60 protein-coding genes and 1 pseudogene (1 of these 61 cut by a window edge) are annotated in these 56,104 nt (G+C 63.5%); 34 read left to right on the plus strand and 27 right to left on the minus strand.

The annotated features are described in order from the left end of the window. The 3 genes from GXH28_RS10810 to GXH28_RS10820 all read left to right on the plus strand — a co-directional run. On the plus strand, window positions 1-123 hold a 123-nt coding region (locus tag GXH28_RS10810), incomplete at its 5' end, for a methionine adenosyltransferase domain-containing protein (protein WP_169239041.1). A 251-nt stretch (window positions 124-374) separates the two neighbouring features. Beyond that, the gene (locus GXH28_RS10815) at window positions 375-518 is read left to right on the plus strand and encodes a hypothetical protein (RefSeq protein ID WP_169239042.1); all 144 of its coding nucleotides are present in this window, start codon (window positions 375-377) and stop codon (window positions 516-518) included. Between the two features lie 120 nt (window positions 519-638). Beyond that, a complete protein-coding gene (locus GXH28_RS10820; protein WP_169239043.1) occupies window positions 639-1,376 on the plus strand; it encodes a sulfite exporter TauE/SafE family protein in 738 nt (245 codons plus the stop codon). Between the two features lie 73 nt (window positions 1,377-1,449). On the opposite strand, the gene GXH28_RS10825 is transcribed toward GXH28_RS10820, so the two are convergent. Then, on the minus strand, window positions 1,450-6,333 hold the full coding sequence (locus GXH28_RS10825) for a right-handed parallel beta-helix repeat-containing protein (protein ID WP_169239044.1): 4,884 nt from the start codon (window positions 6,331-6,333) through the stop codon (window positions 1,450-1,452). A 399-nt stretch (window positions 6,334-6,732) separates the two neighbouring features. Between GXH28_RS10825 and GXH28_RS16410 the strand changes: the two are divergent. Next, window positions 6,733-6,927 (plus strand): annotated as a pseudogene (locus GXH28_RS16410) (transposase family protein); the annotation flags it as partial. Between the two features lie 273 nt (window positions 6,928-7,200). Continuing rightward, window positions 7,201-7,779: a biotin transporter BioY gene (locus GXH28_RS10835; protein ID WP_169239046.1), complete on the plus strand. Its 579-nt coding sequence runs from the start codon at window positions 7,201-7,203 to the stop codon at window positions 7,777-7,779. A 106-nt stretch (window positions 7,780-7,885) separates the two neighbouring features. Here the strand turns inward: GXH28_RS10835 and GXH28_RS10840 are convergent, their stop codons facing one another. The 7 genes from GXH28_RS10840 to GXH28_RS10865 all read right to left on the minus strand — a co-directional run bounded on the left by GXH28_RS10840 (window position 7,886) and on the right by GXH28_RS10865 (window position 12,983). Beyond that, window positions 7,886-8,473: a nitroreductase family protein gene (locus tag GXH28_RS10840; protein ID WP_169239047.1), complete on the minus strand. Its 588-nt coding sequence runs from the start codon at window positions 8,471-8,473 to the stop codon at window positions 7,886-7,888. A 40-nt stretch (window positions 8,474-8,513) separates the two neighbouring features. Beyond that, entirely contained in the window at window positions 8,514-8,804 is a 291-nt protein-coding gene (locus tag GXH28_RS10845; protein WP_169239048.1) for a DUF2470 domain-containing protein, read from the minus strand. After that, entirely contained in the window at window positions 8,780-9,031 is a 252-nt protein-coding gene (locus GXH28_RS16415) for a rhodanese-like domain-containing protein (protein ID WP_320447949.1), read from the minus strand. The genes GXH28_RS10845 and GXH28_RS16415 overlap by 25 nt, the downstream gene beginning before the upstream one ends. Window positions 9,032-9,089: 58 nt before the next feature. Next, a complete protein-coding gene (locus GXH28_RS16420) occupies window positions 9,090-9,533 on the minus strand; it encodes a DUF3054 domain-containing protein (RefSeq protein WP_240550344.1) in 444 nt (147 codons plus the stop codon). A gap of 15 nt (window positions 9,534-9,548) precedes the next feature. Next, a complete protein-coding gene (locus tag GXH28_RS10855) occupies window positions 9,549-10,637 on the minus strand; it encodes an ABC transporter ATP-binding protein (protein WP_169239050.1) in 1,089 nt (362 codons plus the stop codon). After that, complete coding sequence (locus GXH28_RS10860) at window positions 10,634-12,337, minus strand: ABC transporter permease (RefSeq protein WP_169239051.1); 1,704 nt, start codon at window positions 12,335-12,337, stop codon at window positions 10,634-10,636. Before GXH28_RS10860 ends, GXH28_RS10855 begins: the two co-directional genes overlap by 4 nt. Window positions 12,338-12,428: 91 nt before the next feature. Beyond that, window positions 12,429-12,983: a hypothetical protein gene (locus GXH28_RS10865; RefSeq protein ID WP_169239052.1), complete on the minus strand. Its 555-nt coding sequence runs from the start codon at window positions 12,981-12,983 to the stop codon at window positions 12,429-12,431. Between the two features lie 66 nt (window positions 12,984-13,049). Here GXH28_RS10865 and GXH28_RS10870 point away from each other — a divergent pair, with 66 nt between their 5' ends. Together GXH28_RS10870 and GXH28_RS10875 are read left to right on the plus strand one after the other, a co-directional pair. Further along, window positions 13,050-13,394 (plus strand): ArsR/SmtB family transcription factor, encoded by a 345-nt coding sequence (locus GXH28_RS10870; RefSeq protein WP_169239053.1) that lies wholly within the window; start codon window positions 13,050-13,052, stop codon window positions 13,392-13,394. 51 nt (window positions 13,395-13,445) lie between these two features. Then, window positions 13,446-15,137, plus strand: coding sequence for a SulP family inorganic anion transporter (locus GXH28_RS10875; RefSeq protein ID WP_169239054.1), 1,692 nt, complete (start codon window positions 13,446-13,448; stop codon window positions 15,135-15,137). Between the two features lie 4 nt (window positions 15,138-15,141). Here GXH28_RS10875 and GXH28_RS10880 read toward each other — a convergent pair whose 3' ends face one another. The 12 genes from GXH28_RS10880 to GXH28_RS10930 all read right to left on the minus strand — a co-directional run bounded on the left by GXH28_RS10880 (window position 15,142) and on the right by GXH28_RS10930 (window position 26,157). Then, window positions 15,142-16,218, minus strand: coding sequence for a golvesin C-terminal-like domain-containing protein (locus GXH28_RS10880; RefSeq protein ID WP_169239055.1), 1,077 nt, complete (start codon window positions 16,216-16,218; stop codon window positions 15,142-15,144). Between the two features lie 16 nt (window positions 16,219-16,234). Next, entirely contained in the window at window positions 16,235-16,552 is a 318-nt protein-coding gene (locus GXH28_RS10885) for a DHHA2 domain-containing protein (protein ID WP_169239056.1), read from the minus strand. After that, window positions 16,549-16,782 (minus strand): DUF2470 domain-containing protein, encoded by a 234-nt coding sequence (locus tag GXH28_RS10890; RefSeq protein ID WP_169239057.1) that lies wholly within the window; start codon window positions 16,780-16,782, stop codon window positions 16,549-16,551. Before GXH28_RS10890 ends, GXH28_RS10885 begins: the two co-directional genes overlap by 4 nt. After that, a complete protein-coding gene (locus GXH28_RS16425; protein WP_320447949.1) occupies window positions 16,758-17,009 on the minus strand; it encodes a rhodanese-like domain-containing protein in 252 nt (83 codons plus the stop codon). The genes GXH28_RS10890 and GXH28_RS16425 overlap by 25 nt, the downstream gene beginning before the upstream one ends. A 58-nt stretch (window positions 17,010-17,067) precedes the next feature. After that, on the minus strand, window positions 17,068-17,511 hold the full coding sequence (locus GXH28_RS16430) for a DUF3054 domain-containing protein (protein WP_240550344.1): 444 nt from the start codon (window positions 17,509-17,511) through the stop codon (window positions 17,068-17,070). Between the two features lie 15 nt (window positions 17,512-17,526). Then, entirely contained in the window at window positions 17,527-18,615 is a 1,089-nt protein-coding gene (locus GXH28_RS10900; RefSeq protein WP_169239050.1) for an ABC transporter ATP-binding protein, read from the minus strand. Further along, window positions 18,612-20,315, minus strand: coding sequence for an ABC transporter permease (locus GXH28_RS10905; RefSeq protein WP_169239058.1), 1,704 nt, complete (start codon window positions 20,313-20,315; stop codon window positions 18,612-18,614). Before GXH28_RS10905 ends, GXH28_RS10900 begins: the two co-directional genes overlap by 4 nt. 85 nt (window positions 20,316-20,400) lie before the next feature. Then, a complete protein-coding gene (locus GXH28_RS10910; RefSeq protein ID WP_320447950.1) occupies window positions 20,401-21,435 on the minus strand; it encodes an extracellular solute-binding protein in 1,035 nt (344 codons plus the stop codon). 163 nt (window positions 21,436-21,598) lie between these two features. Beyond that, window positions 21,599-22,900, minus strand: coding sequence for a glycoside hydrolase family 140 protein (locus tag GXH28_RS10915; protein WP_206156809.1), 1,302 nt, complete (start codon window positions 22,898-22,900; stop codon window positions 21,599-21,601). Continuing rightward, entirely contained in the window at window positions 22,888-25,149 is a 2,262-nt protein-coding gene (locus GXH28_RS10920) for a hypothetical protein (protein WP_169239059.1), read from the minus strand. Before GXH28_RS10920 ends, GXH28_RS10915 begins: the two co-directional genes overlap by 13 nt. A gap of 34 nt (window positions 25,150-25,183) precedes the next feature. Continuing rightward, window positions 25,184-25,717 carry a YqaA family protein gene (locus GXH28_RS10925; RefSeq protein WP_206156811.1) on the minus strand — a complete coding sequence of 178 codons (534 nt, stop codon included), beginning with the start codon at window positions 25,715-25,717 and terminating at the stop codon, window positions 25,184-25,186. Window positions 25,718-25,830: 113 nt separating this feature from the next. Then, window positions 25,831-26,157, minus strand: coding sequence for a MoaD/ThiS family protein (locus GXH28_RS10930; protein WP_169239061.1), 327 nt, complete (start codon window positions 26,155-26,157; stop codon window positions 25,831-25,833). A 197-nt stretch (window positions 26,158-26,354) separates the two neighbouring features. Here GXH28_RS10930 and GXH28_RS10935 point away from each other — a divergent pair, with 197 nt between their 5' ends. The 4 genes from GXH28_RS10935 to GXH28_RS10950 all read left to right on the plus strand — a co-directional run bounded on the left by GXH28_RS10935 (window position 26,355) and on the right by GXH28_RS10950 (window position 31,086). Beyond that, complete coding sequence (locus GXH28_RS10935; RefSeq protein WP_169239062.1) at window positions 26,355-28,109, plus strand: ABC transporter substrate-binding protein; 1,755 nt, start codon at window positions 26,355-26,357, stop codon at window positions 28,107-28,109. Between the two features lie 109 nt (window positions 28,110-28,218). Further along, window positions 28,219-29,295 carry an ABC transporter permease gene (locus GXH28_RS10940; RefSeq protein ID WP_169239063.1) on the plus strand — a complete coding sequence of 359 codons (1,077 nt, stop codon included), beginning with the start codon at window positions 28,219-28,221 and terminating at the stop codon, window positions 29,293-29,295. Window positions 29,296-29,304: 9 nt separating this feature from the next. Beyond that, a complete protein-coding gene (locus GXH28_RS10945; RefSeq protein WP_169239064.1) occupies window positions 29,305-30,249 on the plus strand; it encodes an ABC transporter permease in 945 nt (314 codons plus the stop codon). A gap of 18 nt (window positions 30,250-30,267) precedes the next feature. Next, a complete protein-coding gene (locus GXH28_RS10950) occupies window positions 30,268-31,086 on the plus strand; it encodes a Uma2 family endonuclease (protein WP_169239065.1) in 819 nt (272 codons plus the stop codon). Window positions 31,087-31,102: 16 nt separating this feature from the next. Here the strand turns inward: GXH28_RS10950 and cysS are convergent, their stop codons facing one another. Together cysS and GXH28_RS10960 are read right to left on the minus strand one after the other, a co-directional pair. Then, a complete protein-coding gene (cysS, locus tag GXH28_RS10955) occupies window positions 31,103-32,560 on the minus strand; it encodes a cysteine--tRNA ligase (RefSeq protein ID WP_169239066.1) in 1,458 nt (485 codons plus the stop codon). Window positions 32,561-32,573: 13 nt separating this feature from the next. Further along, the gene (locus tag GXH28_RS10960) at window positions 32,574-33,707 is read right to left on the minus strand and encodes a PIN/TRAM domain-containing protein (RefSeq protein WP_320447951.1); all 1,134 of its coding nucleotides are present in this window, start codon (window positions 33,705-33,707) and stop codon (window positions 32,574-32,576) included. A 74-nt stretch (window positions 33,708-33,781) separates the two neighbouring features. Between GXH28_RS10960 and GXH28_RS10965 the strand changes: the two genes are divergently transcribed. The 5 genes from GXH28_RS10965 to galT all read left to right on the plus strand — a co-directional run bounded on the left by GXH28_RS10965 (window position 33,782) and on the right by galT (window position 39,151). Beyond that, entirely contained in the window at window positions 33,782-34,327 is a 546-nt protein-coding gene (locus GXH28_RS10965) for a DUF3090 domain-containing protein (RefSeq protein WP_169239067.1), read from the plus strand. 69 nt (window positions 34,328-34,396) lie between these two features. After that, window positions 34,397-35,155, plus strand: coding sequence for an SCO1664 family protein (locus GXH28_RS10970; RefSeq protein ID WP_169239068.1), 759 nt, complete (start codon window positions 34,397-34,399; stop codon window positions 35,153-35,155). A 58-nt stretch (window positions 35,156-35,213) separates the two neighbouring features. Next, window positions 35,214-36,647 carry a bifunctional folylpolyglutamate synthase/dihydrofolate synthase gene (locus GXH28_RS10975; RefSeq protein WP_169239069.1) on the plus strand — a complete coding sequence of 478 codons (1,434 nt, stop codon included), beginning with the start codon at window positions 35,214-35,216 and terminating at the stop codon, window positions 36,645-36,647. Window positions 36,648-36,688: 41 nt separating this feature from the next. Next, the gene (locus tag GXH28_RS10980; RefSeq protein WP_169239070.1) at window positions 36,689-37,996 is read left to right on the plus strand and encodes an LCP family protein; all 1,308 of its coding nucleotides are present in this window, start codon (window positions 36,689-36,691) and stop codon (window positions 37,994-37,996) included. A gap of 39 nt (window positions 37,997-38,035) precedes the next feature. Then, window positions 38,036-39,151: a galactose-1-phosphate uridylyltransferase gene (gene galT / locus GXH28_RS10985; protein WP_169239071.1), complete on the plus strand. Its 1,116-nt coding sequence runs from the start codon at window positions 38,036-38,038 to the stop codon at window positions 39,149-39,151. A gap of 83 nt (window positions 39,152-39,234) precedes the next feature. Here galT and GXH28_RS10990 read toward each other — a convergent pair whose 3' ends face one another. Further along, window positions 39,235-40,557: a right-handed parallel beta-helix repeat-containing protein gene (locus GXH28_RS10990; RefSeq protein WP_169239072.1), complete on the minus strand. Its 1,323-nt coding sequence runs from the start codon at window positions 40,555-40,557 to the stop codon at window positions 39,235-39,237. A gap of 63 nt (window positions 40,558-40,620) precedes the next feature. Between GXH28_RS10990 and GXH28_RS10995 the strand changes: the two genes are divergently transcribed. Further along, window positions 40,621-41,364, plus strand: coding sequence for a glycerophosphodiester phosphodiesterase (locus GXH28_RS10995; protein WP_169239073.1), 744 nt, complete (start codon window positions 40,621-40,623; stop codon window positions 41,362-41,364). Between the two features lie 28 nt (window positions 41,365-41,392). Here GXH28_RS10995 and GXH28_RS11000 read toward each other — a convergent pair whose 3' ends face one another. Then, window positions 41,393-42,304, minus strand: a complete 912-nt coding sequence (locus tag GXH28_RS11000; protein WP_169239074.1) for a decaprenyl-phosphate phosphoribosyltransferase — start codon at window positions 42,302-42,304, stop codon at window positions 41,393-41,395. 146 nt (window positions 42,305-42,450) lie between these two features. Between GXH28_RS11000 and GXH28_RS11005 the strand changes: the two genes are divergently transcribed. Then, on the plus strand, window positions 42,451-43,185 hold the full coding sequence (locus GXH28_RS11005) for an FhaA domain-containing protein (RefSeq protein WP_169239075.1): 735 nt from the start codon (window positions 42,451-42,453) through the stop codon (window positions 43,183-43,185). Here the strand turns inward: GXH28_RS11005 and GXH28_RS11010 are convergent, their stop codons facing one another. Then, window positions 43,186-44,052 (minus strand): SMP-30/gluconolactonase/LRE family protein, encoded by an 867-nt coding sequence (locus GXH28_RS11010; protein ID WP_169239076.1) that lies wholly within the window; start codon window positions 44,050-44,052, stop codon window positions 43,186-43,188. A 79-nt stretch (window positions 44,053-44,131) separates the two neighbouring features. Between GXH28_RS11010 and GXH28_RS11015 the strand changes: the two genes are divergently transcribed. Then, entirely contained in the window at window positions 44,132-45,220 is a 1,089-nt protein-coding gene (locus GXH28_RS11015; RefSeq protein WP_169239077.1) for a hypothetical protein, read from the plus strand. Between the two features lie 24 nt (window positions 45,221-45,244). Continuing rightward, a complete protein-coding gene (locus GXH28_RS11020) occupies window positions 45,245-46,006 on the plus strand; it encodes a methyltransferase family protein (RefSeq protein WP_169239078.1) in 762 nt (253 codons plus the stop codon). Window positions 46,007-46,027: 21 nt separating this feature from the next. Here the strand turns inward: GXH28_RS11020 and pgeF are convergent, their stop codons facing one another. Continuing rightward, window positions 46,028-46,879 carry a peptidoglycan editing factor PgeF gene (gene pgeF / locus GXH28_RS11025; RefSeq protein ID WP_169239079.1) on the minus strand — a complete coding sequence of 284 codons (852 nt, stop codon included), beginning with the start codon at window positions 46,877-46,879 and terminating at the stop codon, window positions 46,028-46,030. Window positions 46,880-47,053: 174 nt separating this feature from the next. On the opposite strand from pgeF, the gene GXH28_RS11030 reads away from it, so the two are divergent. From GXH28_RS11030 to GXH28_RS11095, 14 genes are all read left to right on the plus strand, one after another. Next, the gene (locus tag GXH28_RS11030) at window positions 47,054-47,524 is read left to right on the plus strand and encodes a VOC family protein (RefSeq protein ID WP_169239080.1); all 471 of its coding nucleotides are present in this window, start codon (window positions 47,054-47,056) and stop codon (window positions 47,522-47,524) included. 166 nt (window positions 47,525-47,690) lie between these two features. Beyond that, complete coding sequence (locus tag GXH28_RS11035; protein WP_169239081.1) at window positions 47,691-48,071, plus strand: dihydrofolate reductase family protein; 381 nt, start codon at window positions 47,691-47,693, stop codon at window positions 48,069-48,071. Next, window positions 48,072-48,500 (plus strand): VOC family protein, encoded by a 429-nt coding sequence (locus GXH28_RS11040; RefSeq protein WP_169239082.1) that lies wholly within the window; start codon window positions 48,072-48,074, stop codon window positions 48,498-48,500. A gap of 66 nt (window positions 48,501-48,566) precedes the next feature. Beyond that, window positions 48,567-49,682, plus strand: coding sequence for a WD40/YVTN/BNR-like repeat-containing protein (locus GXH28_RS11045; protein ID WP_169239083.1), 1,116 nt, complete (start codon window positions 48,567-48,569; stop codon window positions 49,680-49,682). A gap of 26 nt (window positions 49,683-49,708) precedes the next feature. Beyond that, on the plus strand, window positions 49,709-50,347 hold the full coding sequence (locus GXH28_RS11050; protein ID WP_169239084.1) for a dihydrofolate reductase family protein: 639 nt from the start codon (window positions 49,709-49,711) through the stop codon (window positions 50,345-50,347). A 30-nt stretch (window positions 50,348-50,377) separates the two neighbouring features. Next, window positions 50,378-50,674: a MoaD/ThiS family protein gene (locus GXH28_RS11055; protein WP_169239085.1), complete on the plus strand. Its 297-nt coding sequence runs from the start codon at window positions 50,378-50,380 to the stop codon at window positions 50,672-50,674. A gap of 2 nt (window positions 50,675-50,676) precedes the next feature. Further along, window positions 50,677-51,105, plus strand: coding sequence for a pyridoxamine 5'-phosphate oxidase family protein (locus GXH28_RS11060; protein ID WP_169239086.1), 429 nt, complete (start codon window positions 50,677-50,679; stop codon window positions 51,103-51,105). A 10-nt stretch (window positions 51,106-51,115) separates the two neighbouring features. Next, window positions 51,116-51,679: a hypothetical protein gene (locus GXH28_RS11065; RefSeq protein WP_320447952.1), complete on the plus strand. Its 564-nt coding sequence runs from the start codon at window positions 51,116-51,118 to the stop codon at window positions 51,677-51,679. Between the two features lie 70 nt (window positions 51,680-51,749). Next, window positions 51,750-52,289, plus strand: coding sequence for a ClbS/DfsB family four-helix bundle protein (locus GXH28_RS11070; RefSeq protein WP_169239087.1), 540 nt, complete (start codon window positions 51,750-51,752; stop codon window positions 52,287-52,289). Continuing rightward, window positions 52,286-52,804 carry a pyridoxamine 5'-phosphate oxidase family protein gene (locus GXH28_RS11075; RefSeq protein ID WP_169239088.1) on the plus strand — a complete coding sequence of 173 codons (519 nt, stop codon included), beginning with the start codon at window positions 52,286-52,288 and terminating at the stop codon, window positions 52,802-52,804. The genes GXH28_RS11070 and GXH28_RS11075 overlap by 4 nt, the downstream gene beginning before the upstream one ends. 77 nt (window positions 52,805-52,881) lie before the next feature. Beyond that, window positions 52,882-53,289 (plus strand): iron chaperone, encoded by a 408-nt coding sequence (locus GXH28_RS11080; RefSeq protein ID WP_169239089.1) that lies wholly within the window; start codon window positions 52,882-52,884, stop codon window positions 53,287-53,289. A 113-nt stretch (window positions 53,290-53,402) separates the two neighbouring features. Then, complete coding sequence (locus GXH28_RS11085; RefSeq protein WP_169239090.1) at window positions 53,403-53,918, plus strand: DinB family protein; 516 nt, start codon at window positions 53,403-53,405, stop codon at window positions 53,916-53,918. Window positions 53,919-53,937: 19 nt separating this feature from the next. Then, the gene (locus GXH28_RS11090) at window positions 53,938-54,228 is read left to right on the plus strand and encodes a DUF1905 domain-containing protein (protein ID WP_169239091.1); all 291 of its coding nucleotides are present in this window, start codon (window positions 53,938-53,940) and stop codon (window positions 54,226-54,228) included. A gap of 163 nt (window positions 54,229-54,391) precedes the next feature. Further along, window positions 54,392-54,970, plus strand: a complete 579-nt coding sequence (locus GXH28_RS11095) for a dihydrofolate reductase family protein (protein ID WP_169239092.1) — start codon at window positions 54,392-54,394, stop codon at window positions 54,968-54,970. 168 nt (window positions 54,971-55,138) lie between these two features. Here the strand turns inward: GXH28_RS11095 and GXH28_RS11100 are convergent, their stop codons facing one another. Continuing rightward, window positions 55,139-56,104, minus strand: partial view of an aldehyde dehydrogenase family protein gene (locus GXH28_RS11100; RefSeq protein WP_169239093.1) — the 3' portion only. Its footprint extends 672 nt past the window's final position; only the last 966 of its 1,638 coding nucleotides appear in the window; its start codon lies off the right edge, out of view; the stop codon is at window positions 55,139-55,141.

A 56,104-nucleotide genomic window follows, 5' to 3' on the forward strand; every position in this document is an offset into this window, starting at 1 on the left:
CTCAACCTGCGTCGCCCGATCTATCGCCAGACGGCGGCGTACGGCCACTTCGGCCGCACCGATATTGACCTGCCCTGGGAGCACACCGACCGCGCCGAAGCCTTGCGCGCCGCAGCGGCGTAAACCCCAAGGCGTTGACATCTCATTTCGCGAGCATCTCACCATCCGTCGGCCCAGCGCTACGCGGCTGCGGGATGGCGGGGGCCGAACTGTCTGAGCCAAGCCGGCGAACCGCACTTTCACACAGACGCGGAGCGTAGTGGGATGTGCAGGCGCTCGCAGAGCAGGTATGCCGGCCCATCAGCAAGCGTTGGGGCAGGTGGTGTAACGGGGAGGCGCGGGGCCGCAGGCGCGGGACGGGGGTTGCCGTGGACATGGGAAGCAGGCCGCCGCTGCCGTCAGCGGAGATCGCCGAATGGGAGGTGGACGCAGCGGTTGCCGAGCTGGAGCCGCGCGCGAGGGCGATGGAACGACGCGTGCGGGTCACCGACGACAAGGCCGATATTCTAGCCGCCTGAGGGAGGCGACGTGGTAGCATTCGCCTTCGTGCTCATGCGCACCCGCTGATGTTCTCCAACGAATTTTGGTGGTTTGTGCTAACGTTTGCTGATAGTGTCCCACCCGAAACATTCAAGCTGATGTTCTCCAACGAATTTTGGTGGTTTGTGCTGGTGGGCTTCGCCGCGCAAATGGTGGATGGCGCATTGGGCATGGCCTACGGCACTGTCGCTTCATCCTTGCTCATCACCCTGGGCGTGCCACCGGTGCTCTCCAGCGCCACAGTGCACACTGCGGAATGCTTCACCACCGGCGCATCGGCAATTGCCCATCGCGCGTTCGGCAACGTAGATCAACGGCTGCTTCGCGGCCTCGTCGCACCGGCCATCCTCGGCGCTGTGCTCGGAGCGCTCATACTCTCGCATCTGCCCGGCGAGGCCCTTCGGCCTTACATTGCCCTCTACCTGCTGATCATGGGGCTGGTCATCATTGGGAAAGCCTTTCGCCAGCTCCCACCGCGCACGGTGACCGAGCACCTGGGCACGCTGGGCTTCGTCGGCGCATTCCTGGATACAGTGGGGGGCGGTGGATGGGGACCAATCGTAGCCACCACGCTGCTCTCGCGCGGCAACCATGTGCGCACCGCCATCGGCAGCGCCAATGCGGTGGAATTCTTCGTCACCCTGGCAGCAACGGCGACTTTCACCACCACCCTCAGCTTCAATCACTGGACAGCGGTCATTGGGTTGGCGCTGGGCGGCTTGCCGGCTGCCCCGCTGGCCGCTTGGCTCACCAAGCGCCTGCCGCTGCGTCCCCTGATGGTCATGATTGGCCTTGTCGTCGTCGCGCTCAGCCTGCGCACCTTGATCTTCGGATAACTCCTGCTTAAAGCGTGCGGGCGCAGCCAGACCCCTAGCCGCGCCCGCGTCTCACTTCCGCGCACCAACGTGACTACGATGTCTTTCTCACGACAGGTACGAAGAGCTTATACGCTACGACTTCCACCGTGCTGCTCAGGTCAATGCCGGTGTCGGCGTTGTCCACGTACACCTTGGGCTGATTGACCACCTGGCCCTCCAAAATCTGAACCTGGACAACGTAGCTGAGCGTATGCGACGCCCCACCCGGCAGGTTGCCGGCCCACGTCACGGCGTTCAGCACCGCGTGCGGCCCGAACGGCGTCGCCGGCCCACCTTCACCCGACAGCAACAGCGCGCTGCTGCCAAAGTAGTTGCCGCCGCTGGCCGAGCCGGCCACGTAGGTCGTGCCGCTGGGGATCGGCGCGTAGATCAGCACGTTGTTGAGCTGGCCCGCGCCGGTGTTGGTGACCTGCACCGTGTAGGTGATTAGATTGCCCTTGCGCACCACGCCGAAGGTCTGCGTCAGCGTGCCCAGCGTGCCGGTGAGCGGCGCCGTGGCCGCCGGCGGGTTGGTGTAGGTGGCCTGCACCTGGGCGAAGCCCACGCCGCTGACCACCGCGAACACGTTCTCAATCGCCGGCGTCAGCGAAGTCAGGGTCGCTGTGACCTGGCCGGCCGCGTTCGTCGCGCCGCCGGTCGGGCTGAAGCTCCCCACGCCGGCGAAGAAGCTCACGCTCACGCCCGGCACGGGGTTGCCGTATTGGTCGGTCACCGTGGCCACGGCCACGCTCTGGCTGATGCCGTTGGCGTAGATGAGGGCCGGCGTCAGGCTCAGGCTGACGGTGTACGGCGCGCCCGGGGTGAAGGTCACCAGCGCGGTGGCGTTCAGGCTGCCCACCGTCGCCGTCACCGTCGCCACGCCGGGTGTGGTCGAGCCGAGCGTGTTCACCGCCTGGCCGGCGCTGGTGTTCAGCGTGGCGCTGCCCAGCGTGCCCAGCGTGGTGGCAAAGCTCACCGCCGTGCCATCGGCCACCGCGTTGCCGTACTGGTCGGTCACCGTCGCCGTCAGCGTGCTGCTGTTGCCCACAGCAAGCGTCGTCGGGGCGGCCACCAACGTCACGGTGTACGGCGCGCCCGGGGTGAAGGTCACCAGCGCGGTGGCGTTCAGGCTGCCCACCGTCGCCGTCACCGTCGCCACGCCGGCGATGTTGCTCGACACCGTCGCGGTCGCCACGCCGCCGAGGGTGGTCGCGGTGACGGGCGACACGCTGCCCAGGCTGGTGGTGAAGGTCACCACCGTCCCATCGGAGGCCGGATCGCCGTTGGCAATCTGCACGGTGGCCGTCAACGTCGCGCTGTTGCCGACCGGCAGGCTGGTCGGGTCGGCGCTGAGCGTGATCGTGGTGGGCGGGGCCGCCTCGAAGTCATAGAGCGTGATCTGATCGCCCACGCCCACGCGCAGGCCGTCGGCGTAGCCGATGCCGGTCGAGCTACCGCCGCCCACGCGGATGCCGATGAAGCCCAACGGGGCACCAAGCAGATTGTCGGGATGGATCGCGGCGTTGGGATAGGCGGCGATCAAGTCCGTGAAAGTACAAGTATTGCTCAACGAATTGCAGGCTGTGGCCCCAGCCAGCGTGGTGTACCAGCGCGGCGTCGGGTCGTTGCGCGCGTCCACGATGTGCCACGTGTCCGGTGCCAGGCTGTCGGGCGAGTACACCAGCCGGCCGCGGAAGCCGGTGTTGCTGTCGGTCACGTCGTCGTCCCAGCCGATGTTGATGTAGGGCGTCTGCCCGCTGCTGGCCGGGAAGCGCAGACGATACTCGAACACGGTGATGTCGCGCAGCAAGGTGCCGGTGAGGATCGGCGCGGCGTACATGTGTCGCCAGGTCACATCGGTGAGCACAAAGCGCGCGCTGGCTTCGCCCAGCGTGGGGGCCGGCGGGGGCAGCACAATGTCGAACGGGATCGGGAAGACGCCGGGGCCAACCGTCTCGGTGATGTACCCCCAGCCGTTGGTCAGCACCGGCGTGACGGTGATCACGGTCGTAACCGGCGTGATGGTGTTGGTGAAGGTGCAGGTCACGGCGCCGCTCAACGTCAGGCCGATGGCGCTGCCGCCTGTGTCGCCGGTCGAACAGGCGGATGCAGCGACGTAGCCGAGCTTGGCGGTCTCGCTGATCAACGTCGGGCCTAGGTCGAGGCCGGTGAAGGTCGCCATGCCGCCGGCAGCCGGCAAGGTGAAGGCCAGCGTGCCGGTGGACAGGGTTACAGTAAACTGCCAGCTTGTGGTGGGCGTGATCGGCCCGCTGACGATCTTCTCGATCACGAGCGTGGCGCCGGCGCAGGGGCCGTTCAAGTCGTTGCTCAGCAACCACGGGTTGTAGTCCACGTTGGCCGAGACGCTATCGCCGCTGCCGGGGCCGATGCCGGACGGACCGCTGGCGGCGCCGTACCAGTTGCACTCAGCCAACACCTGGGCAGTGCTCTGGTTATAGACGCCGGCATTGTTGCTGACGATGGCGTTGCGCGTCAGGTTCATCCCCGGCTGGCTACCGAGGAAGACCACCCCCGTGATGTTTTGGGCAAATGTGTTGAGCGTGGCGATGAGCGGCGTGGGCGCAGTGCCATTCTCGAAGCTCAAGCCAACACCGTTGCTCAAGACCTGGTTGGCAGAGACGGTAGTAGTCACATACTGGACGAAGATGCCCGTATCAGCAGCATTGGAGATGATATTGCCGGCGATCAGCCCATCGGACGCGCTGCTGAGATGAACGCCGCGTTGCCCGCCCAGCACGGTGTTGGTCAGGGCGTGAAGCGCGCCGATGCCGTAGGCATAGATGCCGCGCTGGGCATGGCCCTGAATCGTGTTCGAGATCACCTGCGCCGTGCCCAGGCTGGTCACCTCAATGCCTTGCTGCCCACCCAGCACCGTGTTGGCCAGGGCGTGAAACGCGCCCATGCTGTAGCCATAGACGCCTCGCCCAGTGTGTCCTTGGATCGTATTCGAGAGCACGTGTGCGACGTTCATGCTGCCCACCGCGATGCCCGCGGCGCCGCCCTGCGCATCGAGGGCATTGCCCGCAACCATAGCAGTGTTCACCGAGTCCACATGCACGCCCCAACCACCATAGCGCTCGATCTGGTTATTGGTCACGGTGATCACGCCGAGGCCTGTTGCGCTGATGCCGTGCGCATGGCTAATGATGATATTGCCATCAAGCCGGAGATCCGTGCCGCCGCTCAGGAAGACTCCCACGCCTGGGCTGGCGCTGATCGTGTTGTGGGTGATCGTGACGTTGCTGCCAGGTGAGACCCGAACTGCCCCACTGGCAGACGAGACCCCTTCGACAAGGTTACCGGCGATCACCAGGTCGGTATCCCCTGCCCCGGCGCCGATGAAAATGCCCTCGCCCCCGGTTTGCTTGACTGTATTGTTGATGATCTGGTTGCCGACGCCGGGTGACGAAGCATTGATGATCTGAATGCCGCGATCGTTGGGATGATTCAGCGCCACGTTGCCGGTGATCAGGTTGCCGCTGTTGCTGAGCGTCGGCGAGGAAACTAGCGGGGGCGCATCGGGCGCGAAGTAGATCGCGTAGGATGCGTTGTTCTCAATGAGGTTGTTCGCCAGCACGTTGTCGTCCGCGCCGGCCATGCGCACGCCAGCAATGCCATAGCGCATCTGGTTGTTCAGAATCCGATTCTGGTCAGCAAAAATACCCACCACTGCGTAACCGCTGCTGGTGAGCACGTTGCCACTGATCAGCACATTGGTGATCGGCGTGAGCGCGCCGCCGCTCATACCCACGCCGACGCTGGTGAGGACGTTGGTCAGCGTGAGCACGTTGTTTTGGATCACGTGGCTGTGCCCGCCGAGCAGCGCAATGCCTTGGGCGAAGTTGCTGATGTGCACATTGCTCACCGTTAGGCCGGTGACGCCAAAGGTGGTGGTGATGCCCACGTCGCTCCCGGTGCCGACGATGGAGGTGTTGCTGATGGTGACGTTGCTCTGCGTCACCACCACGCCCGGCGAAAGCGACTGAATCACGGTTTGGCCGGGGCCGGCGCCGATGATGGCGACCGGCTTTGTGACCGTGATCGTGCCGGTGTACACGCCGGCTGCCACGCTGATGGTGTGGCCGGCTTGGGTGGCCGGGTCGTCAATGGCCGGCTGGATGTTCAAATAGCCGCGTCCGGTGTCCAGATTGAGCACGCGCCCGCGGTAGTACTTGATGCGGTTGAAGAACAGGTCAGAGCCAGAGCCGCTGCCGGCATTGGCGTTGAACAGGCGCAGCTTGGCGATCGGCCCTGGATTGTTGCGCAACGCGCCGCTGACGGTGGCGCCGGCCCCATCCACCAGCCGCGTCAGGGTGGCCTCGTATGTCGTGGCAGTGGTCAGCGTGATCACGACGCGCACCCCTTCGCGGGTGAAAGAGACGCCGGAGGGGATCGGCGTATTGCCGTGCACGATGTATTGCATGGCGCCCCCGACAAAGTAAACCTCCAGCAAGTCTTGATCGGCGGCATTGCGCAGCGCGAAGCCAACCGTCCCGCCCACTTGCACGTCGCCGTTGTCCATGTAGATTTCGAACACGCTGCCGGGCGTGAACGGTTGAAGGAAGTTGCGCTCGGCGCTGGCGGTGTTCCCGCTATTGGCATACAAGCCCCAGGCGCGATTGCCCGGCATTGTGTTCACGTCGCCGTCGTTATTGCTATCGCCCCCCATACCGTTGTTGACGGTCGAGTCGCCGACGAAGTGGCCATTCTCAGAAGGATTGAGGCTAGTGGTGGTCAACGTCCACGGCCCCATGCCAAAGCCGCCATTGTCGCCGGTTTGCCAGTTGCCAGGCGGGTCGTAGTCTGCATCACTGGCGGCGTCCTGGGCCGTTGGGGGTGGGAGCTGGGCATGGGCGGCGCGCACACCCACAACCAGCGCCGCCAGGCTCAGCAGGCCGGCCAGAGCGATGGGCAACCGTTTACGATTCTTCACTATCCGTCGCTGTACGCGGTTTCGACTGTTTGTCAGCAGCGCCGCCAGATGGCTCATCTTTGTCCTCCTTACTAACAGGGAATCAAGCTACGAAACAATCAAATCTGTGACGCACACGCCATACCGCCCCTTTACCAAAAGGATTGCCGAACACTTATGCTTGGTTATGCTTGGTCGGGAGTTTATCCCGCTGTGTGTGCGATGCCCCTGGTCACACTGGCGCACATGATAAGAAAAATAGCCTGCCTGTCAATACTTGCCTCAGGCCCTCAGGCCTACGCGAGCGGGGCGGCCCCAGGGCGGCCCCAGGGCGGCCCCAGGGCTAACGCATCATATCAACACGAAGGTGAAATACGGTCCAATAGCAGCGCGGACTCAAGTATTCACGCTCACTTCAGCATCCTGGTAGACCGGCGTGTTGAGCGGACACGCCGACACAAGCTCATCGCGATCCCAGTCATTGCACTCAGCGCCGTGATCTGCGGCGCCGAGCGCTTTACCGATGGGAAGGCCGAAGAAGCGTGGTTTCGCACGTTTCTGGAGTTGCCGAACGGTATCCCCTTGCACGACACGTTTGGCGCATGCCGTCACTGCTCGAGCCGGCGCAGCTCCAGGCCTGATTCCTGGACCGGGTGCGCAATAAAATTTAGATGCGTTTGCCCTGGCGGTTGGCTGATGCATTGATAGCCTGTCGGCCCGTCCGATCCGGCTAGGCCTGTGTGATGTCGTGCAGGGCCAGCAGGGTATAGTATGGGCTAAACCCAATCAGCCCAAGTTCGCGTGGGCGCCTTTGAACGCGAGGGGGCTTAATCGGTTGACTGAAATGAATCTGTAAAGGGACACTACACTATGCTTAGCGCAAATTACCCTACCTTGGCCCAAACGCTGTTTCCGCACGCGCGCGCCGGCCTCCGGCGCGATGCGGCGATGGTGCTGCTCGGGAGCTGGCTCGTCGCGGCTTTAGCACAGATCGTCATCCCGCTCCAGCCCGTGCCGATCACCGGTCAGACCTTGGGCGTGCTGCTGGTAGGCGCAGCGCTAGGCTGGCGTCGCGGCGCGCTGGCACTGGTCGCCTATGTGTTACAGGGGGCAGCCGGGTTGCCTTTCTTCGCCGGCGGCGCATCCGGCGTTACGCGACTGCTCGGCCCGACCGGCGGCTACCTGATCGGCTTCATCTTCGCCGCGGCGCTCACCGGCTGGCTGAGCGAACGCGGCTGGGATCGGCGCTTCTGGGGCACGCTGTTGGCGATGGCGCTGGGCAACGCAATCATCTACACGATCGGCATACCGTGGTTGGCTCAGTTCGTCGGCTGGCCGCGCGCGCTAGAGGTCGGCCTGCTGCCGTTTTTGCCGGGCGATGTTATCAAAGCCGCGCTGGCCGCGCTGGCCCTGCCCGGCGCATGGGTGTTCATCGCACGCCGGCAGTAGCCGCCGCGCGCTCCCCGCGCGACTCGCCGCGATGCGCCATCTTGCAATGCGTGACGATGCGCGACGCGATCCGAACACTCATTTAGCGTGAAGTTCTGGCGCAGGCTCACACACGCCAGATCACCTTGTCTTCGATAGGCGAGCGACTGGCCTGCGGGACGACGCCGCTTGCCGGCCGGCCCACGAACAAGAAGCCGAGCAGCTTCGAAGGTGGTTTCAGCCCAACCAGGTCGAGCACGCGCTCATGGCGCACGATCTCGCCGCTCGTCCACTTACACGCGTAGCCCATGCTATGCGCCATCAAGTGGATATGCTGCGCAGCGATCGCGACCGATGCCAGGTCTTCCCACTCCGGCATCTTGTCTTGGCCGGTGCGCAGCATGCCCAAACTGATCCAGACCGGCGCGGCGAACGGGCGTTCGCGTTGGGCTTGTTCCGCCTTTGGGTCGTACTTCTCCGGCGGGGTAAGCAGGCGATAGGCTTCGGCAAAACGCTCGCCGAGCGCCGCGCGCGACGCCCCGGCAAACACGCAGAAGCGCCACGGCTCGGTCATGCCATGCGTCGGCGCCCAGCGCGCGGCCTCCAGCATCAACTTCACATCGTCGAGGTTGACCGGCTCGGGTGAAAGCTCCTTGAGCGCGTAGCTGCGACGCTCACGGATGATGTTCAGCAAGGCGTGCACTGTGTCATTCATCGCTGCGAAAAGGATAACACTTTCCGAACCGGCGCGTCGCTTATGCAGCCAGCTTCTGTCGGGCCAGCTTGACGACTGCCGGGCGCAGTTGGCCGGGCTCGGTCAGCAGCGGGTCGAAGGCGATGCGCGCCGTCGCCTGCTTGCCTTGGCCGGTGGCGCGCAGGTCGAAACCATGGCGGTCGCGGGTGATCATCTCAGCATTCTCGGCCCAGTCGAAACCGGCCAGCCCGCGCGCATAGTCCAGCAGGTTGTTGCGGTGATCCTCGTTCATGGGCTGCATCGCGCCGGCGGCGGTGTTGGCCAGCACTAAGGCCTCGGCCTGTGCTGCCACGCAGGCAGCCCACCCTCCAGGGCGCTGGCGTCGAACCCTTGCGCGCGCCACAACGTAGCCGCGCGCTCCCCGCGCGACTCGCCGCGATGCGCCATCCCGCAATGCATGGCGATCGGCGCGCCAGCCGCCAACTCGCTCAGTCGGTCCTCCAGCTCAGCCAGCGGGATGTTGATTGCGCCGGGCACGTGGCCGGCGGCATATGCCTCTGGGTCCCGAACGTCAACCACACCGGCGGATCTGCGCCGGCCAGGCGCTTCATCAGGACATGCGCGGGAATCATCGGCGTCACGCCATCGGCTCCTTCCATCGCTGCGGCCGCCGTTTGGATAGCGCCACGCCCACGACGGCGAAGATGACACGCCACCCCAGGACGAACATCGCGCTGAAGAGCAGCGCCACGCCGGCAAAAGCGAGCAGTACGGTCGGCTGGCCGAGCAACCAGGCGCGGATGAATAGGCCGGCCGGCGCGGCGTAGAGAAACGCCAACGTCGAGCGCAGCAAGAGGCGTCCTACCTTCGCCCACGTCGCTGGGCGGTGCGCGGGGTATGCGCCTAACAGCCACGCTAACAACATGAACGGCAAGCCGATCGCTGCGATCTGTTCGACCGCACGAAGCGCAGCGTTAGCCATGGCGGTCATGTTGTGGGAGTACTGCCCGACAACGACGAACGCAGCTACGGCCAGCACATCACCGATGAGCAAGCGGTGTCCATAAGCCAACTGGTTCATAGAAATTTGCCTATGCTAGAGAGAGTCGGTTGCGTCTGTCGCCCCATCGGTTCCATTGCTGCCTGTCTGCTCGAACGCGCGCACCGGCTCGCGAGGGCGTATGCTGACGCGCGCGCCCATCGGCATCGCCAATGCGCCATCGGTGCGCGCCAGCAAGCGCTCGCAGCCATCCAGGCGCAACGATAGCAACTGGTCATGGCCGAAATAGAGCACCTGCTCCACGCAGCCGCGTCCGTCCGGGTCCGCGGATACTTCCAGCGCTTCTGGGCGGATGAGCAACTGCACGCAGCCGCGCGCAGGCGATGCGAGCGCTACGCGCCCCAGGACACATTCGGCGTAGTCGCCGTATGCCTGCGCCGGCAAGAAGTTCGCCTCGCCGAGAAAGCGCGCCACGAACGGTGAAGCGGGGCAGGCGTACAGTTCGCGCGGCGTCCCCATCTGCACGATGCGCCCATGGCGCATAACCGCCAGCGCGTCGGCCAGGCTGAGGGCCTCTTCGCGGTCGTGCGTGACGAACAAGGCCGCCACGCCGCTGCGCTTCAGCACGCTGCGCATCTCATCGCGAAGCGCGACGCGCAGCTCATGATCGAGGTTGGAGAACGGCTCATCCAGCAAGAGCAACTGCGGCTGCGGCGCCAGCGCGCGCGCCAGCGCGACGCGCTGCTGTTGCCCACCGGAAAGCTCATGGGGGTAACGCTGGGCCAGACCGCTCAACTGCACTTGGTCGAGCATGGCCATTGCTCGGGCCAAGGCCTCGGCCCTGTCCAAGCCACGCAAACCAAAGGCGACGTTGGCGACTACGGTCAGGTGGGGGAAGAGCGCGTAGTCTTGAAAGACCATCCCCACGCCGCGCTTCTCCGGCAGCGTGTTCACCCCCGGCCCGAACACCATTCGATCGCCGATGGCGATGGATGCCGCTGGGTCAGGCTCCGGCGTTTCCAGCCCGCTGATCAGGCGCAGCAGGGTAGTTTTGCCGCAGCCGCTGGGGCCCAGCAGCACCACGATCTGACCGAGCTTGACCTCGAGCGATGCCCGGTAAACTGCGTAAGCGTCTTTGACCCCGAAGCGCTTTGAGACGTTGCAGACGCGCAAGGCCGGCGTCATAGGCGAGTTTCCCAGTTGTTCTGCGCGCCGGAGCGCGAGAGGCGGATGAGCAGCAACGCCGGCCCGACGCTAGCCAGGACGATGGTCAGCGCAGGCACAGCCGCCGCCTGCCAGGCCGATTCCGAGGCTAGCATATACGTCCACACCGACAACGTCTCCATGCCGAACGGACGCAGAAACATGGTGACCGGCAGTTCCTTCAACGTATCCACGAACACGAGCAACAATGCCGCTAGGACGCCCGTGCGCATCAATGGCAAATGAACGCGGGTCAGCACGCGCGCCGGCGCAGCGCCCAAACTGCGCGCCGCCATCTCCATGTTCGGCGTCACCTTCTCCAGGCTGGCTTCGACGCCGCTGAAGCCGATGGCCAGGAAGCGCACCAGATAGCCATAGAGCAACCCGACCACAGAGGCACTCAGCAGCACGGCGCCGCCGGTCCAGGCCAGCACGGTCTCGTTCAGCGGCGCCAGCAACAACAACACACCCAGCGCAACTACGGCGCCTGGTATCGCGTAGCCCAGCGTAGCCAGGTGCGCGAGGAAGCGTAGGACAGCGTTCGCCTTGGCCTGCGATCCTCGTGGGCGCAGCGCGTAGGCTATCCCCAGCGCCACGGCGACGACGAACAGCGCCGCGCCCAGCGACAGGGCCAGCGTGTTGAACAAGTATTGACCGAACGTCGCGTCGAGCGTGCCCGGCTCGGCGCTCGCCATCTCGGCGACCGCCCACTGCGCCAGTTGGGCCACCGGCAGGCCAAACGCCACGAACAACAGCGCGAGCGGCCCGACCAGGGCCGCGACCACGCGCGGGCCGGACAAACGAATGGGCGCGATTGGCCGCGAATGGCCGCCGAGTTGATAATAGCGCGCGCGGCTGCGCAATCGGCGCTCGATCAGCACGATGCCCAGCGCCATCATCATCAGTAGCGATGCCAGTTGCACCGCCGCGTCGCGGTCCATTTGGATGATCCACAGCCGCACGACGCCTTCGCTCAACGTGACGACGTTGAAGTAGCGCACCACGGCGAAGTCGGTCAGCGTTTCCATCAGCGCCAGCGCCACGCCGGCGGCCAGCGACGGTCGCGCCAAAGGCAACGCTACGCGCCAGAAGATCGCGCGATCACTCAGGCCGGCGGCGCGCGCAGCGTCGCGCTGCGCAGCCGATTGCTCGCGAAACGCTGCCCGCGCCAGCAGATACACATACGGATAGAGCGCCAGGCTGAGCACGAAAATCGCGCCCGGCAGCGAGCGGAACTCGAACAGCTCGAAGTCCGGACCCAACCAGGCGCGGAGCTGCGTTTGGACGGGGCCGGCGTAGTCAAACAGCGACATCGAGACGTAGCCCAGGATGTAACCGGGGAGGGCGACGGGCAAGACCAGCATCCACTCGATCAACTTCACACCGGGGAACGTGTAGGTGGTGACCAGCCAAGCCAGCGTTGTGCCCAGCGCCAGCGTCGTCGCGCCGACGCCCAGCATGAGCAGCGTCGTGTTCAGCAGCATCTCCGGCAGCAGCGTGCTCCAGAGGTGGGCCCAAATTTCGCCGTCGAGGTGCAGCCAGGTCAGCGCCAGGCCGATCAACGGCAACAGGACCAAAAAGGCGGGGATCGCTGCGGCCAACGCGCCGGCGTCGAAGGCCGGCCGTCGCCGGCTAACGGCTGCAACGCGACCCGGCCAGGGGAGTGTACTTGTGCGTTCCAATGCTACTTCCAGAGCGGGTGATTCGCGGGCAGGGTCAAGCACACACCCCGACCCTGCCCGAAAGAAGATTATGCCGGCGCAGTTTGTGGGGTCATTTGTAACCGACTCGCTCAAGCAGCTTGATCGCTTTTGTCTGCAACGGCCCGTATTGGGGCAGTGAGGCCAGGTCGGCCTTGAACGAGCCGAATCGGCTCAACACCTCGGGCGGTTGGGCAGAGGGATTGACCGGATACTCGCTGTTGCCGCCGGGCAGGCCGGCCACGCCCGGGTCCTGACCGCGCGTGGCGAGCCACTCGAGCAGCTTAACCGCGTTCTCTCGGTTGGGCGCGTTCGCCGTCACGCCGGCGCCGGAGAGGTTGACCTGCACACCGCGATCCTTCTGGTTGGCCCGGAACAGCTTCACCGGAAAGCTCGGATCGGCTTTCAGCTTGTTGCCAAGGTAGTAATGGTTGGTCATCCCCACGTCGCACTTGCCGGCTGCGATGGTATCCAGAATGCGGCTATCACTGTCAATGAAGATCGGGCGATTGGCCATCCAACCGCGCACTACTTGCTCGGTGCGCCGTTCGCCGAGGTTGGCGATCATGCTGGCGACCAACGACGTTGCTCCCGCTGCCGAAAAAGTCGCCCACAATTTCTGCGCCACACCCTAAAGAGACAGTGCGTTTGATAAAATTCAACTATTCAAATATAATCACCTCTCGCAAGAAACATGAACCAGCCACTGCATCAGTTCAAGGCCGCTTTTTTCAAGGCGCTGGCGCATCCCGTCCGCCTGGCAATCCTAGAACAGCTGCGGCAGGGCGAACAAAGCGTCAACGCCATTCAAACTGCGCTGGGCGCCGACCAGTCCACCGTGTCGCAGCAACTGGCCCGCTTGCGCACCGCCGGCGTTGTGACGGCGCGCAAGGAAGGCACGACCGTCTTCTATGCAGCGCGCGATCCGTTGTTGTTCACATTGATGGATGTGGCGCGCGACATTTTCAATAACCAGATCGTCAGCGATCAGGCGTTGCTGGCTGAATTGCGCCGGGCCAATGCGCCGGCGCGAAAATGATGACAGGCGCCTGACTCGTCCTGCGCCGAAAGGAATAGCCGCACAAGCAGTATGAATATCCCCCTTATCCCCCTCATTCAACTCATTCGAGACGAGTTCCGCGATTACTCATTCAACACCTTTCAAAAAGACCTGCTGGCCGGCCTAACCGTTGCAGCCGTCGCGCTGCCGCTGGCGCTGGCATTCGGCATCGCTTCGGGCAGCACGCCGGCCGCCGGCCTGGTGACTGCCATCCTGGCCGGCATCGTCATCGGTGGATTGTCAGGCGCACCCTTCCAGATCAGCGGGCCAACCGGTGCCATGTCCGCCGTGCTGATCCTAGTCGCCAATCAATACGGGCCGCAGGCGTTGCTGCTGGTCGGCCTGATGGCCGGCGCGCTGATCCTGCTGGTCGGCATTTTCAGGCTGGGGCGAACGGTGCTGCTCATTCCCAGACCGGTCATCACCGGCTTCACCAGTGGAATCGCCATCATCATCTTCGTCGGCCAGCTTGGCAACTTCGTCGGCGCGCAGGTGCCACCGGCCGAGATCCCCTTCCTCAACGCACTCGGGATCAGCCATGAAAGCACCGTACTCAAACTGCTCGGTTTCCTGCGCTTCGACTACCCGATCAATTGGCAGACGATGGCGACCGCCGGCGTGGTGCTGGCTGCCATCTTCTTGCTGCCCAAGTCGATCAGCAAGCGCGTGCCGGGGTCTTTGCTGGGTCTGGTGTTTGCATCTGTGCTGACACTGATGCTGAACTGGCAAGAGCCGGTCATCGGCAATATTCCCCGCTCAATTCTGCTTGACCAACGGCTGACCCTGAATGCGGAAACGCTTCAACAGGTGCCAGAACTCATCGTGCCGGCTCTGAGCGTGGCAGCGCTGGGCGCGATCGAGTCGCTGCTGTGCGGGGCTGTGGGCAGCAAAGCGACCGGCGCAAAAATGGATGGCGACCAGGAATTGATTGCTCAGGGGATCGGCAATATGCTCATTCCTTTCTTCGGCGGTGTACCGGCAACGGCGGCGATTGCCCGCACCAGCGTGGCCATTAACAGCGGCGGGCAAACGCGCCTCACCAGCGTGCTGCACGGCGTCATCCTGCTGTTGTGCGTGCTGTTGCTGGGGCCGATCATTGCCCGCGTGCCACTGGCTGCCCTGGCCGGGGTGCTGATGGCCACGGCCATCCGCATGAACGAATGGGAAGAAATTCGCTGGATGTTCCGCCATCGCTTCCGCAGCGCCATCTTGCTGTTTCTGATCACGATGATCGCCACCGCTTTGCTCGACCTGACACAGGCCATCATCATCGGCGTCGGGCTGAGCGCGCTTCTATACGTCTACCAGTCCAGCAATGTGTCGGTCAACCGCAAAGAGGTGGATGTCAAGATGCTTCAAGCGCGCGGCCATCAGATCCCCAGCACGCACCCTGACATCAGCGTGATGTATGTCACCGGCCCGTTGTTCTTTGCCGCGGCCCAGGCATTCCGCCGTGAGTACGGCGAGCACCAGTGTTGCCGGGTGCTAATTGTGTCCATGCGCGGCGTGCCGCTCATCGACGTGAGCGGCTTGGAACTGATCGAGGAGTTGATCGAGGCGCAGCACCGCTGTGGGGGCGAATTGATGTTGTGCGCCTTGCAGCCTCAGGTGCGCGCGATGCTGGATCAATCAAGGCTGACCGAGGAGATTGGCGCGCACAACATTTTTTGGGCCGCCGATGCGGCCATCATCGAGGCCAATCGCCGGCTGGGAATCGCATAACGGCCTACTGCCCCATGAATACGAACTTCACATCGTCGAAGGAGACATAGCGCGTCAGCGAGGGTTCGCCAGTAACATCGCTCAGGCGCACGTAGCCATCCATGCCGGCGTTGAAGTAGTACGCGCCGATGTTTACCCACACATCGTGCAGCGGCGCCTGATTCACCGCATAGGTCGTGTCCCCATCGCGGTGCTTGACGGTGTAACGGGCGCTGCTGGTATCCCACACGGGGTTGCCACCGCCGCATGTCCACATTAGCGCCGCACGGTTGGGCACAAACACGTACACTTGATACACGCCTGCGCGCGGCAAGTTGGGCCGCCAGACCACGCTGTTGGTAGATTCAGCAGCCGATGCGACATTGGGTGTCACAAAGTGATGGCCGTCGCCAGCGCGCGCGCCCACCACCCAGCCCTTGCGGCAATCATTCACCAGCTTTGGCGTGGTTTCTGCAAACCGGCTATCAACCACAATCTCGGTCGGCATGGGTGTGGCTGCACTGGCCGGCCAGTAGCCATTCCAAATTCTCCAGAAATTCAGGTTGCCGGCCACATGCGTCGTGTAACGATACAGCGCCAGCGTTGCACGATTGATCGGCGTGACGCCATCCACCATCTCGCCCAGCGCCGCGTTATCGAAGCGCCGGCGCAAGGTGCGCGCCGCGCACTCCATTTGCACACCAAACCCTTTTGTGGATGCCCATCCCGGCCCACAGCCGGCTGCCCAGTTGATGGCGTAGTCCGAAGGGGTGCGCGCAGTCAATAAGCCCTGCTCTTTCTGAACCATCGTCAGCAACAAGCGTGGATTGATGCCAAACCGATTAGCCTGCTCGCAGATATGCTGCGCAGCCGACTTATCGCCATCAACAAACCCTTTCAGGATGCCCGGCCGCTCGTTGAGGAACGTCTGAATCTGATCGCACGACATAGCATATGGGTCGTTGAATTCTTCATCGCTGATGAGGAACTCGGCCTGGTAAGGCTCGACCAACGCAAGCGCCGGCGCCGGCCTAATCACAGCAGACATGCCCAGCAACGCCAGCAAGGCGATCCAGCGCCAAAACATCCTTCGTTCATTCATAGACAAGACGGTAACTTTACCCTTGCAGCACCCCCAACAGCGTCGGCAAGAGTTGCTTCTTGCGCGACACGATGCCGGGCATGTCCCACACCCCTTCGTCTTTGCGCGAGAAAGGCAGCCTTTCGAGATACTTGGCCGGCCCGCTAGCAATCAGCAGGCTGTTATTCGCCGTGATGTCGGTGACCATCAGAGCAGCCAGTTCATAGCCGCGTTGCTCGCACATCTCGGCCAACGACTGGCGAATTTCGCCTACCCGCTCCAAAACCGGCATAAAGCTGGTTACTTCGACCTGCGAAACACTGAACGAAACACGCCCAGCCTGGAACTCTTTCATGTCAGCAGCAGGTCGAAGGCGATGCGCGCCGTCGCCTGCTTGCCTTGGCCGGTGGCGCGCAGGTCGAAACCATGGCGGTCGCGGGTGATCATCTCAGCATTCTCGGCCCAGTCGAAACCGGCCAGCCCGCGCGCATAGTCCAGCAGGTTGTTGCGGTGATCCTCGTTCATGGGCTGCATCGCGCCGGCGGCGGTGTTGGCCAGCACTAAGGCCTCGGCCTGTGCTGCCACGCAGGCAGCCCACCCTCCAGGGCGCTGGCGTCGAACCCTTGCGCGCGCCACAACGTAGCCGCGCGCTCCCCGCGCGACTCGCCGCGATGCGCCATCCCGCAATGCATGGCGATCGGCGCGCCAGCCGCCAACTCGCTCAGTCGGTCCTCCAGCTCAGCCAGCGGGATGTTGATTGCGCCGGGCACGTGGCCGGCGGCATATGCCTCTGGGTCCCGAACGTCAACCACACCGGCGGATCTGCGCCGGCCAGGCGCTTCATCAGGACATGCGCGGGAATCATCGGCGTCACGCCATCGGCTCCTTCCATCGCTGCGGCCGCCGTTTGGATAGCGCCACGCCCACGACGGCGAAGATGACACGCCACCCCAGGACGAACATCGCGCTGAAGAGCAGCGCCACGCCGGCAAAAGCGAGCAGTACGGTCGGCTGGCCGAGCAACCAGGCGCGGATGAATAGGCCGGCCGGCGCGGCGTAGAGAAACGCCAACGTCGAGCGCAGCAAGAGGCGTCCTACCTTCGCCCACGTCGCTGGGCGGTGCGCGGGGTATGCGCCTAACAGCCACGCTAACAACATGAACGGCAAGCCGATCGCTGCGATCTGTTCGACCGCACGAAGCGCAGCGTTAGCCATGGCGGTCATGTTGTGGGAGTACTGCCCGACAACGACGAACGCAGCTACGGCCAGCACATCACCGATGAGCAAGCGGTGTCCATAAGCCAACTGGTTCATAGAAATTTGCCTATGCTAGAGAGAGTCGGTTGCGTCTGTCGCCCCATCGGTTCCATTGCTGCCTGTCTGCTCGAACGCGCGCACCGGCTCGCGAGGGCGTATGCTGACGCGCGCGCCCATCGGCATCGCCAATGCGCCATCGGTGCGCGCCAGCAAGCGCTCGCAGCCATCCAGGCGCAACGATAGCAACTGGTCATGGCCGAAATAGAGCACCTGCTCCACGCAGCCGCGTCCGTCCGGGTCCGCGGATACTTCCAGCGCTTCTGGGCGGATGAGCAACTGCACGCAGCCGCGCGCAGGCGATGCGAGCGCTACGCGCCCCAGGACACATTCGGCGTAGTCGCCGTATGCCTGCGCCGGCAAGAAGTTCGCCTCGCCGAGAAAGCGCGCCACGAACGGTGAAGCGGGGCAGGCGTACAGTTCGCGCGGCGTCCCCATCTGCACGATGCGCCCATGGCGCATAACCGCCAGCGCGTCGGCCAGGCTGAGGGCCTCTTCGCGGTCGTGCGTGACGAACAAGGCCGCCACGCCGCTGCGCTTCAGCACGCTGCGCATCTCATCGCGAAGCGCGACGCGCAGCTCATGATCGAGGTTGGAGAACGGCTCATCCAGCAAGAGCAACTGCGGCTGCGGCGCCAGCGCGCGCGCCAGCGCGACGCGCTGCTGTTGCCCACCGGAAAGCTCATGGGGGTAACGCTGGGCCAGACCGCTCAACTGCACTTGGTCGAGCATGGCCATTGCTCGGGCCAAGGCCTCGGCCCTGTCCAAGCCACGCAAACCAAAGGCGACGTTGGCGACTACGGTCAGGTGGGGGAAGAGCGCGTAGTCTTGAAAGACCATCCCCACGCCGCGCTTCTCCGGCAGCGTGTTCACCCCCGGCCCGAACACCATTCGATCGCCGATGGCGATGGATGCCGCTGGGTCAGGCTCCGGCGTTTCCAGCCCGCTGATCAGGCGCAGCAGGGTAGTTTTGCCGCAGCCGCTGGGGCCCAGCAGCACCACGATCTGACCGAGCTTGACCTCGAGCGATGCCCGGTAAACTGCGTAAGCGTCTTTGACCCCGAAGCGCTTTGAGACGTTGCAGACGCGCAAGGCCGGCGTCATAGGCGAGTTTCCCAGTTGTTCTGCGCGCCGGAGCGCGAGAGGCGGATGAGCAGCAACGCCGGCCCGACGCTAGCCAGGACGATGGTCAGCGCAGGCACAGCCGCCGCCTGCCAGGCCGATTCCGAGGCTAGCATATACGTCCACACCGACAACGTCTCCATGCCGAACGGACGCAGAAACATGGTGACCGGCAGTTCCTTCAACGTATCCACGAACACGAGCAACAATGCCGCTAGGACGCCCGTGCGCATCAATGGCAAATGAACGCGGGTCAGCACGCGCGCCGGCGCAGCGCCCAAACTGCGCGCCGCCATCTCCATGTTCGGCGTCACCTTCTCCAGGCTGGCTTCGACGCCGCTGAAGCCGATGGCCAGGAAGCGCACCAGATAGCCATAGAGCAACCCGACCACAGAGGCACTCAGCAGCACGGCGCCGCCGGTCCAGGCCAGCACGGTCTCGTTCAGCGGCGCCAGCAACAACAACACACCCAGCGCAACTACGGCGCCTGGTATCGCGTAGCCCAGCGTAGCCAGGTGCGCGAGGAAGCGTAGGACAGCGTTCGCCTTGGCCTGCGATCCTCGTGGGCGCAGCGCGTAGGCTATCCCCAGCGCCACGGCGACGACGAACAGCGCCGCGCCCAGCGACAGGGCCAGCGTGTTGAACAAGTATTGACCGAACGTCGCGTCGAGCGTGCCCGGCTCGGCGCTCGCCATCTCGGCGACCGCCCACTGCGCCAGTTGGGCCACCGGCAGGCCAAACGCCACGAACAACAGCGCGAGCGGCCCGACCAGGGCCGCGACCACGCGCGGGCCGGACAAACGAATGGGCGCGATTGGCCGCGAATGGCCGCCGAGTTGATAATAGCGCGCGCGGCTGCGCAATCGGCGCTCGATCAGCACGATGCCCAGCGCCATCATCATCAGTAGCGATGCCAGTTGCACCGCCGCGTCGCGGTCCATTTGGATGATCCACAGCCGCACGACGCCTTCGCTCAACGTGACGACGTTGAAGTAGCGCACCACGGCGAAGTCGGTCAGCGTTTCCATCAGCGCCAGCGCCACGCCGGCGGCCAGCGACGGTCGCGCCAAAGGCAACGCTACGCGCCAGAAGATCGCGCGATCACTCAGGCCGGCGGCGCGCGCAGCGTCGCGCTGCGCAGCCGATTGCTCGCGAAACGCTGCCCGCGCCAGCAGATACACATACGGATAGAGCGCCAGGCTGAGCACGAAAATCGCGCCCGGCAGCGAGCGGAACTCGAACAGCTCGAAGTCCGGACCCAACCAGGCGCGGAGCTGCGTTTGGACGGGGCCGGCGTAGTCAAACAGCGACATCGAGACGTAGCCCAGGATGTAACCGGGGAGGGCGACGGGCAAGACCAGCATCCACTCGATCAACTTCACACCGGGGAACGTGTAGGTGGTGACCAGCCAAGCCAGCGTTGTGCCCAGCGCCAGCGTCGTCGCGCCGACGCCCAGCATGAGCAGCGTCGTGTTCAGCAGCATCTCCGGCAGCAGCGTGCGCCACAGATGCGCCCAAATTTCTCCGTCGAGGTGCAGCCAGGTCAGCGCCAGGCCGATCAACGGCAACAGGACCAAAAAGGCGGGGATCGCTGCGGCCAACGCGCCGGCGTCGAAGGACGGTCGTCGCCGGCCAACGGCTGCAACGCGACCCGGCCAGGGGAGTGTACTTGTGCGTTCCAATTCCAGAGCGGGTGATTCGCGGGCAGGGTCAAGCACACACCCCGACCCTGCCCGAAAGAAGATTATGCCGGCACAGTTTGAGGGGTCATTTGTAACCGACTCGCTCAAGCAGCTTGATCGCTTTTGTTTGCAACGGCCCGTATTGGGGCAGTGAGGCCAGGTCGGCCTTGAACGAGCCGAATTGGCTCAACACCTCGGGCGGTTGGGCAGAGGGATTGACCGGATACTCGCTGTTGCCGCCGGGCAGGCCGGCCACGCCTGGGTCCTGACCGCGCGTGGCGAGCCACTCGAGCAGCTTAACCGCGTTCTCTCGGTTGGGCGCGTTCGCCGTCACGCCGGCGCCGGAGAGGTTGACCTGCACACCGCGATCCTTCTGGTTGGCCCAGAATAGCTTCACCGGAAAGTTCGGATCGGACTTCAGCTTGTTGCCAAGGTAGTAATGGTTGGTGATCCCCACGTCGCACTTGCCGGCTGCGATGGTGTCCAGAATGCGGCTATCGCTGTCAATGAAGATCGGGCGATTGGCCATCCAACCGCGCACTACTTGCTCGGTGCGCCGTTCGCCGAGGTTGGCGATCATGCTGGCGACCAACGACACGGTGTAGATGTGTGTGGCGGGACGCATGCACAACCGGCCACGCCACTTCCGGTCGGCCAATGCCTCGTAGGTTGAGAGTTCGCTCGGCTTGACCTTGGCGGGGTTGTACATCAGGGTGCGATAGCGCAAGGATAGCGCATACCAGCGCCCCTTCGGGTCGCGCAGTTCAGGGGGGATGACCGCGTTCAACACCTCCGACTGGAGGGGCTGCAGCAGCCCCTCCTCGGCAGCGATCTGCAGCGTCCCAACGTCAATGACGAAGAACACGTCGGCCGGCGTCTGCGGTCCCTCGGCGCGCAGCCGCTCCAGCAACGCCTGCGTCGAGGCGTTGGACAGGCGAACCTGGATGCCGGTCTCGCGCGTGAACTCGGCAAAGACCTTTTCGAGCGCGCCGTAGTGTCGCGCCGAATACACGTTGACGACCTTCGTCTGTGCTGCCGTCGGCGCGGGTTGCGTCAGACTCAACGAAACCATCGCTAGCGCGCCGGCGATGGGCGTAAGCAAGAACTTGCGTCTGTTCACGTCACCTTCTCCTGTTCACTCCTAGCGTCTCTGATCGTCCAGCGGAATGATTCCCGCTCAACCATCGAGACTTATACCCAGCGCACAGGCGAAGGGCAACACACGCGATCAAGGGCGACGTTTGACCACGCTTACGATGCGGGGTTAACCGGGTTTAACGCGCTCACGCGCACTTTGCGCTGCCCGGCGTCGGATAGCCGGCGCCGGCGTCGTCCAGCACCAGTATCCAATCTGGCCCAACGGGGGGAGGGACAAACGTGTGTATGCCGTCGTTTGAGACTTGTCCCGCATAATGCGCTACCCCGAGGCGCGGGTCGAACCAGTGCACGTTCAAGTGGTCGCTGCTCAGCTTGGATGTGTCCACTGTCACTGGCCGAGGCACAGGGCAGTACACCAGGGCATAGCTGCCATCGGCATCGCGCGTGGCCTGTACGTGATGGACGCCTGCGCCCGCCTCGCCGACGATGAGGGATTGGTCAGGGATACGCGAGAGGAAGGGGCGGCTGAGGAGCAAATGCTTGGCATGCTGCATCTGACCTGAACCGGGAAAGTGCATCGCTTCCTGCCAAGTATGGCGGCAAAAACTCTTCGGATTCCGGCCTGGGGCAAAACATTGCCAGATCGCGTGGCAACCGTAGGTGTGACCATGCGCGCCGGCAAAGAGCGACCAATATAGCGCTTTGCGCGCATCGTAGGCCTCCAGGTAGCCCTGGGCAATGTCGAATCCAGCGGGATGGTCTTCGTAGGGCGGTTCGCCGTCCATGCATGGCTTGGTCGGTGTGCGCGCGTAGTCGCGCGCGATCAGCTCCCAATTGGGTGCGTTGCGCGCGTGGCCGCTTTGCGCCATGTTGAAATCCAGCCAGTCGGCGGTGTGCCAGTCTTCGGACGAGGAATGTCCGCCACTTGGATGAAAGCTGATGAGGTGGCGACCGGCGTCGCCGGCGCGCAACCCGGCGGCCATGGCGTTCACGATGTCGCGATGCTCGGGCTTCTCCACCGGTCGGTCCCCGCCCAGGATCCAGATGATCGGTTGATCGCGATAACGCCTGCCCAGAAACTCGCCGTAGCGGTAAGCGTTCTCCGGTGTGAAGATCTCCGGCCCGATTCCCCATTTGCGGTTCCACTTGTCGCCCCACGTGGGCAACAGGCCACACCACATGCCCAGCGATGCCATCATGTGGATGAGGTCATCTACATGTGTGAAGTAGGCTTCGTTTGGGCGAGCAGGATCGTGGTCGACCAGCGGGCAGTGGCCGTAGGGGTTGGGGGCGTTCAGGCCGTCTTCCTCGGCTAACACCACCGCTTGGATCACGGTAAAGCCTTTAGCGGCGCGATCGCGCAGCAACACTTCAGCTTCGCTGCGATTTAAGCGGTGAAAAAGCTCCCAGATCGTGTCGCCGAGGTAGAAGAACGGCCGACCATCATCGTGGATGAGAAAGCGCCGGTTGGTGCTTATCCTGAGCATGGCGAGCGGCGGTCGGCAGAATGCTCCGGGGGATCGCCGAGGGCACCCCGTTCTATACGGCACGGCGATTCGATGCGCCATCGGTCGTCGCCGGAGACCCGCACGCGGTAGTCCGCTCCAAGACGCTCGATGCGAATATCGAAGTGGGTATCGCCGATGCGCAGGCGGCGTACCTCGGCCCAATCCCAGGTGGTCGGCAAATTCGGTGTGATGGTGATGGTGCGTTCCGCAGCGCGGGGCTGGATGCCGAGGAAGCATTCGATCGCCGGCGACACCAGCCCCACATTCGACCATAGTTGTAGGAAGCACCAATCGCCGGGCAGCGCTTCGCTTACTGCGCCGGGTGTGCGGTAGGAGAACGCGCGCGTCAGCTTGCTCACAATGGCCAGCGCCTGATCGGCATAGCCATAGCGCGCAGCCGCTAACGCCAACAGGCCGGTGTTGATGCTCATCACATCATGCCGGTCGGGATGCAGATACATGCCCCAGGGATTGCAGAACTCCTCGCTCTGCAATCGGGCAAGCGCGCGACAGGCCTGTTCGGGCGTGGCGATGCCGACTTCGAGCGGGCACAGGGTCACCCAATGGCGGAGCAACCAGGGCAGATCAACATCGCGCGGCGCATCAGCATATCGGGCCAGGTAGGGCGCAAAGCGCCGGCGCGCCGCTTCAAAGTGCTCCTGTCGCAGCTCCAGCCACTCCTCTTCACGTGCTTTCTGCTCCAACTCGGCGAGGGTGCGCTCCACTTCTGGCACGCGGGCGCGCACGTCAGCGAATAACCCCTCGTCTTCCAGCCACCACGACTCACGAATGCATCGAGCCAGCGCTGCCGCTTTGTCGGCCAAGCTGTTCCGCAGCTTCTTCGCGTCGTCGTCGGGATGGACGATCCACGCCATATCGGCGAGGCGAACCAGCGCGTCCCAGGTATATGCCGCGACGTCAACGGTCTCGAAGCCGGCGTGCATCTCCACCGTTTCAACAATGCTGCGCCCGCTGGGGCACAGATCGCCGTCTGGATCGTGCGCGCCGAGCGCGTAATCCAGCAGCCCAGCTCTACAGAAGGGATACATCTCGCGCAGGAAGTCGTCGTCGCCCGTCCACAGCCAGCATTGGTGCACGGCGCGGGTGAATGCGGGCGTCTCGACCATGTTGCCGACGTTGAACACGACGTCGGTGGTGCTGAGTTCGTGGATGACGCGGCCCGGCTCGCCGGGGTTGTGGCGCTCGCTCTGTGACCTGAGCAGGCGCAGCGTATCGCGCACGAGTTCGAACTGGCCGCTTTGCAACATCGGCAACGTCGCGTAGGCCGGGTCTATGCCAAACCACCACGGATACTCGGGCAGCCCTGCGCCCACGCCGCGGCCGATGCCCGGCACTTCGCGCACGAACATCTGGTTGATCAGCTTTGACCAAGCGGCTGCCTGGTTCAACGTCGTGTCAGGCGTGATGAGTTGGCTGGTTTCGAGGATGGCATTGCACTGCGCTTGTTTGGCCGCACGCCAGGCTTCATGGTGCGCGAGCAGGCGGCGATGCGTCGTCAGGGCTTCATTGCGCGATGCCGCCGAGCCGGCGATGGCAAAGCGAACGGTTTGGACGTAGCCGCCGTCATCCGCCAGGGCCTCGGCGCGCACTCGGTAAACGAAATGCACCGAGGTTCCTTGTCCCGGTGTGTGCTCGACAGCCCATAGGTTGCCGGTGGACGCCCGGATCGGCGCGAGGTCGGCGCCCACCACACAGGCCCACGGGTTAGCCGCGTCGGTGAAGACGCAACGCGCCGAGGCATCCACCAGTTCGGTGCCGTCCTGGTCGTCGCGCATGCCGGCGCGTTCGCCCAGCCAGGCGGGTCGCAGGTCCGAGCGAAAGAGTGCGTGCAGCGATACATCGAACGGCTGCGCTGCGCGGATGATGAGCGTGACGAGCATCCCCTCGACGCCATCCGGCGCGCAGTCTTGGCGGATGATGGTGAGCGCGTCAAAGCGATATTCGAACTCGACGTAGGCCGGATATGCCCGGCACTCGCGCGCTTCACTCAACCAGCGCGGCGCGCCTTGCAATGCGTCGCTGATGCCGAACCAGAAGCCATCGAGTAACTTGATCGGATGATTCCATACGCCCCACATCTCACCGGGCACATGACCGCCTTCGGAATCGGGGAAGAGGCCGTGCTGATTGCAGATGGAATACACCCGATCACCGCAGATGGCGATGGGATCGGTGAGGCGATGCGATTTGAACTGGGCGACGTTCATCCGAGGACGAGCGAAAAGGCGGCTGTTGTTCCCTCTATGGCGCGTTGGGGTCGAATAGACCGGTCAAGAACGGCAGGCCCCCTCGACACGCCAGCGCGATCAGCATGAATCGGACCGCTTTGCCGGAGAAAGTAGCGAACAAGAAAGCGAGCGGATGCATCTTGAGCGCGCCCGCCGCTAGCCCGCCCAGGTCGAACAAGGGATTAGGAAGTAGGGCGAGCAGAAAGACCACGACGGGGCCAAAACGCTCGGTGAGGTCATGCAAGCGTTGGTAACGCTCACCCTGAGGGAGCACGGCTGTGCCCCCGTAACCGGCCATGTAGCCGGTCATCTCACCCACGGCCGATCCTGCGCCGGCGATCAGCCCCGTGTGCAGCACCCCGTAGATCGGCGCTGCGGCGCATGCCACCACAAACGCCGGCGCAGGGATGATCACCGTCGCATTGCCCACGGCGCTCAGGATGAAGAGGCCCACCAGGCCAAGCTGGCCGAATGCAATCAGCACATCTCGGAAGCGGGTGCTTAGCAGCAGGACCGCAACGCTGATCGCAATGGCAACAATGAACATCACTACGGCCCGATCCCGATTTTTGAGAACGCGTTCAGCCGTCGTATCCATGGGCGTCTCACCGGCGGCCTGCTCAGATGCAGACGTGCGCCTCCAATGAAAGATACGCTCACCTATGCTGTGCAGTTGTGTCCACATGCCTTTTCTCTCTGGTGCCAGCGAAGGGTGGAGCAGCCGCCGCTCATGGCCGGAACGAAGTGAATCTCGCTCGTCTCGGATACCGGGTGGCGCAACCCCTGTTTGCTGTTCACGCCGTCCACCACTAACGTCAGGTTCGGCTTCAGGCGATCGCGATCCGCTTCGATCAGCCGCGCTGCAATCCCGGGGTAACGCCGATCGAGATCCTCGATCACTTGACGCACGGTTACCCCATCGGCCTGCACTTCGGCCAGACCGCCCGTCAAGCCACGCAACAACGAAGGAATCCAGACCTTTGCCATGCCAAAGATGTTCTACCTCAGTAGGTTTAACACTGTGTAGTCTGCACCGACACGCCGGTTAAGCACGCGAACCGATTTTATCCAGATGCGCTATGCGGCCTATAATCTCATTCTCATATTCGCGCAGGCGTGGCCGCTTCGTTCGGCCGCATCCTGAGCATGTGGATTCTTCTGCTTTTGCTATGCAAGGAGGAAAGATGAACACGAAGAACCGCTTTCTGCCCGCACTGTCCGCAGCGGCTGTGACCGCGCTGTTGCTGGCAGCCTGTGCGCCGGCTGCACCGGCTGCCCCAGCAGCGCCGGCGGCAACCGAAGCGCCGGCCCCTGCGCCGACCGAAGCACCCACCCCAACTGAAGCGCCGGCCCCTACCGAGGCACCGGCGGCGACCGAAGCGCCCGCTCCCACAGCCAGCGCAATGATGAAGGTCGAGGCGCCCAACTGTGACTACGGCGGCAAGATGAAAGCCATCGAGGCCGTAGATGAGTTGACCGTCAAGTTCACCCTGTGCTCACCCGATCCGGCCTTCCCCTACAAGATCGCCGGTGATTCATTCGCCATCCTCGACGCCGACTACCTGAACGAAACCGGCGGCGACAGCAATAAGATCAGCGAGAACCCGGTCGGCACAGGCCCCTACAAGCTGAAGGAATGGAAGCGCGGCGAGAGCATCACCTTCGAGGCCTTCGCCGATTACTGGGGCGAGAAAGCCAAGACGCCTACCGCGGTGCTGCGCTGGTCGAAGGAAGCCGCGCAGCGCCTGCTCGAATTGCAGTCCGGCAACGCCGATGGCATGTCGAACGTCGGGCCGGACGACTTCGAGACGGTGGAGAAAGACGCCGACCTGAAGCTCATCGAAGTGCCAGCGGCCAATATCTTCTACATCGGCTTCAACAACACCATCCCGCCGTTCGACGATGACCGTGTGCGCTTGGCGTTCGCCTACGGCATTGATCGCCAGCGCATCGTGGACGATTACTATCCGCGCGGCTCGGTTGTCGCCACCAGCTTCGTGCCGACCAGCTTCGCCGTCGGCGCATCGCCCAACGTTCCCTGGCACGAATACAACCCGGAGAAGGCCAAGGAACTGTTGAAGGAAGCCGGCAAGGAGAACCTCGAGGTGACGCTGACGTATCGCGACGTGGTGCGCGGATACCTGCCGAACCCCGGCGTCGTGGCGCAGGAAATCCAGGCGCAGCTCAAGGAGATCGGCGTCAACGTCAAGATCGAGGTCAAAGAGTCGGGCGCGTTCCTCGACTCGGTGACGGCCGGCAAGGAGGCGTTCTACTTGCTGGGCTGGGGCGCCGACTACCCCGATGCCACGAACTTCCTGGACTATCACTTCGGCCCGGAGAACAAGCAGTACGGCAAGCCCTATGACGACATCGTCGCGCTGCTGAAGGAAGGCGCGTCCACTGCCGATCTGGCTAAGCGCCAAGCGGCCTACGACAAGGTCAACGAGCTGCTGAAGAAGTACGTGCCGATGATTCCGGTAGCGCACGGCGGATCGGCGCTGGCCTTCCGCGCCGATGTCGAAGGCGCACACGCCAACCCCGTCAGCGCGCTGGTCTTCGCCGTGATGGCGCCGCCGCGCGACACCTTCGTCTATGTGCAGAACGCCGAGCCGATCAGCCTAAACTGCGCCGACGAGAGCGACGGCGAGACCTTCACCGCTTGCGCCCAGATCTACGAGACCCTGCTGCGCTTCAAGCTCGGCACGGCTGAGGTCGAGCCGGCGCTGGCCGAGAGCTATGAGTCCAACGCCGATCTGACCGAATGGACGTTCAAGCTGCGCCCGGGCGTCAAGTTCCACAACGGCGCGACGCTCGACGCCAACGACGTGGTCGCCACGATGGCCGCGCAGTGGGATGCCAAGAACCCCAACCACAAGGGGCGCACCGGCAGCTTCGAATACTGGACGGCCTACTTCGGCTCGTTCTTGAACGCCCAGTAGCGTCTCGGACGGTTAGTCAAGTCGTTCAAGTCAATCAGGTCGGTCAGGTTGTCACGTCCCACTTGACCGACCTGACAAGCTGGCTGACCAGACCGACCCACTCGCCCCCATGGCCCGCTTCCTCGTCCGCCGCTTGTTGCTCCTACTACCGGTGATGCTCGGCATCCTCGTGGTCACGTTCGTGCTGGTGCGGCTGATCCCCGGCGACCCATGCAAATCCATGCTGGGCGAGCGCGCCACGGAAGAGAAGTGCAACGCCTTTCGAGAACGCTTTGGCCTGAACGACCCGATCCCTGTGCAATTCGTGCGTTACGCCGGCAACGTGGCGCAAGGCGACTTCGGCGTTTCCATCAAGAATGGCCGGCCGGTGACGGACGTGCTGGCCGAGCGCCTGCCGATGACAATGGAGTTGACACTATTCGCCATGCTGTTCGCTTCCGTCTTCGGCATTGCGCTGGGGGTGATCAGCGCCGTGCGGCACAATACGGCGGTAGACGTCGGCGCGATGATCTTCGCCAACATCGGCGTCTCGATGCCGGTGTTCTGGCTTGGCTTGATCCTGGCCTATGTCTTCGCCCTGGCGCTGAAGGGCACGCCGCTCCAATTGCCGCCATCAGGCCGGCTGACCGCGGGCACGGACCTGCCTTCGCTGCTGAAGGTGTGGGGGATGGAAGACGCGCAGGGCTTACAGCGCTTCGTCGTCTTGTTCATTTCCAACTCGGTGCTGCTCAATTCGCTGATCCAAAGCAAATTCGACGTCTTTGTGGACGCGCTCCGGCACTTGATCCTGCCTGCCGTGGCCGTCGGCACGATCTCGTTGGCCATCATCGCCCGCATGACGCGCGGGGCACTGCTCGATGCGCTGACACAAGACTACGTGCGCGTGGCGCGCGCGAAAGGGTTGACTGAACGTTTGGTGATCCTCAAACATGCCCTGCGCAACGCGCTGGTGCCCATCGTCACCATCATCGGCTTGCAGATCGGCGGTCTGCTCTCCGGCGCGGTGTTGACCGAGACGGTGTTCAGCCTGCCCGGCGTGGGCACACAGATCGTGGACGCCATTACCGCGCGCGATTATCCGGTGGTGCAAGCGTTCACTGTGCTCATCGCCGTCATTTTCGTCGTGGTCAACCTGATCGTGGACCTGAGCTACGCCTATCTGAACCCACGCATTCGCGTGAGCTGAACCGGCGGTATGCGAGAGTCCATTCCCGCCCCTGGTATGGGCGCGACTGCACGCGAGGCCAGTCGGCTGCGCGTGCAGTCGCCATTTGCGCGGACCATGCGCCGGCTGCTGCACAATCGGTCGGCGCAGATCGGCCTGGCCATCATCTCCCTGCTGGTGCTCGTTGCGATCTTCGCCGACGCGATCGCGCCCTATGCCTACGATCAGCAGATTCGCCAATCGGGGTTGCGCCGGCGTAGCCCACCGTGCATCCACCTGTTGGGCTGCGATTCAAATAAGCCCCAGTTGATCATGGGATTGGACGGCAACTTTCGCGACCTGTTCTCGCGGGTGGTGTACGGCTCGCGCCTCTCGCTGCAGATCGGCTTCCTGACCACCGGCGCGGCCATCCTGATCGGCACGCTGCTGGGCGCGGCGGCCGGCTATGCCGGCGGCTGGGCCGACAACGTAATTATGCGCGCGATGGACGTGCTGTTGGCCTTCCCCAGCCTGCTGCTGGCCATCGCCATCGTCAGCGTGCTCGGCCCAGGGCTGATCAACACGCTGCTGGCCGTCGCCATCGTCTCCATTCCGATCTACGCGCGCGTGGTGCGCTCCAGCGTGTTGAGCGTGAAAGAGATGGACTACATCGCTGCGTCGCGCGCGCTGGGCGCATCGCCCTTGCGCATCCTGTTCGTGCGCGTCCTGCCGAACGCGCTGACGCCGGTGATCGTCGTCGGCACGCTGGGCATCGCCACGGCCATCCTCGACGCCGCCGGCCTTTCGTTCTTGGGACTGGGCGCGCAGCCGCCTACGCCGGAATGGGGGCTAATGCTCGGCGAGGAGCGCAACAGCGTGTTCAACGCGCCGCACCTGGTGTTCTTCCCCGGCATCGCCATCATGGTCACCGTGCTCGGGTTCAACCTACTCGGCGACGGCCTGCGCGATGCCCTCGACCCGCGCCGCAAGGCGTGAAGTGCTAGAATCCCTGATATGACCTCTGCGGTTGAAGCGACTCCGGCGCCGGCAGTCGTCACGGGCGCCGACGGCCTACCTCGGATCAGCCAGGAGTACCTGGAGGAATACGAGCGCTTCGTGCAGACTATCGTGACGGAGGACGACACGCCGGTGGACAACATCTTCTCCGCAAAGCAAGCGCGCCTGCTCGTCGAGTCCCTCTACGCCTCATGGCAACATCCGGAGTTCGGTCGCCGGTTTGTCGCCGACAGCAATGTGGGGGTGTTTTACGCCCTGCGGCGGCCGCCGGTAGTGCCGGACATGTTCCTCAGCCTGGACGTCACCCTGCCGGCGGACATCTGGAAGAAGACCAACCGCTCGTATTTCATCTGGGAATACGGCAAACCACCCGAGGTCGTCGTAGAGATCGTCTCGAACGCGGAGGGCGACGAGAAGCGCGCCGACGGCAAACTGCGCCTCTACGCGCAGATGGGGATCGTCCGCTATGTCGTCTATGATCCGGCGCTGCACACCGGCAGCGAGCCGCTGCGCCTGTATGCGCTGATACAAGGTCGGCTGCGCCGCACCGACGAAACGTGGTTCGACGAAGTGCAACTCGGCGTCACGCTGTGGCGCGGCATTTACGAGGAACGCGAGGACACCTGGCTGCGCTGGTGCGACCGGAACGGCGTGGTCATCCCCAGCGGTGTCGAGCGCGCCGAAGCCGAGCGCCAGCGCGCCGAGCTAGAACGTCAACGCGCCGATGCGGAGCACGAGCGCGCCGAGGCCGAGCACCAGCGCGCCGAACGCCTCGCCGCCAAGCTGCGCGCCGCCGGTATTGACCCCGACGCTTAGGCCATCCTGCGCTTAGCTAGGAGGCGATCCGCCAACTCGTGCCCTTCGGCCCATCTTCCAGCACGATGCCGAGCTTGGCCAGCCGGTCTCGGATAGCATCGGCCCGGGCGTAGTCCCGCGCTTTGCGCGCCTCGTTGCGCATCTCGATCAGGATTTCAATCAGCGCCACCTCGCGTTCGCTGTCGGCGGTTGTGGAGGGGGCAGCGCGGCTGCGCACGACGCCGAGCACATCGCCGCCGAGTTCCGTGTAGATGGCCAGCGCTTGTTCCAGCACCTGGCGCGTCGCGATGCCGCTGCTGATGGCGTGATTGATCTCCTTGCTCATGTCGAACAGGGCAGCCAGCGCAAGCGGTGTGTTGAAGTCATCGTTCATTGCGCTGGCGAATAACATGCGGGTTTGATCAAGCAGGTTCATCAGTTGGCCGCGCGTGCCCTCATCGCCGCTTTCCGGCGCATGTTTGAGCGCATCGCGCACACGACGCACGGCAGCGTCAATCCGCTCCACGCCTTTACTGGCGGCATCGAGCGCCTCGGCGCTGTAGTCGGCCGGGTTGCTGTATTTGCCCGACAGGATGAAGTAGCGCAGCGCCTCGGGGCGGTGGGACTTGAGCGCGTCCTTGATGGTGACGAAATTGCCGAGCGATTTGCTCATCTTCACGCCGTTGACCAGCAGTGAACCGGTCAGCACCCAATAGTTGGCGAAGGGCACACCATGCGCGCATTCGCTTTGGGCGATTTCGGCCTCATTGTGGGGGAAGATGTTATCTATCCCGCCGCCGTGGATGTCGAAATTGGCGCCCAAGTATTTGGTGCTCATGGCCGAGCACTCAATGTGCCAGCCGGGATATCCGCGTCCCCACGGCGAGGGCCATTGCAGAATGTGGTTCTCCGGCGCTTTCACCCACAGCGCAAAATCCATCGGGTGGCGCTTCTCATCGCGGACGGCAATGCGCTTGCCGGCCTCCATCTCTTCCAGCCGCCGGCCGCTCAGCTTGCCGTAGTCTGGATCGGACTCGACGCTGAAATACACCGAGCCGTTGACGACGTAAGCGTGGCCTTTCTCGATAAGCGTCTGGATCATCTCGATCTGTTCGGGGATGTGGGCGCTGGCGCGCGGGGAGATGTCGGGACGCACGACGCCCAGCGCATCCATATCCTCGAAGTACGAGCGCATGTAGCGCTCAACCAGTTCCATCGGTTCCACGCGCTCGCGCCGGGCGCCTTTGAGAATGCGATCCTCGCCGTCGTCGAGCATGTGCCCGACGTCGGTGATGTTTTGCACGTAACGCACCTTGTAGCCGCTGTAGCGTAGCCAGCGCACGATGGCGTCGAACGACACATACGTCTTCGCGTGTCCCAGATGGGCGTGGTCATACACCGTGGGACCGCAGACATACATGAACACGCGCCCCTCGACAATGGGGCGAAAGGGTTCCTTTTCGCGTTTGAGTACGTTGTAGATGATCAAGCTCATGATTTAGCAGCGATCAGCGATAGTTAGAGGGAATGCGTGATTCGGAGGTCGCGGGGCTGGTGCCGACCGTCTCCCGTCCTGCGGGAAGCGGCTTGGCGAAAATCATGCGGCCGGCGGCCGTCTGCAGCACTTTGGTCACGCTCACCTCGATGGATCGGTCGAGATACGCCAGACCTTCTTCGACGACCACCATCGTGCCATCTTCCAGGTAGCCCACACCCTGGCCGGCCTCTCGACCGGGTTGGATGATCTGAAGATGCAGCGATTCGCCCGGCAGCACGACCGTCTTCACTGCATTGGCCAGCTCGTTGATGTTGAGCACGGTCACGCCCTGCAACGACGCCACCTTGTTGAGGTTGTAATCGTTGGTCACAATCGGGCAGTTCCATTGCTTGGCCAGCATAATCAGCTTCTCGTCCACCCGTTGCGCATCGGGCGGATCGTTGTCCACGATCCGCACGGGCCAAGGGGATTCCTTCTGCAGGCGCTTGAGCACTTCCAGCCCGCGCCGCCCGCGCGCCCGGCGCATGGCATCGGCCGAATCCGCGACGAACTGAAGCTCGTTCAACACGAATCGCGGCACGATCAGCTCGCCGCGCAAGAAGCCGGTGTTGCTCACGTCCGCGATGCGCCCATCAATGATCACGCTGGTGTCGAGCAACAGCGGCTCGCGCATCGGGATGGGCGACTCCTCCGGCCTGCTCGCCGGCAGTTTGATGTTGAGGATTTGGAACAGCTCGCGATAGCGCAGGCTCATGATGCCGAGGCCGAGCGTGCCAAAGCCCACCGCCGCCAGAAAGGGCAACACCGGACCGAACGGCTCCGGCAAACGCGCCAGCGGAAAGGCCAACAGCGCCGCCAGCAACAGCCCGGCGCCCAGGCCCATAAAGCTGGCGATGATCTGCGAAGCGCTCAGGCTGGCGATGCGATGGTAGAGCTGTGTAAGCGGCTTGCCGAACGCCAGCGGGAACAGCAGCGCGCCGATCAGTCCGAGCGCCGTCATGGTGATGACGTGTGCGATGACATAGTTGGTAAGAGGCGGCGGGAAATAGACGCTGATCACATCGCCGAGCGACCAGCCGATGAGGCCGCAGACCACTGCACCGCAGATGCGCAGCCCAAACAGGATAGATGATTCCGTCCTCACGTTGCAAGATAAAGCCTAGATAACACCGGATGAATGCTCGGGATGATGGTAACACAGTAGTAGAATCTGTGTGTATGCCTAACCGCGCGATAGACCTGAACCCCGTCTCCCGCGTGACCGTCGGCGCCATCGGCGAACCCGGCCGACGCACGTTCTACATCCAAGCGCGCAAGGGGTCAGAACTGGTCACGCTCATCTGTGAGAAGGAGCAGGTCTCGGCTCTATGCCTGGCTTTACAACAATGGCTGGACGAGCTACGGGTCAAATACCCCAAAGGCGCGAACTACGCTCGCCTGAACACGGATATGGAACTCGAACAGCCATTCACGCCGATCTTTCGCGTCGGCCAGATGGGCCTGGGATACGACGAGAAGAACGATCTCATCGTCCTGGTCTTGACCGAACTGCTGCCCGAAGACGTGGATCAAGAAGAAGCCACCATGATTCGCTTGTTCTGTTCGCGGGCGCAGATAGACGCCCTCAGCCGGCACGGCTTGGAGGTCGTCGCCAAGGGTCGCCCCATCTGCCCGTTGTGCGGCAAGCCGATGGACCCCGAGGGGAACGTCCAGGGGTTCTGCCCGCGCCGCAACGGCCATGCCGATGAGATTGTCTTTGCGTAAGTGAATCATCCGTCACGATGCATGAACCACGATGGGGGATTCGTGACGACGGATGACGATTGATGAACGATGAGCGATTCACTCCCGGTGCAACAGGTGCTACGGATCTTGAGCGAAGGCGAGATGGAATCGTTGGGGCTGATGCCTTGGGGATCGAACTACACCTTCCTGGTTGAAGTCAAAGATCCGGACACCCCGCGCACGGAGAAAGCGCCGGCCTCGCTCTTAGCCGTCTACAAGCCCCGGCGAGGCGAAGCGCCGTTGTGGGACTTTCCGACCGGCACCCTGTGCCTGCGGGAGTATGCCGCCTACTTGGTCAGCGAGGCGCTCGGTTGGCATCTCGTGCCACCGACCGTGCTGCGCAGCGGCCCCCATGGATTCGGCTCGGTACAGTTGTTCATAGACAACGATGCCGACCAGCACTTCTTCACCTTCCGCGAAGATGCGACGTGCTGCGAACAACTCCAGCGCATAGCGCTATTTGACCTGATCACCAACAACGCCGACCGCAAGAGCGGCCATTGTCTACGCGACAAAAACGGCCACGTGTGGGCCATTGATCACGGCATCACCTTCAATGCCGATTACAAGCTGCGCACAGTGATCTGGGACTTCGCCGGTCAACCGATCAAGCCCCCCATGCTGGAGGATCTCAAACGCCTGCGCGCCCAGCTCCAGCCGGCCCAGCCTCTGAGCAAGGCCCTGCACAAGTTGCTGGACGACGCGGAGGTTTGCGCGTTCGCCAGGCGACTGGACGGTTTGATCCAGCTCAAGCACTTCCCCAGCCCAAATCGCTTCGACCGCAACATCCCTTGGCCGCCGATTTAAACATCCGCTCCACAAATCCCTGGAAGTAAGCCGCAGCGGCCCTGCGCCTGTCTTCGTCATGGACTTCTCGTCCGCCGTCGCATACATCCACGGGTTAGATCGCGTGGGTACCCCGCAACACACGCACACCTACGCTTTCCAGCATGGCATTGCCCGGGCGCGCCACTTGCTCGAACGGCTGGGGGGCGCCCCGACGGCGACCCGACGATGCGTCCTCATCGCCGGGTCGAAGGGCAAGGGCAGCACCGCCATGATGCTCTCGGCGGCGCTGAGCGCCGCCGGCTACCGCGTCGGCGTCTTCACCGGCCCGCACCTGCTCTCGCCGCTGGAGCGCTTCATCGTCAGCCAACACGCACAGCCAACGCAGATGTCCGAAGCGCAGTTCGCCACATACGCCGCGCAGATCGCGCACATCGTCAACACCTGGGACCGCCCCGCACTGGGCTTGCCGACGCGCTTCGAAGCGTTCACCGCCATGGCCTATCACTGGTTCGAGGCGCAAGGGGTGGACATTGCAGTGATGGAAATCGGCATCGGCGGACGGCACGACGCCGTCAACTTAGCCGAACCGATCATCTCGGTCATCACCAACATCAGCCTCGAGCATACGCAGATGCTGGGCCGCACGCTGGCGGAGATCGCGTATGCCAAAGCCGGCGTCCTGCGCGCCGACAGCGCCGGGGTGATCGCGCCACAGGCGGAGGAGGTCACGCGCGTCCTCTGGGGTGAGGCGCGCCGGCTGGGCAGCCTCGAAAGGCTCTACTTCGCCGAGGCGTGCTGCTCGGTGACGTGCGCCGGCATCCACATCGGGGCGACTGCCAGTGAGAGCGGGCAGTGGTTGCGCGTCCAGATGCGGGACGCATGCGCCGACGCAACCTCCGCTGAGGCGGACGGCCACGCGCTGCTGTTCTGTCCATTGTTAGGCCGCTTCCAGCTCGAAAATGCGGCGACCGCGATCACCGCGCTGCGCGTGCTGCGCGCGCGGGACTATCGCATCAACAGCGCCGACCTCCGGCGGGGGTTCGCCGGCCTGCGTTGGCCAGGGCGGTTCCAAGTGCTGCACCGCGACCCGCTTATCATCGCCGACGGCGCGCACACGCCATACTCGATGAGCCAACTGTGCGCCTCGCTCCAGGAGTACTTCCCCGGCCGCCGCATCCACTTCATCATCGGCGCGCTGCGCGATAAGGACACGCGCGGCATCCTCCAGGAAGCCGCGCGCGTCGCCATCTCCCTGACGTTCACCGACATGAATACGCACCGCGCCGTGTCGGCCGAGCAACTCCTCGCCACATGGCAAAGGCTCGATTCGTCTCATCCCCCAAGTGACGCGCAGCAGGGCCCAGCCGTTCCCCGCGCGTTTACTGCATCAGCGGTTGCATCAGCCGTTCGGCAAACGCTCGCGCGCGCGGCGCGCAACGATGTCATCTGCATCGCGGGGTCATTACATCTCGCCGCCCTGGCCATCGAGAGCGCAAAAGATTTTGCGTAGAATGGCCCGCCGAACGGCGCATCATCCGCCCTGACCCGGCTATGATCCCGAACCCATCTTCTCCACGACGGCGCAGACGCTTAAATGGGATTGCCATCCTCATCGTCGCAGGGATCGCGTTGTTCGTGCTGCCGACGGTCGGCTGGCTGGCCTTGCGCGCGGCCAACGATTTGACGCAGCGCATGGAGCAAGTGGTCAACGGCGGCGCCGAATCGCCGCCCCTCGACCTGTCGGAGATTGGGGTATGGCAAGGCCAGGAGCGCATCACCGTGTTGCTGCTAGGCATAGACCAGCGGCCTGGCGAAGACCCCAATTCCGCCCGCGCCGACACACTCATCTTGCTGACGCTCGATCCGCTCGAGCGCACGGCCGGCATCCTGAGCATCCCGCGAGACCTGTATGTGCCGTTGCCGGACCGCGGGCAAGATCGCATCAACACAGCGCACGTCTACGGCGGACCAGAGTATGCGATGCGCGCAGTGGAATACAACCTCGGCATCCCGATCCATCACTACGCGCGCGTGAACTTCACGGCGCTCATCGCGCTGGTTGACCTCTTGGGCGGCGTCGAGATTTACAACGATCGCGACATCTACGATGCGACTTATCCCGACGACGCCTACGGCTACGCGCCATTCACCTTACCGGCCGGCTGGCATGTGCTGGACGGACGCACGGCTCTGAAGTACGCGCGCACGCGACATGGCGCGAGCGACTTCGACCGCATGCGCCGACAACAACAGATCGTGCTCGCCCTGCGCGAAAAGCTGCGCACAACCGACGTCGCCACAAAAGTGCTGCCACAGATTCCGCAAATCCTCCAGGCGCTCAGCAACGCCATCCAGACCGACCTGAACCCGGTCGAGATCGTCCAGCTCGCCCTGATGGCCAAGGACATCCCCGATGACCGCATCGCGCGCGTAGCCATTGACGAGACGGCGGCGCAGCCATGGACAACGCCACAGGGCGGCAGCGTCCTCATCCCGATCCGCGAGCGGGTGCGCGAGCTGCGCGAACGGTTCTACCACCCGCTGGCCTCAGCGCAGACAGAGGCGCCGGCCTCGATCGGCCTCATGCGCGTCGCCATCCAGAACGGCACGCTGCGCGCAGGGCTGGCAGCCAGGACAAAGGCCTACCTCGAAAGTCGCGGGGTCATCGTTGCGAACATCGCCAATGCGCCTGTGCGTTACGCACGCACGGTCATCGTGGACTATCGGGGCAAGCCGGACATGGCGCAGCGACTGGCCACCGAGCTGGGATTGACGTTGACGAGCGTGGCCACCATCTCCGACCCCAACAGCCCGCTCGACGCGCTGGTCATCCTGGGAGACGATTTCCAACCGAGATAGCAGGCAAGCCGGCTTGTCTGCCCGAAGGGCTGCGCGACAATGCAGCGCATGGATCGGTCGCTGCCGCATCGTCGTTACAACCCACTCACCGACGAGTGGATTCTGGTCTCGCCACAGCGCGCGACGCGCCCGTGGCTGGGCGCAGTGGAGAAAGGGACGCAGGCGCGTCGGCCCGAATACGATCCGGCGTGCTACCTGTGTCCGGGCAACACGCGCGCCAACGGCGCAATCAACCCGCCATACACCGGCGTCTATGTGTTCGACAACGACTTCCCCGCCCTCCTGGAGGCGCCGCGCGCAGCGCTCAGCGTCGAAGCGCCAGCCTCCCCGCCCTCCATCCTCCGTTCACAGTTGGAAACCGGCATCTGCCGCGTGATTTGCTTCTCCCCGCGCCACGACTTGACGCTGGCCGAGCTGCCGGTTGCCCAGATCCGCGCTGTGGTGGATGCCTGGGTGACGCAGTGCGAGGAACTTGGCGCGCGCGACGACATCGCCTACATTCAGCTCTTCGAGAACAAGGGGGAAATCATGGGCGCGAGCAACCCACATCCGCACGGCCAACTGTGGGCCACGCGCCACATCCCCACCGAGATCGTGAAAGAGACGCGCGGGCAGTTGCGCTATCTGACGGGCCGGCGCGGCCGCGATGGGGAGACGGCGGGGCAAGAGGATATGAAGCAACTGGGAGCTTCACCGTCCAGCCTGCCGCTCTTGCTCGATTACCTGGAGATCGAGCGACAGGCCGGCGAGCGCATTATCTTCGAGAACGCCCACTTCGTCTGCCTCGTCCCGTTCTGGGCGATTTGGCCGTTCGAGACAATGATCGTGCCAAAGCGACATACGCGCCGGATGGTCGAGCTGACCGAGCCGGAGCGCGACGCGTTGGCCGACGCGCTCAAGCGCATGACTACGCGCTACGACAACCTATTCGAGGTCGCCTTCCCCTATACGATGGGGGTGCACCAAGCGCCCTACGACGGCGAGCCGCACGAGGAATGGCAGATGCATCTGCACTTCTACCCGCCGCTGTTGCGCAGCGCCACGGTGCGCAAGTTCATGGTGGGCTACGAGATGCTGGCGCAGCCCCAGCGCGACATCACGCCGGAACAAGCTGCCGAACGCCTGCGCGGCTTGAGCGAGGCGCGGTTTGTGTAGGGGACAGGGGGCAGGGGGCAGAGGTCAGAAGCCAGAAGTCAGAGGGCGGGAGTGGGGAGTCGGAAGTCGTCATCAATCATTGCTCAGTCCATCTCATTGCTGCTCACGTTGATATCCCGGCAGCCGATCAGCTTGATGCCGGCTTCGAGGTTGGCGCGGATCTCGTTGTCTTGGATCAGGCTATCGCGCACGCGCTCGAACTGCACGCCGACGCGGTTGTCGAGCAGCTTATTGCCATGGACGTTGAAGTGGTGGCAGCGCGGGCCGGCATAACGCGCGTCACGCTCGGTCCAGGCGCGGATGGCGAAGTCGTTGTGAACGAATGTGTTGCCGACGATGTGCGTCTCATAGCTGTCGGCACACTCGGGGTAGAACTCGCGGAACAGTTCAGTTCGGCGCTGGGCGTCGGCGTTCACCCAGAGCTGCACACCTGCGCCGTTGCGCTCAAAGATATTGCCGGTGATGGTGTTGTGATGGCCATGCTCGATCGCCACGCCAGCGATGCGATTGCCCTTGATCGAATTCCCCTCGACGGTCGTCTCGCTCGACCAGCCCAGCCAGAACCCATAGGCGCAGTTTTCGGCGCGGTTGTTGCGAAAGAGGTTGCGCTGCGAGAACGTCGCCTCGAAGGCGATGTTCGGGCTAAAGCTGCCGTCGTTGTTCTCGAAGAGGTTGTCGTTACAAGGCACTTTGACCTGGTCTTTGTGAAAGCCGCCGAGGAACACCCCGTCGCCGCTGCTGCGCAGCCGGTTATTGCGGATAATGTTCCTGGACGAGTTGCACATGATCACCAACGCGGCGGCGTCGGCACCGTTGTGGTAGCGTTCGCCGTCGGAGCCGGCGGTATACACCCGGCAGCAGAAATCGGCCGTGTTGTCCTCGATGAGGTTCTCGGACGACTCGAACAGCAAAATGCCGTAGCCGCTGTTGTGCGAAGCGTCGTTGTGGGCAACCTCAACGCGGTTGCACCCGTAGAGCAAGATGCCGTTTTGCTGGTGGCGCACGTCGTTGCCGACGACAAACGAGTCTATGACGCCAGAGAGAAAGATGCCGCCGCCGTAGGCCTGCTCGCGCGGCAGCCACACGTCCAGAAAGGTGTCCGGCGAGGGCAACTCATGCGTGCGCGTCACGCAGTTGTTCAGGATATGCACGCCGGCGCTGGCGTTCACCCAGATGCCGTGATAGAAGCGCTCGACGCGCAAGTTCTTGACCGTCACGCTGACGCGCTGATCCACCTGCACGCCGCGCCCCTTGAAGTCGTCGCCGATGATCAGCGCGCCGTTGCCGTCCAGCATCACGCCATCTTTGGCGATGCACAGCCCGTTTGGCAGGTAGTACACGCCCGGCCGCAGCACGGTGTCGCGGGTGAGGGTCATCCCATCTTCGGGGACGACGAGTTCGGCCATCGCATCAATCTTACCCGCGCGCTGTTGGGTGCGACCACGCGCCACGAGCGTAGAATGCCGGCGATGAACCATTGGCTGAATCCGATAGATCGTCCACTCATCATCGGCCACCGCGGCGCGAGCGCGCACGCGCCGGAGAACACCCTGGCCGCGTTCGTGCTGGCCGTGGCACAGGGGGCGGATGGCATCGAGCTGGACGTGATGCGTTGCGCGACCGGCGAAGTGGTCGTCATCCATGACGACACGGTGAACCGCACGACGGACGGCGAGGGCCGGGTGCGCGCCCTATCGCTGGCCGCACTGCGCAGGCTGGACGCAGGCAACGGCGAGCGCATCCCGACGCTCGATGAAGTGATCATCGCCACTGCCGGCGCATCTCGCCCCTTCCTGCTGAACATCGAGGTCAAAAACGATGCCGCGCCGTTCGATGGGCTGGAGCGATTGGTGGTCGAGGTAGTCCGGCGACACGGCTGCGAAGATCGCGTGTTGTTCTCCTCGTTCAACCCGCTGGCGGTGCGCCGGCTGGCGCAATTGGCGCCCGATATCCCACGCGGCATCTTGTATCACCACGCCATGCCAGCCTACCTGCGCGAGGTGTGGCTGGCGCCGCTCGCGCCGCACGAGTTTCGCCACCCCGATATCGGCCTCATCACGCCGGAGTTCGTGGCGAGGTTGAAGGCGCAAGGCAAACGGGTGAACACGTGGACGGTCAACACGCGCGCCGACATCGTTCGCGCTGCTACGAGCGGCGTGCACGGCATCATCGGCGATTCGCCGCTCGCGATACGCGATGCGCTGGGCATCTGACGCGGCGCAACCATTCGGCCGCTCCCACCTAGCCCGTATAGAGCACGGCGATCGCGGCCAATGCCCACAGCACAAACGTGACCTGCAATGGGCGATCTTTCAGCGCCAGTTCGTCGGGTGCGCCGCCTTCGCCTTTCGCGTGCACGAGATACAAGTAACGGAACAGGGCATACACCACGAAGGGTATGGTCAGCATCATGGTGTGGTTGGGCGGCAACTGTGGCGCAAAAAACGTATAGAAGGTGTATGACACGATCAGCGCGCCGGTGACGATCGCGATAATCTGGTCGAGCAAAGGTAAGGAGTAATGATCGAGCGAAGCGCGCGTTGCGGAGCGCCCACCCAGCTCAACCAGCTCGGCGCGCCGCTTGCCGAAACCGATCAACAGCGCAAGCAGCGCCATGCAGGTATAGAGCCACGGCGAGAAACGCTCGGCATCCACGAGGGGCGTGCCGGCCGCCACGCGTAAGACGAAGCCGGCGGCCAGGAAGATCACATCCAGGATCACGACATGCTTGATCCTGAATGTGTAGAGTGTGGACATCGCCAGATATGCCAGCGCGATGGCGCCGAACGCGAGATTCACGGCAAACGCGACGGCGAGTGATACAACGGTCAGCAGGGCTGCCCACGCAACGGCGAACGGGATCGGCAAATCGCCGCGCGCGATGGGGCGATTGCGCTTGGTCGGATGGGCACGGTCCGCGTTCACGTCGGCGCAGTCGTTGATCAGATACACCGCCGACGACAACAAACACAACACGGTGAAGCCGATGAGCGTGTTGATGAGTGGGCCAGGCTGGAAGAGCTTGCCGTCGAACACGAGCGCCGCGAAGATGAAGATGTTCTTCGTCCACTGTTTGGGGCGCATGCTGCGCAACAGTCCTAGCGCAACACGGCCGACGTGCGGCAGCGCGGCAACCGCCTCGTTCGATTCCATGCGGGCAATGATATGCGATTGTGGCGGGTCGCCGGTCATTGTGGTTGGTTTCTGATCGCCGATCGCCGGTAATTGGTAGCCGAGGCCGATTCAGTCAAGCTACAATCCCATTAATCGCCAAGCATCAATAATCATTCCTGCGACACATGCACCGCTTTGAAGACCTCGCCCAACAGTTGATCGAAGCGTCGCTGGCGCGTGCCCTTGGGGGCAAGCTGGAAGCGAGCGAAGTGCTGCGCGCCATCGTCCGCGCCATCGAGGATGCGCAGGCCGGTGCCGGCGCGCCAATCATCCCGAACCACTTCTGGGTGACGCTGAACGACGGCGACTTGCGCGCGCTCGAAGCCGCCCGGCCGCGCCTGGCCGACGAACTCTCCGAGCAGGCGCGACAGATCATGCTGCAGATGGGGCTACGGCTGGACGCGCCGCCGCGCGTGCTATTGTGGGGCGCGCCGCACGTGGCGCCGCATCGCTTGCAGGTGAAGGCGCGCTGGATTGCGCCTAATCTGATGCAGGCCGATACCTCGGCCACGCCAGCGCTGGCCGTGTCGCTGCCACGCCGTCCCTTTCTCATCGTAGACGGACAGCGGCAGATCAGCCTGACTTCCACGCTCGTGCGCATCGGTCGGGCGCACGACAACCACGTGATCGTGGACGACCGGCGCGTGTCGCGCCACCACCTCGAGCTGCGCTGGCAGAACGACTTGGCACGCTTCCTGGCCGTGGACTTGAACAGCAGCGGCGGCACACGCCTGAACGGCTATCCGATCCAACAGTGCACGCTCGAAGCCGGCGACGTGCTCTCGCTAGGCGGCGTCGAGATCATCTACGGCGAGGAATTCACGCTGCAGTCCACCACAGCGCTGCCGCCTGCGCCGTGACTACAGCAGAATGCGCGAGAGATACTCCGGCAAGCCGCGCACGCCGGAGATGCGCAAGCGGAACAGCGCGCCGGCGCCCTGTCCCTCTTCTGCCTTGTTGTTCCCGCCCGCGGTGGTGACATACATGTCGCGATAATCATCGCCGCCGAAGATCACCGACGACACCTTCCTGGCCGGGAAGGGGATGCGCAGCGTCTCTTTACCGTTGCGGTCGTAGCGGATCAGACAACTACTGTCCCAGTGGGCCGACCACACGTTGCCCTGGGCATCTACCGTCATGCCGTCCGGCAGGCCATCTTCCGGCCCATGCTTGACGAAGATGCGCTGGTTGCTCAACTGGCCTGTTGCTTCATCGTAGTCGAACAGATAGATCGCATACGCCTTACTATCAGTGTAGTACAAGCATTTGCGATCGAGCGTCAGCCCCATGCCGTTCGAGCAACTGATGCCGTCGAGCAGCTTGTGAATCGAGCCGTCGCGGTCGAGGCGATACAGCCGGCCTGGCCGGTCGCGGGTGGGCATCGTGCCGCAAAACACCCGGCCGCGCGAATCGGCGAACACGTCATTGAAGCGCGTCTCGCGTTCTTCCGGCAACTCCTCGATGATCGTGCGCAGCTTGCCGTTCTTCCACGTCGCGACCGAGCCGCGATCCATGAACAACAGCAGCGCCCCATCGGCCTGGATGGTGAAGCCACCGACCACGCGGCCGACATCGAACTGCGCATGCCGGCCGGTCGCCGGCTCATACCAGAACATGCGCGGGTTTTCGATGTCCAGCCAGTACACGCGTTTCTCCATCGGATGCCACAACGGCCCTTCGCCGCACTCGCAGGCATAATCGGCGATCAATTCGAGTTCGTATTCCATGCCGGAGATGGTAATTCGTAATTTGTTATTGGCAATTCTTATGGGAGATTGGAGATTGGAGATTAGTTACCAACGCTCCATGCCCCTCCATCGCCTCATCCCGCTCCTCGCGTTCGTCGTGTTGGCCTGGCTGCTGTTGCAGGTGCGCCCGCCGCAGTTGCTGGTCACGCTCGGCCCACAACAGCGCGTCGCCACGCGCAACGCGCTGGCCGGCTTGCACACGCGCTTCGTCGAGGAAGCCGAAGCCTGGAAGATCAAAAGGGGATTGGAGATGGTGCGAGAGATGGGCGCGCCGTGGATTGTCGAATTCTTCCCTTGGGCCTACTACGAGAAGGCGCAGGGGCGGCGCGACTTCGCCAACGCAGATCGCATCGTGGATCACGCCAACCGGCAAGGGCTGACGGTGATCGCCCGCTTGGGCTTTACGCCCGAATGGGCACGCCCGCCGGGCACCACGTTCACCCATCTGGACCCCCAGCACTACAGCGCGTTCGCCGACTTCGCGGCTGCCTTCGCGGCACACTTCAAGGGCCGCATTGCGCATTTCATTATCTGGAACGAGCCGAATCTGCAAAACGAATGGGGCATGCGCCGCGTGGACTCGGCGGCCTATGTGGAGATGCTGCGCGTCGTCTATCCCGCCATCAAGCGGGCCAACCCGGATGCCGTCGTGCTGGCCGGCGCGCTTGCGCCCACCATCGAGCGCAACCGCGACGTGGCGCTCAGCGATCTGGTGTATCTGGAGGAGATGTATATCGCGCTCGCCGGCTCCCGTCGCCCGTGGGACGCGCTCGCCGCGCACACCTACGGCGCGACGATACCGCCAGAAGCGGCCCCCGCGCCGGAGGCGATCAACTTTCGGCGCGTCGAGCTGCTGCGCGCGATCATGCTGGCCCACGGCGACGATTCGCCCGTCTACATCACCGAGGCCGGCTGGAACGACGACGTGAACTGGGTGAACGGCGTGACGCCGGCGCAGCGCATTGACTTCACGATCCGCGCGCTCGACTATGCTCAGGCCCACTGGCCGTGGGTGCGCTGCGTCGCGTTCTGGGTGTTCAAGCTGCCGGCGCCCGCGCGCGGCTACCGCGACCACTTCACTTTCGTCACCCCGTCGCTCGAGCCGCTGCCGATCTACGACGAGTTGCGGCGCGCGCTTGTTCCCTGATGCGCGTTCCTTACAATGGCGGATATGGCTGTGCGTCGTACGTCTCCAGAAACATCTTCTGCTCGCGCGCAGTGGCATCACGGCCCGTCGTGGCTGTGGCTGCTGTCGTTCGTCGTCTGCGTCGTCGGCGATGCGCTGATCGGCCGCTGGACGCTGCTGCCGATCTACGTGGCCGCGTTCTACCTGGGCATGGTGGTGATTGACTTGTTCACGTATCCAATGCTCGAACGCTGGCGCGCGTGGGTGAAGCAACGTGGCTTGATCGGCTGGTATCTCGTCGAGGTCGGGCTGATGTGGATCGGCACATCGCTGTTGCTGATCGCCTTCGCGCCGGTGTGGCTGAACTGGACGTGGGCCGGCCCGGTCTGGCTACAGGCACTCGGCGGCGCGGGCGTGTTCATCTCGGTCTTGATCGGCGTGTGGGCGGCCGGACAGATGGGCTGGAAGCGCCTGCTGTTCGTGCCGGCGCTCTTTCCGCCGGGCGAGATGGCCGAGCGCTACGACGTGCCGCAGCGCCTGGTGGTCTCCGGCCCGTATCGCTACGTGCGCAACCCGCTCTACGTCACCGACATGACGTTGATTGCCAGCACGGCGCTGCTCACGCAGAATGGGTTCCTGGCCTTGACGCTCGTCATCTACATCGCGCAATTGGCCATGCAACTGCGGCTGGAGGAGCGCGAGCTGCGCCAGCGCTTCGGCGCGCAATACGAGCGCTACGTGAAGGCCGTGCCGCGCTTCATCCCTCGGCTCACGCCCGTGGATCCATCTGAGATCTACGGCGAGTGAAGATGGCGCTTCGTAGAATGCTCAATCGAGCGCGACGATGACGCCAAAGCGGCCGGTCCGGCCCTGCTCGGCGCGGTGGCTGAACCATTCGTGTGTGTTGTTGGCCGTGCAGATCGCCGCGACCTCGATGCAACCCACGCCGGCGTCTTCGAGCTGCGAGCGCGCGGCGGCCCAGAGGTCCACATGAGGCTTTTGTTTGCTGGTGATGGGCTGGCCGGGGAACGAAGGGGAGGCGTGCTCTTTCCCTTGTCCGCTTGTCTTCCCGTCCCCCCCCCTGAGAACAACCGAAGCGCGCACGGCCGCCTGGATCTGCGCAGCCACCGCTTCATCCACCTCGAACTTGTCGGGGCCGATGCACGGACCGATGCCGGCGATGATGTCCTGCGGGCGCGAGCCGAACGCCCGCTGCATCGCGCGCACCGTCTCGATCAACACACCGTTGACGATGCCCCGCCAGCCGGCATGGGCGATGCCGATTGCGCCCTTCAGCGGATCGTAGAACAGCACCGGCGCGCAATCGGCAAAGCGCAGCGTGAGCGCCAGCCCGCGGTCGCGCGTCACCATGGCGTCGGCGCGCACGTCGTTCGCGCCAACAATGCGCAGATCGTCGCGCGAGACCACGCGCACATGGTTGCCGTGCACCAGCCACGAGGTGAGCGACCGCTCCGGCGCCAAGCCCAGCGCGTCGAGCGCGCGTCGGCGGTTTTCGCGCACCGGCTCGGCGGCGTCACCGGTGCTGCAGCTCATGTTCAATGAGGCCCACGGGGCTTCGCTCACACCACCAAGTCGGGTGAAGACGCCATGATTGACGTTCGCCGCGCGCAACGCCGCGAACTGGTAGTAGGCCAAGGCGTGATGCGTCAATCGCTGCATGCCGCCGGCCACTTTATCACGCCCCTAGAAGGAACTGCGAGGACACCCTGGCAGAAATGCCGAATGGAACTCAACCATAAGAGGATTAACAAATCCGAACATTTGTTCTACCATTGCAGCACATTGGAATGCTTAGACCGCAGTAATCGGTCGGCGCTTAGGAGGAATAGCACTGTGTCCTACTCTATCCGCACCTGCCTCTGGTTCCGCGACGGGCGTGGGCTCGAGGCAGCAGAATTCTACTGTTCGCTGATTCCAGGTAGCCGGGTCGAGGAAACCTCTGTTGTCGATAATCCCGGATATGGCAGTTCCACGATAATCAACTTCTCGCTGGGCGGAGTGCCCTATCAGATTCTCGATGCTGGACCGTATTTCACGCTGACTGAGGCAGTGTCCATTTCGGTTGAGACAGCCGACCAGGCCGAGACCGATAGGCTCTGGGCTGCGCTGACCGCAAATGGTGGCGAGGAAGGCCCCTGCGGCTGGCTGAAAGACCGCTACGGAGTGTCGTGGCAGATTTTCCCGAAGCGGTTGACGGAATTGACGCTGCATGCGGACAAGAATGTGGCGGCCAAGGCAATAGCGGCGATGATGAAACAGAAGAAGATCGACATCGCCGCAATTGAAACAGCGGTTCGTGGCTAGAAGCCTGCGGCCTAACAACGGCTTGCAGCAGACGGCGCTGCGCCGCCGCTGATGCCGAGCTTCACAAGCCCACGGTTCGAACGTTCGCGCCCTTCCGGCGCCCATCAACACCATCCAACCCGCCCCCCATACTCGCGAAAGCGTTCGTGAAAAATCGGAGCCCAACTTGAGGAAGGTCATCTACTCCATGCTCGTCTCGCTCGACGGCTACATCGAGGGGCCGGATGGGATGTTCGACTGGGCCACGCCCGACGAAGCGCTTCACCAACATTTCAACGAGGTCGAACGCGAGGCCGGCGTCCACCTGTACGGTCGGCGGCTCTATGAGATGATGCGCTACTGGGAAACCGCGGACACCAATCCCGGCAGCTCGGCAGTTGAACGCGAATATGCTCGGCTGTGGCAGCAAGTGCCGACGATCACGTCCGGCGTGGTTCTGTTACGCTACGCGCCGCCAAGGATTGACGCGGACGCGGTCGCCCACCAAGACAAGTTGCCGGCTGACCAGCAGGCCGCACGACAAAGACGCCAAGAAGCGCAAAGGTAAATGATGCAAAAAGTAACGACCTTTCTCATGTTCGTCGGCCCTGTCGCCGGCCAAGCCGAGGAAGCGATCACGCTGTACACCTCGCTGTTCGAGAATTCTGAAATTGTCCACATACAACGCCGCGGCCCGAACGACTGGGGCGAAGCCGAGGGCAGCGTGGAGCATGCCGTCTTCACCCTAAACGGCCAGGAGTTCATGGCCATGGACAGCAGCGCGGGACACGCGTTCAACTTTACGCCATCCATATCGCTGTTCGTGCGTTGCGCCAGCGAGGCCGAGATTGACGCTGTGTATACCAAGCTGTCCGAAGGCGGCCAGGTGCTGATGCCCTTGGATGAATACCCCTTTAGCAAGAAGTTTTGCTGGCTGAACGACAAATACGGCGTGTCATGGCAGTTGACCTTGACGGAGGGCCATGATGCATCGTGAGCGATTCTTGCGTCACCGCGGGTCACAAGTCGTCCGGTTATCTATCCCAACGAAGTAGGAGGCAGCATGAGCAGTGTTAGAGTGCTCGTCGGCACGCGCAAGGGCGCGTTCATTTTCACATCGGATGCGAAACGCCAGACGTGGGACGTCAGCGGTCCGCTTTTCCCCGGCTGGGAGATCTACCATCTCAAGGGATCGCCTGTGAATCCGGATCGCATCTACGCCTCGCAGTCCACCGGCTGGTTCGGCCAACTGATCCAGCGCTCGGATGATGGCGGCCGGACGTGGACGCCGATGGGCAACGAGTTCAGGTACGAGGGCACGCCCGGCACGCACCAGTGGTACGACGGCACGCAGCACCCGTGGGAGTTCAAGCGCGTGTGGCATCTCGAGCCGTCGCTCACTGACCCCGACACGGTCTACGCCGGCGTCGAGGATGCGGCGCTGTTCAAATCCACCGACGGCGGGCAGACCTGGCGCGAGTTGCCCGGCCTGCGCGAGGTGAAGGGCAACCTGTGGCAGCCCGGCGCGGGCGGCATGTGTCTGCACACCATCCTGCTTGATCCCAGCAACCCGGATCGTATCTTCGTCGCCATTTCTGCCGCCGGCGCGTTTCGCACCGACGATGGCGGGCAGACGTGGCGGCCGATCAACCAGGGGCTGAAGTCGCCGTATGAGCTCCCCGGCCCGGCAGCCGAGGTCGGCCATTGCGTGCATGGCATGGCCATGCATCCATCGCGCCCCGGCGTGTTGTTCATGCAAAAGCATTGGGACGTGATGCGCAGCGACGACGCCGGCGAGATGTGGCGCGAGGTCAGCGGCAATCTGCCCAGCGACTTCGGCTTCCCGATCGCCGTGCACGCGCACGAGCCGGAGACGATCTACGTCGTGCCGATCAAGAGCGACAGCGAGCACTTCCCGCCCGAAGGCAAGTTGCGCGTCTACCGCAGCCGGACGGGGGGAGGCGCATGGGAAGCGCTGACGAACGGCCTGCCACAGCGCGACTGCTACGTCAACGTGCTGCGCGACGCAATGGCGGTGGATGCGCTCGACCCCTGTGGCGTCTACTTCGGCACCACCGGCGGGCAGGTGTACTGCTCGCCGGACGGCGGTGACCATTGGACGACCATCGCGCGCGACCTGCCGTCGGTGTATTCGGTGGAAGTGCAGACGTTGGCGTAGCTATCTGGAGTCGGGAGAGGAAAGGGATGAGCAAGGTATTCGTCAACATCGCCCTCAGCCTTGATGGCTACATGGCGCCGGAAGGGATGACTATGGAGCATTGGGACGAGCCCGAGTTCAAGAACTGGGGCGCGAAGTGGAGCGCGCTGATGGGCTGGATCTTCGATCAGCAGTACTTCCGCCACAATCTCAAGCTTGGCCCCGGCGGAGAGACCGGTCCGGTCAATGACATGCTTCGCCACACTGCAGAGCGCACCGGCGTCCACATCATGGGCAAGCGCATGTTCGATGGCGGCGAGCGCGGCTGGCCAGAGGAAGCACCGTTTCACACGCCGGTATTCGTCCTCACCCACGAGAAGCGCGAACCCTGGGTCCGCCCCGGCGGGACGACCTTCTACTTCGTCAACGATGGCCCGGAGCGCGCGCTGGAGCAGGCGCGTGAAGCTGCGGGCGGTCGCGATATCCGCATCGCGGGCGGTGCGGATGTGATCCAGCAGTACTTGAACCTGGGCCTCATTGACGAGCTTGAAATTGCTTTGGTACCCGTGCTGTTCGGCGGCGGCAGAAGGCTCTTCGAGAACCTGCACGAACCTCTGCCAAGCTTTCGAATTGACAAGGTTCTTGATACTCCAAAGGCCACACACTTGCGCTATGTGCGTATGTAAGGCGGACAGATGTGCTAGGCCGATGTCCCGATGATCATAGTGATCCTGCCCCAACACCTGCGCACGCTGGCCGGCGTCGGTCGCGAAGTCGAACTGCGCGTCGAAGCGCTGGTCACCCCGCGCGCGATCCTGGATGCGCTCGAAGCGCGCTATCCGGTGCTGCGCGGGACGATTCGCGACCAAGGGTCGCAACAGCGCCGGGCGTTCGTGCGGTTCTTCGCCTGCGGTCAGGATTGGTCGCACGAGCCGCCCGACGCGCCCTTGCCCGACGACGTGGTGCAAGGCAAAGAGCCGTTCATGGTGGTCGGGGCGATGGCAGGAGGATGATTATGACCCTCGACGAGAAACAAATCGCCTTTCTGGAGAAGAGCCGCGCCGCGGCCATGATCACGGTTGGCGACGATGGCATCGCCCGCGCCGTGCGGGTGGGCATCGCGATGGTGGACGGCAAGGTATGGAGCAGCGGCACGCAGGATCGCGCTCGCACCAAACGCCTGCGCAAAAATCCCAACTGCACCCTGTTTGTGTTCGACAACACCTGGAGCTACCTGACGCTGGAGACGCGCGTGCGCCTGATCGAAGGGCCGGATGTGCCGGCCTTGAGCGAACGCCTGTTCCGCATCATGCAAAACCGTCCAATGGGCCCGCTCAGTTGGTTTGGCGGTGAGATGGACTCAGAGGACTTCCGGCGCGCGATGGCCGAGGAGGGGCGGCTGATCTACGAGTTTGACATTCATCGTGCCTACGGCTTGGTGTAATGGTGAATCGGTGAGTCAAAACCATATGGATGAGGTCACGCGAAAGCGTTTTGACGACCTGTGGTCACAAGACCGCGCGGCTCAAAACACAGCCTACATCGCCATCCTCGATGCAACAGACAAGCCCGTGAGCTGGGCCTATGACGTGTGGGACGAGGTCGTGGCTAACCTGGGCCACGCCGACAACCACAACCGCGCGATCGCGGCGCAGGTGTTGTGCAACCTGGCCAAGAGCGATCCGCAGCAGCGCATGCTGAAAGATTTCGACAAATTGCTGGCCGTGACCCGGGACGAGCGCTTCGTCACGGCACGACACTGCCTGCAGGCGCTGTGGAAGGTGGGTGTGGTTGGCCCGCAGCAGCGCGCACTGCTGGTAGATGGGCTTGCACGCCGCTTCGAGGACTGCGCTGAGGAAAAGAACCGCACTCTGATCCGTTACGACATCGCCCAGAGCCTGCGCAACGTGTATGACGCGACGCAGGATGAGACAGTCAAAGCCACGGCGCTGGCGTTGATCGAGACAGAAGGTGATCCCAAATACCGCAAGAAATACGCACGGTTGTGGAAAGGCTGAAGAATAATCCCAGGATCAACCCGGAGAAAGGGAGATTGGCTGGCTTGCGGTGTAGACCTGCTTCGGAAGCATGAACGACAAGCACGATATTCTCAAATCGCTTCGCGATGAATTCAATCGCTGGGAAGCGCTGCTCGTCGGCATGAGCGAGGCGCAGATCACAACGCCGCATCCGCCTTCGACCTGGTCCATCAAAGACGTGCTTGGGCATCTGTGGGCGTGGCAGCAGGTGTCCATCGCCCGCATGGAAGCGGCGCTCCACAACGGTGAGCCGGCCATGCCCGACTGGCTGGCCGGGCATGATCCGGAATCGGAGGCGCATCGCGAGCGGTTCAACGCCCGCATCTACGAACGCAATCGCGATATGGCATGGCCGGAGGTTCATCGGCGTTGGCGCGACGGCTTTCTCCACCTCATAGCCTTGTCAGAACAAATTCCGGAGGATGATCTGTTGGCGGTTGATAGATATGCGTGGATCGAGGGCTACGCGTTGATCGCCGTTTTGCAAGGCTCGCTGGCGCACCATCGCGAACACCGTGAAGCACTTGATGTGATGGGCGGGCAGAGCAAAGGTCTGAGCGCGGATGGAGGAGTATGGAGGAGAAGATGAGTGAACGGCAACCCGTAGCCGAGAAGTTGCCCGCCAGCGTCGAGTATCCAGCGCCGACGCCATGGGCGGAGGGTCGCCGGCATGTGATAGAAGGCCAATTGTATTGGTTGGTCACGGTGCGCCCCGATGGCCGGCCACATGTGCGGCCTGTGCTGGCGGTGTGGCTCGACGGCGCGCTGTACTTCGCCGCAGGCGCAGGCACGCGCAAGCGCAAGAACCTCATCCACGATCCGCATTGTGCCATCACGACTGCGGACGACGAGGCGCACATGGTGGTGGAGGGCACGGCGACGCGCGTGCAAGACGACGCCAAGCTCCGGCGCGTGGCAGAGGCCTATGCCGCCAAATACGACTGGCACGTCACTGTGCGCGACGGCGCATTCGAGGCCGAGTATGGCGCGCCGACCGCCGGGTTGCCACCCTACGAAGTCTATGAGGTTACACCGGAGACGGTCTTTGGCTTTGGCGCGAACGAAACGTTCAGCCCGACCCGCTGGCGCTTCGACCGGGGCTAGGCGCGGATGGGGCGGTTTGGGGCGTTGTGCTGTGGTCGCAGACTTGGAACGCCACAATCATGGCATGAGGAGATGTGATGCAAGCAGATCAATCAACCACTAAGCCGCCGGCGACGATTGACGAATACATCGCCAGCTTCCCACCGGACATTCAAGCCATTCTGCAGAAGATCCGGGCGACGATTCGCAAGGCCGCACCGGACGCGCAGGAAGTCATCAGCTATCGCATGCCGGCGTTCCGGCAGCATGGCATCCTGGTCTACTTCGCCGCATTCAGAAAACACATCGGCCTCTTTCCGCCGGTGAGAGGAGATGCAAAGCTCGAGAAAGCGGCGTCCGTGTATGCCGGCCCAAAGGGCAACTTGCGGTTTCCACTCGACGAGCCGATTCCCTATGCCTTGATCGCCAGAATCGTGAAGTTGCGGGTCAAGCAGGATAGTGTGCGTTCACAAGCGAAGAAGCGAAGGAAGAAAGGAGATACCTAATCCAGGCAGTTTCATCAAAAAGGGCGGGGCGTGCCCTGTTTTCAAGTCACGCTGGTGATGTCGGCTCATGACCAGATATCCGCGCCGGGTTGGCGCGAACAGGAGAGGACACAATGGAATTCCAACCCGAACCCACGCTCGTCGAACTCATCCGCTACAACAACTGGGCCAACACGCAGATCATTGCTGTCTGCCAGAGGCTCGACGCCGGCCAACTCGACGCCACCGCACCCGGGACGTATGGCAGCATCTACGACACTTTGGGGCACATGATCCGGGCCGAGGCGGACTACATCGGTCGAATCACCGGCCGGCGACCCCAACCACCCTTCCGGTGGGAAGACAAACCTTCGATAGATGATATTGCCGCCTTTGCCGAGCAGGTGGCCGCCGCGCTGCTCTATGTCGTCCAGCATGTCTCACCGACCCAGATGGTGCGCGAGGAAGAAGGAAGCCGGTTCATCGAGTATCAGGCGCGACATCTGTTCATCCAAGTCATCAACCACGGCATCGAGCACCGCACCAACATCACCACCATCCTGGCCGGCCTGGGCGTCGCCACGCCAGAGGTAGATGGTTGGGGCTATCTCTTCGCGCACCCTGATCGCTTTGCGTTGAGAGAAGGATGAGCCAGCGCTTTCAAAGGCTATGCAGCTACACCTGGAGTTCAGCGGTCGCGTCTTCCACTGGCGCGGCCCGGCCCCGCACTACTTCATCGCCGTGCCGGAGCACGAGAGCCAAGACTTGAAAGCCATCCAGAAGGCCGTGACGTACGGGTGGGGCGTGATCCCCGCGCGCGTTCGGATCGGCGAAACCGCGTTCACGACGTCGCTCTTTCCCAAAGACGGCCGCTTTCTGGTGCCCATCAAGAACAGTGTGCGTAAAGCAGAGCAGCTTCGAGAAGGCGATGTGGTGACGATTCGACTGGAGGTTGGCTGAGCGTGTGGAGTCGCCTATGAAAATTCATCTGAACGACGGCGACCACGAGCGTGTTGGCCGGATAGTTTGAATAGCAAGGCATTCATGGACACGATTCTCAAGCAAAACTGGTAACAGTGATGAATCGCTGATCACCAGAATACGCAGAATTACAGGAGGCTTGATGCGAGACCTCGTTATTCACGAGTTCATCTCACTCGACGGCGTGATCCAGGCGCCGGGCGGAAAGGACGAAGACACCGACGGTGGTTTCGCCCACGGCGGCTGGACGATCCCGTATTGGCACGACGACATCGGCGCGCACTTCGACCAGGTATTCAGTCAGGCCGACACGCTGCTGCTGGGACGTAAGACGTGGCAGATTCACGGCAGTGCGTTCGAGCAGATGGCGGGCGATCCATTTGCTGATGCAATGAATGCCATGTCGAAGGTCGTGGTCTCGACCACGCTCGAATCGCCGTCGCTGTGGCGCAACTCCACCCTCATTCGCGACAACGTGGTCGAAGAGATTCGCAAGCTCAAGGCACGACCGGGCAAGAACATCCTATTGGACGGTAGCAGCGTGCTGGCGCACACACTGCTCGAAAACGATCTGGTGGACGAGATAGACTTGCACGTCTACCCGATCTCACTGGGCAGCGGCAAGAAGCTCTTCCCGGAGGGCAAACGTGTTGACCTCAGGCTCGTGGAGTCGTCGTTCACACCTACCGGCGTTGTGTTCATGCGCTATCGCCGCGCCTGAGACCCCTAACCCTCTAGCGAGACGATTTACGAAGACTCAGGGCCGAACGGCAACGAAACGGCGTATACCGAATGGGTGAACACCCCTTCGACAAGCTCAGGGTGCACTGCCGGGTTGAAGGGCACGCTGAGCCTGTCGAAGCAGGGGTAAATGGATCTGCAAAGGGCTCTAGAACACCGTCTGGCTCTGCTCGCGCATGTATTGCTGCAGGTAATATGGCCCGCCGGCGCCGCGCCCGGTGTTGCCGCTGGCCTTCCACCCGCCGAAGCTCTGGTTGCCCGGCCACGCGCCGGTGGTCGCGCCGCGCTCGCGGTTCACGTACACCGTGCCGGCCTGGATGTGATCGAGGAAATACTTGATCTCCTTGCGATCTTTGCTGAAGAACCCCGCCGTTAGGCCATACTGCACCTTGTTCGCTTCGGCCATCGCCTGCTCCAGCGAGTCCACGGCCGCCACCAGCAGGAACGGCGTAAACAGCTCCTCGCAGAACAGCGGATGATCCAGGGGCAGGCCATCTACGATGGTGAGCGCGCAGAAGAAGCCCCTGGCCAGCTCGCCCTCGGTGAGCACGCGGCCACCGGTGACGAAGATGCCGCCGTCGCGCTGCGCCTGTTCGACGGCGCGCTGGAAGGTCTGGTAGCCACCGCGGTTGCACACCGGCCCGGTGAACACGCCGGCCTGCGTCGGGTCCCCCACCTTCAGCGCTTCGGTCTTGCGCTTCAGCAGGTCCACGAAAGGCTCTTTCACCGCGCGATGCACATACACCCGGCTGGTCGCGCTGCACTTCTGTCCGCTCAGGCCGAACGCGGCGCGCACCACGCCTTCGGCGGCCTTCTCCAAATCGGCCTTGTCGCTCACGATCACCGCGTTCTTGCCGCCCATCTCGGCGATCAGCGGGCGCGGCATGCGCTGGCTGAAGCGTTGGATCAGGCTGAACCCGACGTCGAACGAGCCGGTGAACGTCATGCCGGCGACATCGGGGTTGTTGACCAGCTCCTCGCCTACCACGCTGCCGGGGCCGGTGACGTAGTTGAAGACGCCCGCCGGCAGGCCGGCGTCGCGCAGGCACTCGGTCAGCAGCCAGCTCGCCATGGGCGTATCGCTGGCCGGCTTGATCACCACGGTGTTGCCGGC

This window comes from Candidatus Roseilinea sp. NK_OTU-006, from assembly GCF_012931985.1.
In the GTDB taxonomy this organism is placed as follows: Bacteria; Chloroflexota; Anaerolineae; order J036; family Brachytrichaceae; genus JAAFGM01.

Excerpts from the sequence above, each read along its gene's own strand:
- GXH28_RS11060 (WP_169239086.1), top strand. The coding sequence starts at position 50,677 with ATGACCCTCGACGAGAAACAAATCGCCTTTCTGGAGAAGAGCCGCGCC.
- GXH28_RS11095 (WP_169239092.1), top strand. The coding sequence starts at position 54,392 with ATGCGAGACCTCGTTATTCACGAGTTCATCTCACTCGACGGCGTGATC.
- GXH28_RS10980 (WP_169239070.1), top strand. The coding sequence starts at position 36,689 with ATGATCCCGAACCCATCTTCTCCACGACGGCGCAGACGCTTAAATGGG.
- GXH28_RS10875 (WP_169239054.1), top strand. The coding sequence starts at position 13,446 with ATGAATATCCCCCTTATCCCCCTCATTCAACTCATTCGAGACGAGTTC.
- GXH28_RS10835 (WP_169239046.1), top strand. The coding sequence starts at position 7,201 with ATGCTTAGCGCAAATTACCCTACCTTGGCCCAAACGCTGTTTCCGCAC.
- GXH28_RS10995 (WP_169239073.1), top strand. The coding sequence starts at position 40,621 with ATGAACCATTGGCTGAATCCGATAGATCGTCCACTCATCATCGGCCAC.
- cysS (WP_169239066.1), bottom strand. The coding sequence starts at position 32,560 with ATGAGCTTGATCATCTACAACGTACTCAAACGCGAAAAGGAACCCTTT.
- GXH28_RS10965 (WP_169239067.1), top strand. The coding sequence starts at position 33,782 with ATGCCTAACCGCGCGATAGACCTGAACCCCGTCTCCCGCGTGACCGTC.
- GXH28_RS16430 (WP_240550344.1), bottom strand. The coding sequence starts at position 17,511 with ATGAACCAGTTGGCTTATGGACACCGCTTGCTCATCGGTGATGTGCTG.
- galT (WP_169239071.1), top strand. The coding sequence starts at position 38,036 with ATGCAGCGCATGGATCGGTCGCTGCCGCATCGTCGTTACAACCCACTC.
- GXH28_RS11010 (WP_169239076.1), bottom strand. The coding sequence starts at position 44,052 with ATGGAATACGAACTCGAATTGATCGCCGATTATGCCTGCGAGTGCGGC.
- GXH28_RS11050 (WP_169239084.1), top strand. The coding sequence starts at position 49,709 with ATGAGCAAGGTATTCGTCAACATCGCCCTCAGCCTTGATGGCTACATG.
- GXH28_RS11000 (WP_169239074.1), bottom strand. The coding sequence starts at position 42,304 with ATGGAATCGAACGAGGCGGTTGCCGCGCTGCCGCACGTCGGCCGTGTT.
- GXH28_RS10815 (WP_169239042.1), top strand. The coding sequence starts at position 375 with ATGGGAAGCAGGCCGCCGCTGCCGTCAGCGGAGATCGCCGAATGGGAG.
- GXH28_RS11020 (WP_169239078.1), top strand. The coding sequence starts at position 45,245 with ATGGCTGTGCGTCGTACGTCTCCAGAAACATCTTCTGCTCGCGCGCAG.
- GXH28_RS10930 (WP_169239061.1), bottom strand. The coding sequence starts at position 26,157 with ATGGCAAAGGTCTGGATTCCTTCGTTGTTGCGTGGCTTGACGGGCGGT.
- GXH28_RS11015 (WP_169239077.1), top strand. The coding sequence starts at position 44,132 with ATGCCCCTCCATCGCCTCATCCCGCTCCTCGCGTTCGTCGTGTTGGCC.
- GXH28_RS11070 (WP_169239087.1), top strand. The coding sequence starts at position 51,750 with ATGAACGACAAGCACGATATTCTCAAATCGCTTCGCGATGAATTCAAT.
- GXH28_RS10915 (WP_206156809.1), bottom strand. The coding sequence starts at position 22,900 with ATGCTCAGGATAAGCACCAACCGGCGCTTTCTCATCCACGATGATGGT.
- GXH28_RS10950 (WP_169239065.1), top strand. The coding sequence starts at position 30,268 with ATGACCTCTGCGGTTGAAGCGACTCCGGCGCCGGCAGTCGTCACGGGC.
- GXH28_RS11040 (WP_169239082.1), top strand. The coding sequence starts at position 48,072 with ATGATGCAAAAAGTAACGACCTTTCTCATGTTCGTCGGCCCTGTCGCC.
- GXH28_RS10855 (WP_169239050.1), bottom strand. The coding sequence starts at position 10,637 with ATGACGCCGGCCTTGCGCGTCTGCAACGTCTCAAAGCGCTTCGGGGTC.
- GXH28_RS11045 (WP_169239083.1), top strand. The coding sequence starts at position 48,567 with ATGAGCAGTGTTAGAGTGCTCGTCGGCACGCGCAAGGGCGCGTTCATT.
- GXH28_RS11085 (WP_169239090.1), top strand. The coding sequence starts at position 53,403 with ATGGAATTCCAACCCGAACCCACGCTCGTCGAACTCATCCGCTACAAC.
- GXH28_RS11005 (WP_169239075.1), top strand. The coding sequence starts at position 42,451 with ATGCACCGCTTTGAAGACCTCGCCCAACAGTTGATCGAAGCGTCGCTG.
- GXH28_RS11075 (WP_169239088.1), top strand. The coding sequence starts at position 52,286 with ATGAGTGAACGGCAACCCGTAGCCGAGAAGTTGCCCGCCAGCGTCGAG.
- GXH28_RS10925 (WP_206156811.1), bottom strand. The coding sequence starts at position 25,717 with ATGTTCATTGTTGCCATTGCGATCAGCGTTGCGGTCCTGCTGCTAAGC.
- GXH28_RS10940 (WP_169239063.1), top strand. The coding sequence starts at position 28,219 with ATGGCCCGCTTCCTCGTCCGCCGCTTGTTGCTCCTACTACCGGTGATG.
- GXH28_RS10820 (WP_169239043.1), top strand. The coding sequence starts at position 639 with ATGTTCTCCAACGAATTTTGGTGGTTTGTGCTGGTGGGCTTCGCCGCG.
- GXH28_RS16420 (WP_240550344.1), bottom strand. The coding sequence starts at position 9,533 with ATGAACCAGTTGGCTTATGGACACCGCTTGCTCATCGGTGATGTGCTG.
- GXH28_RS11090 (WP_169239091.1), top strand. The coding sequence starts at position 53,938 with ATGCAGCTACACCTGGAGTTCAGCGGTCGCGTCTTCCACTGGCGCGGC.
- GXH28_RS11055 (WP_169239085.1), top strand. The coding sequence starts at position 50,378 with ATGATCATAGTGATCCTGCCCCAACACCTGCGCACGCTGGCCGGCGTC.
- GXH28_RS10945 (WP_169239064.1), top strand. The coding sequence starts at position 29,305 with ATGCGAGAGTCCATTCCCGCCCCTGGTATGGGCGCGACTGCACGCGAG.
- GXH28_RS10990 (WP_169239072.1), bottom strand. The coding sequence starts at position 40,557 with ATGGCCGAACTCGTCGTCCCCGAAGATGGGATGACCCTCACCCGCGAC.
- GXH28_RS10935 (WP_169239062.1), top strand. The coding sequence starts at position 26,355 with ATGAACACGAAGAACCGCTTTCTGCCCGCACTGTCCGCAGCGGCTGTG.
- GXH28_RS10885 (WP_169239056.1), bottom strand. The coding sequence starts at position 16,552 with ATGAAAGAGTTCCAGGCTGGGCGTGTTTCGTTCAGTGTTTCGCAGGTC.
- GXH28_RS10880 (WP_169239055.1), bottom strand. The coding sequence starts at position 16,218 with ATGAATGAACGAAGGATGTTTTGGCGCTGGATCGCCTTGCTGGCGTTG.
- GXH28_RS10975 (WP_169239069.1), top strand. The coding sequence starts at position 35,214 with ATGGACTTCTCGTCCGCCGTCGCATACATCCACGGGTTAGATCGCGTG.
- GXH28_RS11080 (WP_169239089.1), top strand. The coding sequence starts at position 52,882 with ATGCAAGCAGATCAATCAACCACTAAGCCGCCGGCGACGATTGACGAA.
- pgeF (WP_169239079.1), bottom strand. The coding sequence starts at position 46,879 with ATGCAGCGATTGACGCATCACGCCTTGGCCTACTACCAGTTCGCGGCG.
- GXH28_RS10840 (WP_169239047.1), bottom strand. The coding sequence starts at position 8,473 with ATGAATGACACAGTGCACGCCTTGCTGAACATCATCCGTGAGCGTCGC.
- GXH28_RS10970 (WP_169239068.1), top strand. The coding sequence starts at position 34,397 with ATGAGCGATTCACTCCCGGTGCAACAGGTGCTACGGATCTTGAGCGAA.
- GXH28_RS10900 (WP_169239050.1), bottom strand. The coding sequence starts at position 18,615 with ATGACGCCGGCCTTGCGCGTCTGCAACGTCTCAAAGCGCTTCGGGGTC.
- GXH28_RS10870 (WP_169239053.1), top strand. The coding sequence starts at position 13,050 with ATGAACCAGCCACTGCATCAGTTCAAGGCCGCTTTTTTCAAGGCGCTG.
- GXH28_RS10920 (WP_169239059.1), bottom strand. The coding sequence starts at position 25,149 with ATGAACGTCGCCCAGTTCAAATCGCATCGCCTCACCGATCCCATCGCC.